The organism is Bacteroidota bacterium (assembly GCA_026391695.1).
Classification (GTDB): domain Bacteria; phylum Bacteroidota; class Bacteroidia; order Bacteroidales; family JAGONC01; genus JAPLDP01.
Genome location: JAPLDP010000021.1, coordinates 1 through 57671, shown reverse-complemented (window position 1 = coordinate 57671; position 57671 = coordinate 1). Strand labels below are relative to the sequence as shown.

The window sequence follows — 57671 nt, the reverse complement described above, 5'->3', positions numbered from 1 at the left end:
GGTTCAGCCATTGCCCAGATAAGCCAGGGCGGGCTGCCACCGGGTATAGTTTATCATCTTCCGGATCAGATTTCCGAAATTAATATCGGACAGATCGACGACGAGGCTTTGCGCATGGAAGATACCAGGCGTGATGAAACCGGTGAACCTTTCCGTTTTGCAGTCACTATCAAAACTGACCTATCGCTATCCAACTCAGGAACATGGGATATCATTGCAGGACAAACCAGGATATGGCGATTAAAAATAACCTCACAGGGAGCACTTGCACTTGGCCTTTACTATGATAAATTTCATCTGCCTGCCGGCTCAAAGCTATTCCTTTACAATGATGACAAAACCCAGGTCATAGGTGCCTTTACAAGTGATAATAACACCCCTGCAGGGCTCTTTGCCACGGAATTAATTAAAGGTTCATCGGTGATACTCGAATATTCCGAGTCCATTTACACTTCACAACCGGTTCAGATTCATGTATCAGAGGTTGCTCATGCATACCGCGGCGTCGGTATATTATCCAACGGGGGCATTCGTGGTTTTGGCGATTCAGGCTCCTGCGAAGTAAATATCAATTGCAGCGAGGGACAATCATGGCAGGATGCAAAAAGAGGGGTTGTCAGGATATCAGTTAAAAATGGCTCCTCCCTTTTCTGGTGTACAGGTTCTCTTGTAAATAACACCAGCCACGATTACTCTCCATATCTTTTGACAGCCGACCATTGTGGATTTTATTCAGGAGAATATGTGTCGCCGCAGGACCTGAACCAATGGATCTTTTATTTTAACTATGAGGCGGAGAATTGCAGTAAACCGGTTAATGAGCCACAGTACCAAACGATGACCGGAACAAGCCTGATAGCGCACGGAGGTGAAACCGGAAATACAGGCTCTGATTTTTTTCTGCTCCTTTTGAATCAGAATGTGCCCGGGACATATAATCCCTATTTTATCGGCTGGAATAACCAAAATGCCGGCACTCAGAGTGGTGTGAGCATCCATCATCCGCAGGGCGACATAAAAAAAGTGTCGACCTATACCTCACCGACCCTAACCACACAATGGAATGGAAACGGATTGCAATCGCACTGGAAGGTGACATGGAATGAAACAGCCAATGGTCATGGCATCACGGAAGGAGGTTCTTCGGGAGCACCTCTGCTTGACAATGAAGGATATATCATCGGCACGCTGACAGGAGGCGAGTCTTCATGCACCAACCTGAATGGCCCTGACTTCTTTGGGAAGCTTTCCTGGCATTGGGAATCCAATGGAACTACACCTGACAAGCATCTCAAAGAATGGCTGGATCCGGAAAACACAGGCACACAAAAATTGACAGGATCATTTTACGGTAATATCACAGTTGCCAATTTTACCACTGATACAAGCATTATACCCATTGGAGGCCGTGTAAATTTTTCCGACCTGTCGGCAGGCCAGCCTGATACCTGGAATTGGAGTTTTGAAGGCGGTGATCCTGCATCGTCAACCGACCAGAATCCATCAGGCATCAGATATGATACATATGGCTTTTATGATGTAAAACTTATTATCACTAATGATGCAACCTCCGATACACTGCTGAGGAAGGATTATATTAAGGTCATCCCTGTCATTTCACCCAATCCATCCAGAGGCGAGTTTAAAGTCTTCCTTGGCAAAGATGTAAAGGAATTACCCGGCATGAAGATATTCAGTTTACCCGGTGAAGAAGTGCAGCCTGTTTTTATTCATGGCAGCCCCTCCGAAATGAGCATAACCCTTGAAAATGCAAGTGCAGGATTCTATCTTTTAAAGGTCGCTTCAAGTCAATCCACCATATATAGTAAAATCATTCTGATAAAATAATTTATAGCATTTAGCCTATGAAGGGCAGCATTATTTATTTGATCACACAGCTTCTGTTCATCGTTGTCATCCTTGTATTCCTTATCAGATACTTATGGGGAATGTTTTTCGGGAAATCATACTACCCCGCCGCATGGGAAGAGAATGCCAATAGTGGATTTATCCCACCATTACTGGTAAAACTCGAAAAGAAGTACCCCGATAAAGTCCGGTTTTTCAGTTTCTGGTTTCAGATTGAGCGTTTAAAAAAAGAACATATACCGGGCTCTTTTGCAGAACTTGGTGTTTATAAAGGTGTAACAGCCAAAATAATTCACACCATCGATCCAACACGAAAGTTTTATCTTTTCGACACTTTTGAAGGGTTTACCAATATGGATCTCAGAACAGAAATCGGGGAGGCCGCGACATACACTTCTGAACATTTCTCCGATACCAATGTTGAAAAGGTCAAACGCTATATAAGTGGGAATCAAAATATTATATTCCGGCAGGGATATTTCCCGGATTCCGCAGCCGGACTGGAAAATGAGACCTATGCATTGGTCAGTATGGATGCTGATCTGTATAATCCGACCAAAAAAGGGCTTGAATATTTTTATCCTCGTCTGTCACCAGGTGGAGTGATTATCATACATGATTATAATTATAAATGGGAAGGAATTCTAAAAGCTGTTGATGAGTTCGTTGAGCAGATCCCTGAGAGCCTGGTGCCAGTGGCAGATATTGAAAGCAGTGTGATGATTGTTAAGTCCAAATAAAAGAATGATAGTTACAAAGCCGGCCGAAAACCTATTTGCATTTGCCTCTGCACATGAGTATCTTTATTGTACATTCTGTCCCATAATTCGTACTCCTCATGAAATGACATCCGGCTGTGCTGAACGTCCTGAGCCTTAATATAACGTTTGACAATATCCACTGCCGATGAACTGACTGAGAAAGCCCCAAATCCTCTCTGCCAGCTGAAATCAGAAAAACCATTTACATAAAGGCTGATCAATCTGCATGAAGTATCTTTTAATTGTTTAGCGACGATGGAGATACTGACATTTGATGGTAATTGCAGCAAAACGTGAATATGATCGGGCTGGATATTGATGGCGAATATCCTAATTCCAAGCTGATTTGCTTTTGAACGGATGGTGGCATTGAGCTCATCATTGAGCAAATCGCTGATGACCAATTTCTTTCTATATGTTCCCCAGATCAGGTGTATCCAGATCCTTGTACAGGAATGTAACGCCATAGCATTGGAATGGATTCCTATACCATTAATCCAAAAAATCATTAAAATGTGACCCTGGGAAAACAAAATTTTAACCGTGAATTTGCACGGATGCCATCTTATAAAAAGATGTCATCCGGACCCACAGGTTCAATTTCCGACTGATCGGAAAAGGTCGCCGCTTAAACGCAGCAATTCGATTTCAGCTTTTTTGGCTTCAAATTGTGACAATAAGAGCTGATACTGTGCATCGATGAATTTTTTCTGTGTATCCCGCAGGTCTATGTCGCTGATGGTGCCAAGGCGGTATTTTTCGAAAGCTACGATCACATTTTCCCTGGCTACAGCCTGGTTGGCCGTTTGCAAAGTGACCACCTGCAGGTTGGTCAGGTAATCAATAAAAATCTTGAAGAGGTTATTATGCACATCCGACTCAGTGCTTCTGACCTGGATATCGCTGGAATTAAGCTGCAATTCTGCATTCCTGATGGTCAGGTTCACATTGAAGCCACTGTAAATCGGGTATGAAAAGGTCAATCCGTACGATGAACCATAACTCAGGTTATACTGTGAGAATCCGGTTTGTGAACTGAGCTGGTTATAGTTGTAACCGGCCTGGAAGTTGAGCCTTGGATATCGCTGCGACCGGGCCTCCCTGAGGGCAAGGAAATCCAGGTCCATCGTGCTTCTGGCTATCATCAGGTCAGCATTCTGCGACCGGGCTCTGGCCAGAAGCGTATCATACGACAGCCGGGAGGCCATGTTTATTGTGTCGATGACTTCAAAAAGAATTTCCGGATTGCGGGCCAGCAGACGGTTCAGATCAGCCTTGGTGTGCCTGACAGCCGCCAGTTCCTTGATCAGGTTAGTGCTGTCGGTATTCAGGTCAACCGTTGACTGCAGGAGCATGAGCTGTGATCCGGAACCAAGTGACAACTTAGCCTCTGCTATTTTTTTCCGTTGCAGCGACAGATCCACAGCATCACGAAGCACCTGAATCATCTTTTCCTGCTGTATGATACCATAGTAATTCAAAATAATTTCGGATACCGTATTCTCAATAACAACGCGTGCTTCCGTCTCACCCATTTTCTCCAGCACTTCCAGCATGTTTTTACTGATGAACATGCTGAAACCGTCGAACAAGGTCCATGTGAGCTGAATACCGGCGTTATAATTAGTGTTATGCCCATTTGAGACATCTTTCACCGTCCCATTGAATTGCTCCTGGTGAGTGGTGGTGATGGTATTATTCTGACTGGCATTAATACCAACTGCGGGCAAGAAGCCGGCATTGCCTAATGTATTATCATTCCTGGCTATCTGAACATCATTTTTTGCAATGATAATTGAATAATTGTTTTCCAGCCCGGCCTCTATAGCCTGGTAAAGAGTGAGGGTGTCCTGTGCAGTAACGGTCATGCCCAGAAAACCAAAAACCAGCATCAGAAAAACCTTTATTTTCATATCATTCTCTGTTTTCACCTGTATATTTCGGTGTATATTGTTTTTTAACACGTCTGGACAGATAGGTATAAAGGGAAGGGATGACATAAAGGGTGAGCATCAGGGAGAAGATCAACCCGCCGATGATGGCTATTCCCATTGGCATACGGCTCTGTGACGAGGCTCCCAGTGCGAGGGCAATAGGAAGCGCACCCAGTGCAGTGGCCAGACTGGTCATAAGTATCGGACGCAACCGGCGTGTCGCCGCGTCAATGACAGCTTCGTTTAGCTCCAGCCCAGCTGCTTTGCGCTGGTTGGCAAACTCCACAATCAGAATCCCGTTTTTGGTTACAATACCAATCAGCACGATGACCCCGATTTCACTGAATATATTAATGGTCTGACCAAATATCCACAGTGACAGAACAGCTCCTGCCAGCGCCAGAGGCACAGTGAACATGATGATGAGGGGATCGATGAAGCTCTCAAACTGTGCCGATAATACCAAATATATGAGAACCAGTGCAAGGAGAAAGGCAAATAGCAGGCTGTTGGAACTATCTTCATATTCTTTGGAGGTACCTGTCAATGCTGTAGAAAATGTTTCATCGAGTGTTTCCTTTGCAAGAGAGCGCATTTTCGCGATGCCCTGCCCGAGTGTGGTACCTTTTGCCGGCTGGGCTGATATGGTCGCTGCCACATACCGGTTATAGCGGTACAACTGGGGTGGGTTGCTTCGTTCGGTAAGCTTTACAATATTGTCAAGCTGTATCAGCTCATTTTTATTGTTCCGCACATAAATTGAACTCAGGTCAAGAGGTTTATCCCTGCTCTGGCGGTCAGCCTGACCTATCACCTGGTATTGCTTGTTGTTCAGAATAAAATAACCATAGCGCTGGCCGCTGAAATAAAGCTGAAGGCTCTCAGCCACATCTCTCACACTGACGCCGACAGCCCTAGCCTTGTCGCGGTCGATCTCTACCGAAATCTCAGGTTTATTAAATTTCAGATTCAGGTCGACTGTCTGGAATGCAGGATCAGCCTGGGCCTTTTCCATAAATAACGGAAGATAACGTCGTAGTTTTTCAAAATCCGTCGCCTGAATGACAAACTGAACGGGCAGGCTGCTACCTCTGCCGCCTCCTATGGTTTGCTCCTGGGTGACGTATGTTCTGGCGAAGTTATACTGACGGGTAATCCTGCTTAACTCGTCGGCTATTTCCTGTTGTGTGCGCTGGCGCTGTGAAGGATCTTTTAACGAAATCCGGATAAAACCTCCATTTGCGGATGATGACGATCCAAATCCCGGCGCAGTCATAGCCATGAGGTACTCTTTTTCAGGAATGGTATCGGAAATCTGCATAAGCTGGCTGACATAAGTATCCATCAACTCAAAAGAAGTGCCTTCAGGTGCTGTGGAAACAATCTGTAAACGGCTTTTATCCTCCATGGGAGCCAGCTCCGACGGGATAAGAGATCCTATTCCGAGAATAATAAAAACCGACACGATCATGATCACGATGGCCAGCCATCTCCGGCGAATAAAGACCTGAAGGGTCCGGTTATAACCGGCGATAAGATCGTTGATCCATTTCTCAGTGATACGGAATATCCTGCTGTGTGCCGTGCTTTTCCTGAGCATGCGCGAGCTCATCATAGGCGTGAGTGTCAACGATACCAGGGCCGAAACAAGCACTGTCCCGGCGACGACGACGCCAAATTCACGGAACAGCCTTCCTGTCAGACCACTAAGGAAAATAATAGGCAGGAACACAGCAGCCAGTGTAATGGTTGTGGATATAATCGCAAAATAGATTTCTTTTGATCCCCGGTGACCTGCTTCAACCGGATTCATGCCACCCTCGACCTTATGGTATATGTTTTCAAGGACGACGATGGCATCGTCCACCACCAGGCCTGTGGCCAGCACAATCCCGAGCAGCGTCAGAATATTTATCGAGAAACCGGCAATATACATGATAAAAAATCCGCTGATCAACGAAATAGGAATTGCGATAACAGGTATCAGCGTTGTTCTCCAGTTCCTGAGAAAGACAAAAATTACCAGCACGACAAGCCCGAAAGCGATTAATAGAGTATCCTGCACTTCCGAAATGGCCTTGCGGATAGTTGTCGTCGTATCCATCATAAGGCCTACCTTGATATCCGATGGCAGGTCCAGCTTAATCTGTTCAACACGTTTATAGAACTGGTCGGCAATATCGATCTGATTGGCTCCGGGCTGTGGTATAACCGATACCCCCACCATCGGAATTCCACCATTGCCTCTGAGTATAGTCCGTTCATTTTCAGGAACCAGAGCTGCATTCCCTATATCCTGAAACCGCACCAGGATGCCATCCGACTCCCTGATGATCATGTTGTTGAACTCTTCGGGAGTGGTGAGCCGTCCCATGGTGCGGATGATCAGCTCAGTCCTGTATCCTTCGATTCTGCCGGAAGGAAGCTCGACATTCTCACGGTTCAGTGCATTACTCACATCGCCAGGTGTCAGGCCATAGCTGGCCAGCCTCGCAGGATCCATTAAAAGCTTAATGGAGTATTTCTTTTCACCCCATATCCTTATTTCACTCACTCCGGGTATGGTTTGCAGACGTTCTTTAAAAACATTATTTGCTACATCCGATAATTCCATGAGGTCACGCGAATCGCTCTGAATGGTGAGGACAAGTATAGGGCTGGCATCGGCATCCGACTTGGTCACAATAGGCGGATCCGAGTCGGGCGGGATGTTACGAATGGCACGCGACACCCTGTCCCTGACATCATTGGCAGCAGCCTCCATATCCACGCCAAGCTCAAATTCAACGGTGATATTACTCCTGCCATCACTGCTTGTTGAATTCAGCGACCGTATCCCGGCAATGCCGTTAATGGATTCTTCAAGAGGTTCAGTGATCTGCGATTCAATCACATCGGCATTAGCACCCACATAATTGGTCGAAACAGTAATCACAGGAGGATCCACACTAGGATACTCCCTGACGCCCAGAAAAGTGTATCCGATAGCTCCAAACAACAACAGCAAGATGGAAATGACAGTAGCCAGGACAGGACGATTTATGCTTACTGAGGAAATATTCATGTAATGACAGCTTTTGGAGGGTTATTGTGTTATCAGTTGATTGACCTTCACTTTCATTCCTTCCTTTAGCTGCAGCAATCCGGTCGTAATGATCGTATCCCCTGGCTGTAAACCCTTTGTTATCTGGATTTCCTGCTCAGTACGGATACCTGTGTCAACATAAACAGCTTTTGCCTGGCCATTGACAGCGACAAATACCTTTTCGCCCCTGATATCCGGAATCAGAGCCTCTGTTGGCAAAACCAGGGCATCGGTGATGATTTGAAGGATAATACCGATTTTTGCAAAAGCACCCGGAATGAGCAGATTGCCGTTATTTGAACACCTGGCCCGTACGGTCAGTGCACGTGTTGAAGGATCTATCTTAGGCTCAATGGCATATATCTCTCCTCTGAAGGTGCTGTCGGTCCCATCTACGTTGAATTGTATGACTGTACCCTTTTCGATCTCACTGATATATTTTTCAGGAACAGCGAATTCAATCTTTACCGGATTAGTTTCCTGCATACGTGCTATAAGCATGGCAGAAGAGATATACCCGCCGGGGCTGACATACCGCAAGCCGATCTTTCCGCTGAAAGGTGCAGAGATTACGGTCTTGATCAGTTGTGACCGTACCAGATCTATTTGTGCCTGGATGACACCCAGCTGGTTTTGCGATATATCGTATTCCTCCTGACTTACTGCATTGATTTCTAATAGTTTTCCCTTCCTGTATACATCCTCTTTGGCCAGCTCTTCATCCAGGATAAGTTTTTTCATCTGGGCTTGTAATTCATCGTCGTTGATTTTGACCAGCACAGCCCCCTTGCCGACATAGCTGCCTTCTTCAAAATTGATAGCCATAACCCTTCCCGGCACCTCGCTGCGGATCTCAACCTCTTCATTGGCAAGAATAGTACCTGTGGTAAATATTTTATTGCCAAGCTCCTTTGGTTTCAGGATAATGCCATTCACTTCCATTGGCTTTTGAACAGAAGCTGGCATACCGGTATTTTGCTGTTTCTTCTGACATGAAGCCATCATCATGACGAGAATGACCACCAGAAAGATGTACTGATAACAGGAAGCTTTCATAAAAGCAGATTTGATTTATGGATTCTGCAAATAAATGTGCAAAGTTACTTGTTTTTATATGACATGGAATAATTTGAAAATTTGAAAATTAGTCAATGTATCAATTAGTCGATTTAATAATCATTACTGTCCGGATAAAAAGGCAGGAACAAGCCAGAAGCCTTATCAATATTGCGTTCCCGATGGGACTTAAAAAAATTATGGGTTGTTTATTGTTCTACCGATATTTGGTCCCTAACGGGACTGTCCCGTAGGACAAGATATTGGTAGAAAGAAAGTAAATTACAAAATAGAATTAAGTCCCTTCGGGACGAAATAGAATTTTAACCGGACAATAGTGATTTGATAATTAGTTGATTAGTCGATTTAGTGAAATAAATTTCAAGTATGTCTCGTAGATGCTCACCAATTGAAAAAAGAAAACAATAAGATAGATAGGCCTGGACTTCCTATGCGGGGTATCCACTGGGCGAAGATTCTGCTGAAGCCAAGTGCAGAAAAGGAGTGTCTCAAAAGTAAGACACACTCTTTTTTATTTACCAGTTATAGCGGAGCAACCTAGGGAAGAGGACTAAGGAGCGTAGCGACGAGGGAGCTTCCCAGTTGTGAAGCCATAACGAGGCCTCGCGGCCTGAGCGAAAAAAAGTAGTCTTGGGGAATGAGGAGCACCATTAGCTTGCCTTATGAAATTCCTCCCATGAAGTAGCATTTTTCTACAAATTGAAACGTCATGATACATCAAAAAATTTATCTTTGTGTCACCATTTTATAAATAAGTAACACTATGCAGGTAAAACGATTCGGCGTATCTCTGGAAGAAGATATATTGCAAGCATTGGATGAATTCGTCACAAGCCATCAGTTTCCAAACCGTTCACAAGCCATCCGTCATCTGATCAAAAGCAGCCTTGTTGCAGAGAAATGCGATAAAAACAAAATTGTTGCAGGCTCAATCATCATCGTTTATGATCATCACAAACGTGAATTGAATAACAAGCTGATGGCTGTGCAGCACGATTACCACGGCCTCATCCTGTCGACACAGCACATTCACCTGTCACATGATCTTTGTCTCGAAACCATCGCTGTTAAAGGGAATGGGCAACAACTGCTCGACCTGTCGGATAAGATCATAGGAACAAAGGGTATCAGGCACGGAAGGCTGGTAATGACGGATATAGAATAATTTTTTTGTTTTATCAGTAGCACGAATTAAAAATAATGTAACACCTGATCTAACATGCACATTCCGGATGGTTACCTGAGCCCGCAGACCTATATCCCGTTGTATGGCGCTTTTGTCGCTGCCACGGTCATAGCTGTGAAAAAGGTTAAAAAAGAAGTATCGGTGCGCAATATCCCCTATTTAGGAATGGCTGCTGCCTTTGCGTTTATCATCATGATGTTCAACCTGCCCATACCGGGAGGTACGACAGGGCATGCAGTAGGTTCGGCGGCTATTGCCATCATCCTTGGCCCCTGGTGTGCCTGTGTGGCTGTATCCGTTGCCCTGATCATACAGGCGCTGATATTCGGCGACGGCGGCATCACGGCCATTGGTGCCAATTGCTTTAATATGGCAGTGTTTATGCCGTTTGTGGCCTATTATATTTTCAAAATCACCGCTGGCAATCAACCGCAAAAAAACAGGATTTTCGTTGCCTCCTTTCTTGCCGGATATATCAGCCTGGTACTGACAGCTATTCTCACAGCTGTTGAATTCGGCATCCAGCCATTGATAGCTTCCACCCCCGACGGCAGAGCATTGTATTGCCCCTATGATCTTAAAGTGGCCATCCCGGCCATGGCCATTGAACATCTCCTGCTTTTCGGCATCGTCGAAGGACTTGTCACCGCACTGATCATCAGGTATATAAATAAAAATGAACCCCGGCTCATCTATGTATATAATAAGAAAAAAAACAATGACTAGGCTGCAGAAAAAAATCCTTGTTTTTCTAATTGTTTTGGTGTTGATCACACCTGCCGGGATATTCCTTCCCATGTTCTTTGATGCCGGTGATGCCTGGGGTGAATGGTCGGCCCAAACAGTAAAGGGAATTATAGGCTATGTGCCTGAAGGCCTTGCTAAATATACGGATACGTGGAAAGCTCCTGTGTCTGATTATACCCTTGACGGGAATGATCCTTCGTTATCACGTCAATCGGTTTATTACATCATATCGGGTATTGCCGGTGCAGCCATCGCCTTAGCTGTCACGTGGTTGCTATCAAAAATCATCATCAGAAATGAAAAATAAAATTCCGGCATTTTTACTCAGCTCCCGAAATGGCTCAACACAGGCTCATGGCTCCAATAGATCCAGCCTGACATTCCTCGATCGTACCCTGCACAAAGCAGCAAAAGTCCTGCAATCCATGCACATGCAAGGCGGAAGCGCCTCAGAGAACAATGTCATTTGTAAGCTCAACCCATTCGTAAAAGTGCTGGCCTTTATTTACCTGATTGTGATCATCAGCCTGGCCGGCAATATTCTTTCACAGGGTGTAGTCACCCTGGCCATTCTGATCATGTATGTCATCGCAAAAATCAATCTGCTCAGTGTTTACCGGAAGATCGTATCAGTGGCTTTCATATTTGGTTTTCTGGTCTTTCTGCCTGCGGCCTTAAATGTCATCACTCCGGGCCCGGTCATCATCAACCTGATGTCATTTAATCATGTCCATCATTTCTGGATATATCATATTCCCGCGAATATTGGTATCACCATGGAGGGATGCAGGGTGGTGGTGCTTCTGTTCCTGAGGGTGCTTAATTCGGTATCGCTGGCATTGCTCATGGCTTACACCACTCCTTTGGCCCATGTGCTGAAGGTCTTGAGAATTTTTTATGTTCCCGACACATTCCTGATGATTGTGTCGCTGGCCTATAAGTACATTTTTATCCTGGCCACGACCGTTGAAGATACCTATTTATCGCTGAAATCGAGGCTGACGGGTTCGATAAAAACCAAGGGCATCCGGACTCTTGTGGCTGGCCGGATGTTGTTCATATTCCGCCGGTCGACACAAAACTATGAGCTTACGTACATTGCCATGGTTTCGCGGGGGTATACCGGGAAAGTAAAGCTGGCTGCGCTGAGCCGGCCGGGCATAATGGATGCCGTCTGGCTGCTGCTGGTGGTGGCTTTTGGTATAGGTGTTATTTTATTATAAAAATGAGATGGAAGATGTTATCATTTTGCAGGATGTGAGCTATGCCTACTTTGGCCAGATCATGGCTCTGAAAAATGTCAGCCTGTCGGTGCGGGCAGGCGAGCTGTTTTGTATCATCGGCCAGAATGGCAGCGGCAAGACGACGCTATTGCATATCATCAATGCCCTTATTCCTCCCGACTCAGGACAGGTACTCTTCAAAGGATCACCGCTGACAAAAAAGTCATTGGGGGACGTGCATTTTAACAGGACGTTCAGGCAGAGTGTCGGTTATATCTTTCAGAATCCTGACATCCAACTTTTCTGCCCGACGGTTTATGATGAACTGTTATTCGGGCCGCTGCAGACAGATATGCCGATTGACGAAGCCCATGACAGAGCCTGCCAGACGCTTGACGCTCTCGGTATAAATGATTTGAAACACCGCCCTGTCAGCAGGCTGTCGGGAGGTGAAAAGAAAAAAGTGGCCATCGCCTCTGTTCTCACCATGAATCCTGATGTTTTGCTCATCGATGAACCCCTGGCAGGACTGGATCCAAAAACCCAGACATTTTTCATTGAGCTTCTCATTAAGTTGAATCAAGCCGGCAAAACGGTCATCTTCACCACCCACCACCTTGATCTCATTGATCATCTGCAGCCACGTGTAGCCGTGCTTTCCGAAGACCATACCATACAAAAGACCGGTTCAGCGGCGGAAATACTCACCGACGAAGAATTCCTGGTGAGCGTAAATCTGATCCATGAGCATGTGCATCGCCATGGTGAGGAAACACACAGACATTTTCATTCGCACTATGTTTTTCACAGGCACTGAGGGGGTTGATTACATAAAAGTCGGCTTCTTGTCATTGTCCTGACAGAACCAGGCTCAACTGGTTCGTAAGATTTTCCCGATTTATAAATAAACAAAATAAATCAGCGTTAAAAATTGCTAATGAAATAATTTTTGATTACTTTCGTTCCTATCTTTGCAAGCCAATTACCAAAGTCATGTTAGAAAAAGAATTTAAATACTACATTGATAACCAAAATGAACTCGTTAAGCAATATAATGGTAAATATATTGTGATCATAGAAGAAGAAGTTATTGGAGCTTACTCTTCAGAAATTATAGCTTATACTGAAACGATAAAAAATCATGAACTGGGAACATTCCTGATTCAATTATGTGTTCCTGGCAAGGATTCATATTCTCAAACATTCCATTCACGGGTAATATTCGCTTAATGAGTCCCTCTTCTCCTCATTATCTTACATTTACAACTAATTCTGTTATGGCAAGAGACTATAATCGGGTTTAAACCAGGATTTTTCTCATATATACTCTCATAAGCATGATAGCCAGTCCATTATTTTTGTTCCATAGGAACAAAATATCGGTAAAAATTTAATACGGCAATAACATTCAAGTCCCGTCAGGGACGTAATATTAAATATCAAATACAAAATAGGTAATGATATAATATTTCGTCCCTACGGGACTTCCGAAAATTTAATGTCTTGTTTTTCTACCGATATTTAATCCCTATGGGATTAAGGAGTGTCACAAATGTATGTAAATGTTTGAGAAAAATATCCTGGACATTATGACATGACAAGGTTGCAAATAATAATTTCATCTTTCTTCCTTCATCCTTACTTCGTCTTTTATAGTCTCGTTGCTAAAACGTTCCTTAAGTAACTCTTGTCTTTGTATTGATCTGCTATTATGTTTATAAGTATCCCATGTAGGCTCATAATCTTCCGATTGATTTCCCCATACATCCCAACCTGGTCGGGATCCTCGTGAGAAAAGTTCGATATAAGGCCCGGGGCTGCAGGCTTCAATAATCTTATATTGTTCCTCAGGTTTGCGTGAGTGTTCCTGTTTGCGGCTTTTAATGATATTCACCTGTGTTCTTCCAGGATCGGATGTACGGAGTTTACCTTTTACGCCAAACAGGAGTATTTCAGTTGTATTTCTGAAATAGAAACCAACGCCCCTGCCGTCAGGACCGCCATCTTTACGTATTTTATGCCAAATTATATTTGTCTTATATTCAAATCCCCATGCTTTCATCACCTTTAAACCTTCCTTCAATAAAGCATTTGGTACCCAAAGGTATAAATGGCTTTTCTCAGCAGTGACAAAGTCGACTGGTATTTCCATGATCTCCTCCAAAGAGAGAGTAGAGTACCTTGCGAGACGTTTATGTTCCGGAGCTACTTTCCCTGTACGGTTATCGAACTGCCATGGCGGATCGGCCAGTACAGTTCCATAGTATCTTCCCTGAACTTGTCTGATAAAATCTTCTGCTACCTTTCCCTTCATTGTATTAATCCTCAACGTATAAATTATTTGTAATACCGAAAACTAAAATAGGACATCCTCCTCCTCCACCGCCTTCGATTCTGGAGATAAGCTTAGACATGTGAGTAGTAGATGATCCATAGGACGCCCCTCGTCCAAGCCGGTCAAAAATCTCCTGAAGACGATCACAGCGTGTGATAATAATGCCCACGCTTATGGCTCGCAGATCGAATAACAGACGGAAATTATTCAAATCCCTGTCGAAAAACGGATCTTTATTATTCCACTCTATTTCAAGAGCTATTTGATTTTTATAGCAATCGACCTTATGTGTTGGAGATTTCATAACTCTGTCATCTACATTGACTGAGGTGTCAAATTTCTTTTCCTGCCAGCCACGGTCAGTGAGAAATTTATCAATACTCTCTGAAACCAGTGATTTTCTTCCACCAGGTTCTTTTATCCAATTTTCATGAAGCCTGAAACCGGTCAAGAGATCTTTGATATCTCTGAATTCAACAGGAAAATCACTAACAAGCACAGCAACAGCATGTTTCCATTCATGGACTTCATAGTTTGTCAAAATGAATTCAGGCAATATTTCTGTACCCATTGTGCTTTTATTGGTTGATCCATTTTTCGCCTAAATATACCTATGATTTTGAGACTGATTTTTCAAATTTTAGTAAAAATTATTAACATTATACTGTAATTCATTTAAGATCATAGGTATAATAATGCATTTGGGTCAGCACAATATAATCCGCACAATCTGTTAAATCAAATATATTTTCAACGGAAAGCTAATAGGCACAAAAAAATCCCGGGTATCTGATTATATCCGGGATTGGAAGTGGCGGTCTGGACGAGACTCGAACTCGCGACCTCCTGCGTGACAGGCAGGCATTCTAACCAACTGAACTACCAGACCAAGAATCGTTCTTAAACGAGCATGCAAAGATAATTCAATTTTGAAATCATTCAGTAATTTTTGTAAAAAATTGAATTGCCAGTGATAAATGCTCCGGAGGAGCAAACTGTTTATAGCTGTTAAAATAAACATATCTTTTAAGCTCCGGAGGAGTGATCCGTCTTCAAAATATTTCGACCATTAGATTATTTATATCTTTTCCCTATTGACAACATCAAAATTTCACGGGTCACTCCTCCGGAGCTTTGGTAGATTTTGTCGCTCGATACCTACAAACGGGATTCTCCTCCGGAGAATTTATAGAGAGTGTTAGAAGGTCCCGATTTTCATCGGGAAGATCGCGAGTTCGAGTCTCGTCCAGACCGCACAAAGATGCTAAATAGCCTTGTCATACACTATGTACAAGGCTATTTTATTATATGGCAGCGGGTATCTCTGTCGACATTTACCGCCCATCCAGGTCAGTTCGGCCATATTTTTTTTACAAATTCCGGATGGTCAATAAACGGATTCCGGTTTTTCTGATATTTAGAATAGATGAGATCATTTCTATTTCTCTCCCAGTTGTCGACAGGATCGGCTTCATGCCACTTCAGAAGCGTACGCAGGTTACCATAAACAGGCTGGTTCTTATAATTTTTTGATGTGTTGGAATTATTGATCAGTTCCAGGTCCGGTTCGCCATTTTCACCTTCATATCTCACATCCATATAAAACATCATCCGGGCTATGTCGCCTTTCACTTCATCGCGGGGTTCCCATGTTGAATCGGTGACATAACAGCCATATTCCCGGCCGTCATATTTAAAAGCCTTTCCTCCTTCATCAAAATCCTTATTTGATTTGGCATTGGAACCATTGAATTTAGGATGCACCGGCCGGAGATGGTGGACGTCGACGCCGGGGCCTTCCTTCCTCCCAAACTGGCCATGCGACTGCGACCAGACATGTTCGCGCTGCCAGGTGTTCTTCTCTGATGCAGCATCCATGGAAATCCCGGAATAAATGCATATCACATGGTCAGGATCTGCAGGATCACGATCTGTATCCTTTAAAATATCCCATACATCTGTTGTATCATCGGAGGTATATTCGAATTCGACCTGATTTCTGATTATTTCATAGAGCTTCCTTTCCAAATCCTGTCCCTCAAGGTTTTCAGTGCCGGTATAGTATCCTGCAGGGATTTTTCCAACGCCGACTAAACTATTTACGACAGCTGTCTGATCATCAGGCTGACTGCCGGGTATCGGGCCTTCATACCGGCGGACCAGTGTCCGGTATATCCAGCCTGGCTGGTTGACAGAAATACATTTTACATGATAATAACCGTTTGTTTGTTGTCCTTGCTCAAGAAGAGGCAGAGTATCACCGCGTGCGACTCTCTCAATTATTCCGGAACCGACATCAGGTTGTTCTTTGATTGTGGCTGCCTTGCTCACGACAAGATATTGGGAATAAGAAAAATAAGACGAGGTTAAAAAGATTACCAGACAGAGTATTGTACTATATTTTTTCATCGGGTCAGCTATTTATAGTTCAATTCACTTATTTTATGGACTCTCTTTGCTTTTCGGCCGAGCTCATAATTCCCATGGTATCTTTAAATAGTTTAACCGATCCCTTGCTTCCGCCGGCAATCACAGCCCCTGTCAGAAGATAACCGTATAAATGCATCTGGTCGCTTGTGACAAATAGAATGGTGAGGGCATCAAATTTCCAGATCCAGCATACAGCAACAGCCACGACCAGTGAGATCAGTTCCTTTAATCCTGTAATCTTTTTCTTTTCGGATAATTTTTTATACTCCGGATCCTCTAAATTAATTCGTTTCATTTTCGCGACTGTGTCGCCGGATTCAGTTTTTTCGATAAATGCCCTGGACTCAAAGAGAAGGGCTAATGCCCGTTCGATGAAAATTGACAAAAAGACGATTGTCAACAAAACTTCAAACAGTTTTTCATAGTCTAAGTGGTACAGATTCGGGTCCATAATCATTAGGTTTAAAGTTAGTAATGTTTAGAAATATGGTACAAAGCAAAAGTTCATTGCCGCTTATATTACATAATTCTAACCACAATAGGCACAGTAGGACACATTAGGATTTTTCATAAATGCTATCAGCAAGATAAAAAACAAATTCCTATTGTGGTCTATGTGCCTAATGTGGTGAAAAAAAGTATGCATTATTTCAATTCCCAATAAATCCGGAATCAGTCATTTTGCCTGAATCAATGATTCAGATTAAAATTTAAATGGATTGGGTGAGCAGGTGAAACAAGACACTAAGATAGTATAATTTCCAGGGCAAATCAACTATTATTGAATATATATTTCAAATTAATCGCAGGAGATAAGCCATACCGATCCCAACATAATTTCCGATAGCATTACCCAGCAAGGCCATGGCCAAGAAAGAAAAACCAATGACAAAAAGAATTTGGACAAACCAAGTGAGTGTGACGTTACCTTTGTAGGATTAAAAATCTATCGGACTTTTAAAAATTTAACATGATCATTGCCATCGCGACTACACGCAATAATGTCGATGAATTTCGTTCATGCAGCGAATTTCAGATCTATACCATCGATGCCAAAGAAAAAAAAATCCTTGAAAAGAGCAGGATCAAAGCTGAAAAATGCCACTACATAGTAGGTAAAGTTTTCCAACTCATCGATGCAAAAGTGACGACCCTTTTTGTCAAAAGGCTGGAGTCACCTGATGAACTGGTGCTAAAGAATGCCGGTATAAAAGTACTGAAGGGACATTCAGGGCGGGCTGAGAAGGTGGTATTTCAGTGGTTAGGGGGCTAAACCGGCTCACTGCCATACACCCGGTATGGGCTCCTGGCAGAATTTGCATCTGGAATTTACAATGTTATTGGCCAGGATCTGAAAACCTCTTCTGTCAATAAGCGTTTTCTTGCATTTCGGGCAGAAGGTTGTTTCGCCTTCACCGGGGACATTGCCGATATACACGAATTTCATCCCTGCACCCAGCGCTATATCCCTGGCTTTTTCGAGTGTCGATGCGGGCGTTGGCGGCAGGTTGGTAAGTTTATACTGGGGTTGGAAGCGAAGAAAATGGAAGGGATTGCCGGCAAAGTCATTCTCCACGAACCAGCCGCACATGCGTTTGATCATCTCCATATCGTCGGTCCAGCTTGGCACAACCAGATTGGATATCTCCAGCCACAGGCCCTCCTGTTTCATTATTTTCAGCGCTTCCAGCACCGGCTTCAATTTAGCTCCATTCAGCATGGCATAGATATCTTCGCTGAATGACTTGATGTCAATAGTGGCCGCATCGAAATATTTGCACAATTCCCTCAATGGCCGCTCATAAATATACCCGGCCGACACCAGGACATTTTTTATTCCTTTGTCTCTGGCCAGCTTAGCTGTGTCGTAAGCATACTCATAATAAGCTACAGGATCGGAATACGTATAGGCAATGGACCGGCACTTTGAGTTCAGACATTCTTCAACGACCTTATCGGGCATGAGGTCGGAGTTCTGTGTGTCTTTAGGGCTGGATTGTGAGATAGTCCAGTTCTGGCAGTTGAGGCAGGCCAGATTACAGCCGGCAGTGGCAATGGAAAAGGCAGTGGTTGTGGGAAGAAAGTGGTAAAGCGGTTTTTTCTCAATAGGATCGACATGAACAGCACAGGGATTGCCATAGGCGATGGTATAGAGTTTATTGCCGGAGGCTATGCGTGTGCGGCAGGTGCCATATTTAATCTCTGATATTTCACTGCACTCCGTCGGGCAGATCAGGCATTTCATACCCCGTGGTGTCTGGATGTAAAAGGCTGCTTCCTTGCTCCATTTCCAGAGGTCCTGCGGACCTTGTGCTGGAGCTCTGAATAATTTCCCGGCGCCGGAGGCCAGCAGGTCAAGTGAGCTTAAACCGAGCACAGCGCCGCATGTGCTATATAAGCTGTACTTGATGAATTCCCGCTTGGTGATCTTTTTGCTCATCGTGATCCAGGATATAACACAAAGTTACACAAAGAAGACACAAAGAATCACAAAGATTTCAATTATCAAGGATCATAAATTCAGGATCATTCCTTTTCGCACAAGGAGCATTATCCAGGATAAAACATTCAGGCATCCGATGATGAAACATACCTGTGTTATGCCTAACCAGGGAAGGAGAAAAGCTGATACGATGAGTACGCCGAAGGCTGAGCCGATCAGGTCGGCGCTGTAAATTGCGGATGAGGTATGGCTGACACTATCTCTTTGAATTACCGATGCCTGTGCGAAAAGCATGCCTACGAGGCCTGACAGGATCAGCGTAAGGATGATAAACAGGGCATGTACGGCAACAGCAGGTAAATAGGTGCTGCTCATGACAAAGATAAGCAAGGGCAGAAGGAATGAAAATATTGCCAGGCCAAGCAGAATCCGGCGATAATTTTTACTGCCATTCCGGGGCAGGTAGTGGTTCATGTAAAGGGATCCCAGCGCCAGGCCGGCCATGAATGTCATGATGATGACACCGGTCATCTGATACACATAGCCGTAGATGACCTGAAATGCTATCAGAATAAGAAATTCAAGGGAGGAGGCGGTAAAACCTCCTGCAAACATGCCCAGGTTGACGGGGCTGAAAAAAAAGATAACCATGACCAACAAAACAATAATAACCATCAATGGTACCCGGTAATCCATTTTAAAGTAACTCAGCCAGAGCAAGGATTGCTGAAGATAAGATACCGGCTTGAAATCGGTGTTCACACCGCCTTTCATGTCAAGAGAGGCCAGGATATTAGCACTTCTTTCCTTTAGCAGGCCGTCATCGATATAGTACTGGTTGACGTATACATTATCCAGGCTTCTCTTTTTAATGAGCTCTGCAATGCCGATGTCAAGGGTGCTGTCGGAGGCGATAAAATAATTCTTTCCGCCGGGTATGATGATGACGTTATTAAAGGATTGATGAAGTGAATTCATTAACGCTGAATGAATCCTGCGTTGTTCCGGACTCATGTAGTTGGCTGTCGACATAAGGCTGGTCGACACAACGGCGCCGGGATCAAGTTTCGTTTTCAGGCTTTTAAAGAAATTCACCGTATAAAACCTGTTGATCTGCGCTGTCGCCGGTTCCGGCAGATTAATCAATACCACATCGTATTTCTGGCCGGTTTGCCGGATAAATAATTTGGCATCCTTATTAATTATCCTGACAAGGCTATCAGCCGGCCTTTTAAAATACCTTTCAGCTATCCTGATGATCCAGGGATTCATTTCCACATAATCAATCCGGTGGATTGGGTATTTTTCGATCTCAGAAATGATTCCTGACATTCCACCTGATAAGACCAGTATATTTTGGGGGTGCTTGTTTTGCACCATCGCATAATGCACCGATTCTTCATTTTCAATGGTATTGCCTGAGGTGAATAAAGTGACTCCATTCTCATAAAAATTTATCTGGCCGCCGGTCTGGGTCACCACAATATTCCCGTAAGGAGTATCCTTCTGGTATAAAATATCCTGATCAACATAAAGCCTCTTTTTTGACAGGCTATCGAGGCTGATGACGTTCATCATCACAATGGCAGTAACAGCAACGGAGATCAACAGATATTTCCACAAGCCTTTAAACATAAGTGAAAAGATAAAAGCTGCCACAAAGCTGATGACCATTAAAACCATGAGGCTTTGGAATGTCTTAAAATAAAACACCAGAATGAAGTTAAACAGCACACCGCCGATTATGCTTCCTGTTGATTCGAGGCCATAGATACGGCTTGTCAGATTTTCCTGAAATTTCTGAAATGCATGGGTGCAGAAGACCGTGAAAAGAAATCCGGTAACCATGCAAAATGGTAAAAGAAGGATAAGGGAACTATAAAAGACTTCAAGAATGCCGATCATCTTCCCAACGGGGAAGATGGCATTCCGCATGACATACAGCAGGAAAACCGTGATGACGGGCATAATGGCCTGCAGGGCCAGGCAAATAACAATGAGTGCCGGGCCGTGTTTCATATTCCCGGAAAACCGGCCCAAAAAAGATCCCAGCCCAGTCAGCAGCATCCAGTTGGCAAGGATGATGCCCATCACCAGCTCATTTCCGTAAAAGACCACCATAAACTCCCTGAGGAGGATGATTTGTGTAGTGATGGACACCAGACCGGCAGCCACTACAGATAAGTAGAAACGATTTTTATATCTGGTATCCATGTAGTATATTTGTAAGGAGAAACTCACCCCCTTGGACGTTGATGATTAAAAAGAAAAAAAGGGAGAGTTTATATCACGAAAATAATAAAAATATGGGTATAAAGAAATTTTATTCCTTGTCACTAATCACGCTAATGATAATGAACACGCATTGTTCCCCTCAAAACAAGCAGCCCGAGGAGCAGCTTGTAAACCGCAAGCCGTATGCTGCCGGCAGGTTTTACTCCGGTGATTCCACCGAGCTCAGGGCAGACCTGAAACAGCTGTTTTCTGCCGCTGTTCCCAAAAAAATGGAAAACGTCATAGCCATCATATCACCTCATGCCGGATATGTCTATTCCGGAGAGGTGGCTGCCTCTGCTTTTAACCAGATCGACCGAAAAAAGAAATACGATAACATCTTTTTACTGGCGTCGAGCCATGTGAAGTATTTCGACGGGGCATCGGTGTACAGCAAGGGCGACTATATCACTCCGCTAGGTAAGGTGAAAGTGAACAGGGATCTGGCCCGGCAGCTCCTCAGCAGTAACAAGGTGTTCATGTTCGACAACGAAGCTGATGCCTATGAACACAGCGTGGAGGTACAGTTGCCTTTCCTGCAGTATATCATGCAGGAGCCATTCCAGATTGTCCCGATCATCCTGGGGACACAGCAGCCGCAGACATGCCAGGCTATCGCCGCTGCCTTGAAGCCCTATCTGAACGAAAAGAATCTCTTTGTCATCAGCACCGATTTCTCGCATTACCCATCCTATAAAGATGCCATGACCTGTGATATAGCATCAGCCAATGCGGTGATGACCAATTCGCCGCAGCAGTTAATCAACACCATCAACGCCAATTCCGAAAAGGGCATTCAACAGCTGGCTACCAGCATGTGCGGATGGACATCAGTGCTGACACTGCTATACATGACCGAAAACAATCCCGGTATCACTATAACGCCTATCAAATACATGAACTCTGGTGATGTGTCGTTCGGCGATAAGACCAGGGTCGTCGGATATTATGGGCTGGCATTCTCATTGAAAAAGGCCGCAGCCAGTTCGGATGCGGAATTCCAGTTAACACCGGAAGACAAGAAAACATTGCTTCAGATTGCACGGTCGACTATTGTAGATTATGTCAAAAACGGCAAAATACCGGCGCTTGATGCATCCGGTTACTCTGACCGGCTGAAAGCCCAGTGTGGCGCCTTTGTCACTCTCAACAAAGAGGGAAAACTCAGGGGATGCATAGGCCGGTTTTCAGCTACCGAGCCCCTGTACATGGTCATCCAGCAGATGGCCATCGCATCGGCCACTGAAGACTCCCGTTTCACGCCAGTCACAGCTTCTGAAATACCTGAACTGGAAATTGAAATATCGGTTCTCACACCCATGAAAAAAATCAACTCCATTGATGAAATTGTCTTGGGTAAGCATGGCATCTATATCAAAAAAGGCTGGGCTTCGGGTACCTTTCTTCCCCAGGTGGCCACAGAAACAGGATGGACAAAGGAAGAGTTTCTCGGACATTGCGCCCGTGAAAAAGCCGGCATCGGCTGGGATGGATGGAAGGATGCCGAAATATATACTTACGAAGCCAATGTTTTCTCGGAAAAAGAGTTGAAATAGACGCTCCTATCTGTTACAAATACCCTTAAAAGGGCAATATTTACAATTGTCGCTGTCAGTCGTTTGAGTAAAAGGATTCTTCTGATCGAACATTTCGAAAAGGATTGTATCCAGGAGGTTTTTAAAATCATCTAATGTTTGAATAGTAATATCCGCCTCCCCGGGAAGTTTAACCTCAATGAGTCCCTGGCTATGCTTATGGAATGAGAGGACACCGGGAACGACGCTACGGGCGCCGCCGGGGGATTTCTGAAGAAGAAAGATATACGCATACACCAGCAGCTGAAAGCTGTTATCGGCCTTGGCATCATCTCTCATCTCTTCAAAACTCTTCACCTTCAGGTTGCTTTCGACGATGTTGCCGGTCTTATAATCGATGATACGCCGGAGGGTTCCAACCTGGTCTATCCTGTCGATTTTACCTTTCAGTTTCACAGGTATGATCCTATCTTCCATTTTAACATCCACAATCGTATCAAACCACTGTTCAAGGAAGCGAATGACAGGGGGTGTTCCGTTTATCACACTTTGGCTAATGAACTGCTTTTCGGTCAGCAGAAGATTCCTGATAAATATCCTGGCGACATTGGCTGTGAGGAGATTCTTGCCATATCTGATATCCCCGCCCTGATAGTGCTTGCCAAAAGATGCTTCTGTCTCTTTATCAATCATTTGCATCATCTGTTCGATAGCATCTGTTGTCAGAGGTTTATCCACCCAGGGTTTATAAAATCTGTACATAACATCATGAACGACTTTGCCCAGTGTTGCGGCCTCGATAGTTTCTTCTACCTCCTCTGCTTCGGCCAGCCGGGCTATCTCCCTGAAATAAAATTGAAGAGAGCATTTACGGTATGCATTCAGTGCACTTGGCGCCAGGCCTTTGCGGGCTTTCTCCAGCAGCTTGCCGGCAATGGCATCGCTTTTATCAATGGTTATCGAAAAATTCCTGGTATCTTTTTCAGGAGGCTGGTTCAGTAATTTCTCACTTATCGTGATGTGCGGATTGGCCAGTGGTAATTCGTTAATGATCTGCGTAATGAAGCGGCTTTTATCGCCACCGCCCAGTTCACCTGGTTCGGTATTATAGAGCAAAAAGACCTGTTTACTTCGTTGCAGCAGGCGGTAAAAGTGGTAGGCATAAATGGCATTGCTGTCGCGGTATGTCGGCAATCCGGATTCAACACGTATATCAAACGGAATGAAGGTATTTGTGACCTTGGATTTGGGGAGTATATCCTCATTTACAGAGAGCATGATCAGATTAGCGAAGTCCAGTGTCCTGGTCTCGAGCATGCCCATGATCTGCAGCCCTTTGAGCGGCTCGCCAAAGAATGGTATGGTCTGACCTGCAACAATCTGCCTGAAGATATTCCGCAGCGTTAATGTACTGGTTATAAAATTATATGTGCTGCTCAACCCGGTTATACGCCGGATAATCCTGGCGAAGTGGAAAATGTACTCTATTTCGATGGTGTTACGGTGCCCGACAGATTTATCAGCAATAAGGCGATCTCTGAAGCGTTCGAGTAATTCCAGAAAGCATTGCAGCGCTTTAGCGGGCTGATTGTCCCAGTTCTGAAAGATCAGCCTGACCACAGAGCTATAACCTGGAGCTTCGGATTTAAAGAGTGGTTCCAGCTCCTTATCGGTGAAAAAAATTTTGTTTGTACTTTGCAGACCGGCGATGGTCTCCCTCAGCTTTTGCGGATCATCGCTCAACGACAGGATATAGGGATGATTCAGTACCCTGAAAGCATCCTTGTAATAATATTTCCATGCAGAGGCTGATGGCAGGTTAAAGAACCGCCCGGCATTTTCATGCATGGTAAAGATAGTTTCGAAGAGGTCATAAACCGGCGTGAAGATCAATGGATAGCCCATGGTGACATTGAATTCGCCGATGTCGCCCGGCAGCGAATTCAACAGAGGGATAAGCAGGTTCTCTTCCGAAAGTACAACAGCGGTATTTTGCAGGTCATTACTGGCGTTCCGGATATCCTGTATGATCTGCCCTGCCACCTTCACCTGTCCGATATTCTGCGCCACGCCAATGATGGTGATCTGCTTTTCGCCCTGTAAAAAATCATCAGTAGTCCATTTAATTTCTCCGAATCTCCCGCTTTCAATGTATTTCCTGATAAAGTTACCGGCTTCCTGTTTGGGATTGCCGACATAATATGCATCGGCATCAAAAAGGATCTCAGCTTTACCTTTTCCGACAAGAAATTCTATGATTTTCTCCTCTGCCTTTGTCATGGCATTAAATCCGCAAAACAGAACCGTATGCCATTTCAGCTGTTCGGATATCTGAGGCAGGATTTCTACGACGTGGCGTGATGCCAGACCTTCATAAGCCAGCTTTTTCGCAGCCAGGGATTCAGTGAGTATGGTATAATAAGAATATAAAGATGAATAAAAAGCCATGTAGTTCTTCTGGAGGGTCGTCAGTGGCTGCTGGTCAAGGTTCCACACCGACAGTGCCTTGGCTTCGCTGATGTAAGAAAACAGATTTTTTGTATCGATAAGATAGGAGTCTATCTCATTAAAGTCGCGCAGCAGGACTTTCCCCCAGTGCAAAAAATCATCAAAGGGCTGTGCCTGTTCTTTTTCAATCCTGCAATGGACATCATATAATTCAAAGAGAAGGGAAACAGGGTCGGCCAGCCGGAATCCGGATAACTCAATGATCAGGTCTTCAATTGAATAGACAGCCGGGAGAAGAACAGGCTTATCGATTTTTTTCGCCATGTATTTCTTCAGGAAAAGCCCTGACCTGCGGTTTGGCATGACAACACACATGCCGGCCATCCTGTCGGAATAATTATCTATAATATATGAGGCTACACTATCGAGAAAAGGCTTCATACATCACCACAGTTTAAGTTCACTGACAAATTGTTCTGCTTTTTGGATATCCTCCGGCCTGCCAAGGTCGAACCACAAAGCATGACCCGGGTCATGGCCGAGGATTTTATGCTGCGTCGCTAAACAAAGATACACATCTATGATTGAAAAGCGTTGTTCATGTACCGGAAAACATTGTGACAGATGCGTATTGGCAAAGAATTCCGGCCCGATGACATGTATGCCGCTGAAAGCCATCGCAGTGTACTGCTTTTGCGGCTCACCGGTCCACCTGGTTTCGCCTGTAGCCACGTTTTTCCATCCACAGAGCCGGTTTTCGCTGTCAAATAAAAAGTAACGCGCTGAAGCCCTTTCCTTCACAGTCAGTGTGACCAGGGCACCGGAATGGCGGTGATGCTCATAAAGCCCTTTTAGATTGATATCTGACAGAACATCGACATTATGTATGAGCAATGGCTCATTGTCATCGATAAAAGCCGATGCTTTTATTAATGCACCTCCGGTATCAAGGAGGTTATCACGCTCATCGGAAACACGGATATTCAATCCGAAATTATCATTCATTGCAAGAAAACGGAGTATCTGGTCAGCGAAATGGTGGACATTGATGATGATGTCAGTGAAGCCCTCAAGTTTCAGGCGTCTCAGGATGATCTCAATAAGAGGGATTCCCCTGATGGTGACCAGTGCCTTAGGTGTGGTGTCGGTCAGAGGTCTTAGCCGCTCACCCTTTCCCGCTGCCAGTATCATTGCTTTCATCAGATGTGATTTTATTGCGGTCGATTTTCGTTTTGAGGAGGGGCTCCATGCTGAAGCATGGGGTTAGTCAGGATCCAATTGGCTTGTTCAGTATGGGTAAGGGAGAAATTCATCTTGTACTCAGTCGTCAAGTGGTTCCATAGTTGCTCCGCACAGTACACTGACCTGTGCTGGCCGCCTGTGCAGCCGAAATTTACCTGAAGGTTCATGAATCCCTTTGCCTGATAATCCTCAACAGCCTGGTCGACCAGAACATAGACGTGGTCAAGAAATTTTTTTACCTCTTCTTTCTCCTGCATGAACAGGATGACCGGCATTTCGGTTCCGGCGACAAAACGGTATTCGTCAAATTTCCCGGGATTGGGCAGTGCACGGCAATCAAAGACAAATCCCCCTCCATTGCCGGTATAATCGGCAGGGATACCATTTTTATAGGCAAAGCTATTTATTCTGACGGTCAATGTATTATCGGCTGCCGGCAGCATCCGGTATGTCTTGTTTTCCACGAGCCGCTCAAGCGCAGACATAAGCTCAGGCAAACTGACAGCCAGCTTTTTTTGACGTATGAACCAGTCTATATTGGCAATTGCATAAGGGATGCTTTGCAGAAAATGTGGTTTGTGCTCGATAAGTCCCCTGAGACCGTATGCACCCAGCACCTGCAGTAAACGGATCAGCACATAACCATTAAACAGATCCTCGAAATCTGCCATGTCATAGTGTATATGTTTCTGAAGTTCATCCATGTAAAAGTGAAGCAATTCCTCTCTGACATCGACGGGCATTTCAGCCTTCGCCTGGAAAAGAAGTGACGCCATGTCGTACTGCAAAGCTCCTCTCCTGCCTCCCTGGTAATCGATGAAATATGGCTTATCATTGAAGATGAGGATATTCCTTGACTGAAAATCCCGGTATTGGAAGAACCGGCTGTCGGCTTTGAGCAGAAAGTCCGCCAGGGTACTGAAGTCGCATTCCAGATTCTGCTCGTCATAGTTCGTATCTGCAAATCTGAGGAAATAATATTTGAAATAATTCAGGTCCCACAGCATAGCCTGCTTATCGAACGACTTCTTCGGATAACAAAATGAGTAATCCATGTCGCTGCCCGCGATGATCTGGAAACTGATCAGCTCCCGGAGTACAAGTTTATAATAATCAATAATTTCAGGTGTAAAGCTTTTATGACCATTACCTGATTCCAGCAGTGAAAATAGTGTCCTGTTGCCCAGGTCGCTGATCAGGTAGACATCATGGACAAGGTCTTCAGCATAAATTTCCGGTACGTTTAATCCATGTTTCAGGAAATGCCGGGTAAAAGCGAGAAATGCCAGGTTTTCCTTTTTAATGGGATTATGGACGCCCATAGCCGTATGGCCGTGGCCTGCCATGCGGAAGTAACGCCGCGAGGAGCCGGATCCGGGCAATGCATTAATTGTTGTAGGTTCAGCACCCGACCATGATTTAAAAAGTGCAGTAAGATGGCTGTGAATACTATTCACTAAAATATTTATAATGGTTGATGACAAATTTACTTAAAAAGTTGTTTTGTCGCATCGGAAATAACCACCTCACCCCTAACCCCTCTCCTTAAGGAGAGGGGAAAAAGGGGTGAGGTCAATTTTTAAAGTTCAAATTCGCTTTATCCTTAAGCGATTTACACTAATTTTGAAAGATCATTTAACATCTAAAACCAAACCCATGTCAAAAACAGCAACCGATATATTGAAAGAAGCAATATTGCTTGAGCGGAGAGGCAAAGCCTTCTATACTGCAGCAGCTGAGCAGACCAAAAGTGAAGCAGCAAAAAAGATTTTTTCCATGATGGCCGAAGAGGAAGATGATCACATCAAATTCTTATCCGACCAGTTTTCACACTTTCAGAAGACCAATCATTTCATGGAGCATGAAACGCATGAGGAGAATGCCAGCGATGAAATAGCCATGCAGGTACTGTCGGGCGAGATCACCAGGCAGGTGAATGCCGCCAGTTTTGAGGCAGCGGCGATATCGGCAGCCATGGATTTTGAAACCCGTGCTGTGCAGATCTATTCAGAACGGGCTGAGAAAGCCACCGACTCCAATGAGAAAAGTGCCTATCAGATGCTGGCCGATTGGGAAAAGGGGCACCACAAATGGTTGCACAGGATCAATGAGGATCTGAAAGAGCAGGTGTGGTATGATAATAATTTCTGGCCGTTTTAAAAGTCAGCAGTCGGCAGTCGGCAGTCACCAAGAGGTAGTTGAAAGTTAAAGAAATAGTTCTTGTGTAATTGATATCATCCGTCAGTTATTATTCCTTCACAAACTTTAATACAAATGTGTCATTCCCATTATTGATACTCACCACATAAACTCCTGTTGTAAAATTATTTATGCCAAGTTCAGTTTGTTCCTGTGTGATCTGCTTTTGCAAAAGTAATTGTCCCTGGAGATTATAAATTGAGATGAAGGTTTTCTGGAAATTTGAAGGTTTTTGCAGGGTAATGGTTATTTTATCTTTTGCAGGATTGGGGTAAATTAAAATATCCGGACTTTCTTTAGGCTTTTCTGGAATCCAGGTACCACCACCATTTGTGGTTTTGAGAATTGTATTATTATAACCAACAACATACCCTGTATTTACGTCGGTAAAATGTATGGAACACAAATCATTTGAAGTTACTGATACCAGACTTGTCCAATTTGCACCTCCATCAGTGGTTTTGAGAATAATGCCATCATCACTAACCGCATATCCAGTATTTACGTCGGTAAAAAATACGCAATATAATGAGATCCAAACAGCTTGTGTCGGATTTGTCCAATTTATTCCTCCATCTGTGGTTTTAAGGATAGTAGCATAACCAACCGCATATCCAGTATTTATGTCTGTAAAATATACAGAAGTTAGCCTAATGGAAGTTCCCGATGCCTGAATTACCCAATTGGTCCCTCCGTTTGTAGTTTTAAGGATAGTAGCCCAACCAACCGCATACCCAGTATTTATGTCTGTAAAATATACAGAACGTAAATCATTTGAAGTTCCTGATGTCTGACTTATCCAGTTCAATCCACCGTCTGAAGTTTTAATTATTGTGCCTTCAGAACCAACAGCATACCCAGTATTTATGTCTGTAAAATATACAGCATTTAAGCAATTGGTGGTTCCCGATATCTGACTATTCCAGTTTGTTCCGCCATTTGTAGTTTTAAGTATTGTTCCATCCCAACCAACCGCATAACCTGTATTTGCATCGGTAAAATAAACGGAATATAAGCAATTTGAGGTCCCTGAAGTCTGACTTATCCAATTTGTTCCGCCATTTGTAGTTTTAAGTATTGTTCCATCCGAACCAACTGCATACCCTGTATTTGCGTCGGTAAAATATATGGAAAATAAATAATTTGAAGTTACTGATGTCAAGCTTGTCCAATTTGCTCCTCCATTTGTAGTTTTAAGTATTGTTCCATCTTCACCAACCGCATACCCGATATTTATGTTGGTAAAATAAATGGAATGTAAACCATGGAAAGGTATCGATGTTTGATTAGTCCAGTTTGTTCCGCCATTTGTAGTTTTGAAAATATTACCATAATCACTAACCGTATATCCAGTATTTATGTCGGTAAAATATACAGCATTTAAGCAATTGGTGGTTCCCGATATCTGACTATTCCAGTTTGTTCCACCATCCGTGGTTTTAAGTATTATACCCCCTCCACCAACTATATACCCTGTATTTGTGTCGGTAAAATATATGGAAGTTAAACTATGTAAAGTTCCTGATGTTTGACTAGTCCAGTTTGTTCCGCCATTTGTTGTTTTAAGTATTGTTCCATCCGAACCAACCGCATACCCTGTATTTGCATCGGTAAAACATACACAAAGTAAATGATTTGTAGTTCCTGATGTCTGACTTATCCAGTTCAATCCACCGTCTGTAGTTTTAATTATTGTGCCTTCAGAACCAACGGCATACCCAGTATTTGCGTCGGGGAAATATACAGCTCCTAAAGAAATTGAAGTTCCAGATATCTGACTTATCCAGTTTGTTCCTCCATTTATGGTTTTGAGTATTATACCATTGTTACCAACTACATACCCTGTATTTGTGCTGGTAAAATATATGGAATTTAAAAAATCAGAAGTACCTGATGTTAAAATTGTCCAATTCATTCCCCCATCAGTAGTTTTTATTAATGTTCCATATTGACCAACCGCATAGCCTGTATTTGAGTCGACAAATTTTACATCACTTAAACAATTGTTTGGTGGTAATGGATACAACCATTTCCAGTCCTGGGAATGTGCAATATTCAATGTGAAGACTGCAAGTAATAAAATGTAAAGCTTTTTCATAATATGATGGTATAATATTTACAGCCTAAAATAACTTACTGCATGCTACATAGTGCTTAGTGCCGGCTGTCTGACTGCCGACTGAAGACTGCTGACTGCTGATCCCGATCTCACTCACTTCGTTCGTTCGTCGGGACGTCGCTTAGCTCCGCCGCCGACTGAGGACTTATAAAACTTTATCATCAATTAACCTTCACCACCCCGGCTCCAAAAACAGAGTGATACTGCCCGTCGTACATGGCCTCGGCGCTTACCGGCCCCATCTTGAAGGTACCCTGTGATACTACCCTCACGGTATAATAAAAGTTGGTCCATCTATCCATGCTTATATGCGTCTGAGGCTTATCTCCCTGACGATCTTCCCTATTCTCCCCTTCAGTGATGAAAAATGAAATCCGGTCATCCCGTATATCCATATAATCCGCTTCCGACTGGTCTTTGATCCAGCTCATCTCCCTGGCAGGGGTGATACGGGGATTTTCAATCTCGAAGCACGCCGGCAACAGGTCAGTGATAGCGACATTTTTGATGGTGCCGGCCAGCAGTGAACGTATGCTGACCTTCACAACAACAAGGTCATTTTGAGAAAATACATTATTTATCAATGCCCTTCCATAACGGTCATAAAAGGCTTTTCTAACCGACAGATAATTGTCGGTTTCTTTTACCTGACCTGATGCGCTTATGCCTTCCACATCATAGAAATAATATAAGGTTCCTTTATCGCTTGTGCGGATAGTGACAGGCTTATTATTTATGTCATCGCTGAGGATCAGGTCACTACCGGTGAAATCGGCAGTTTTCCGGCCATTGATTGCGATACTGGCTTTAACCTGATTAACGCCGATCATGTGTGCCAGCTTTCCCAAGGCCAATAATGCAAAAGCCTGTTCCTGTGTAGAATACCATCCGCCGTCACGGAGCTCTTGCGACAGTGCCCGTGCCAGGATAGGTATCTGCTGGTCACCGGGATCGGCCTGCACCAGAGTATACAACGATATAGCCATATCTCTCAGATAAGAACAGAATGATCCGCCAAAGGATCGCCGCAACCGCCCTTCTCCAAAGGACGATGGCAAAGTGGTCCCGAATGCTTCACGGTCACCGACCAGGCTGAAGGCCGCCGCCAGCAGATAGCGGCTGTCAGCATCAAGCATTTCAGGATGAGCCTTGTAATAGTTCATCAGCGACAGATTCTGGTTATCCGCCAATGCCATGACAAACAGTGAGTAAAATATTTCCTTGCTGGCAAACACCCTTTTTACTTACTGGCCATTGTTATCCGGATAATAATATTCCTCTGTTGACTTTTCTTTGACTTTCTGCTCAAGATACCTGAACATACTATTTAGGATCCTGTCATTGACGGCATATCCTGCCTGCCGTGCCTCATAAAGAAAATGGGTACCATAGGCTGTCACCCACCAGTTTGGCTCGCCGCCTCCCGGCCATAACAATAGACCGCCGTCATCCACCTGCAGCGACTGTATCTTCGTGATGACCTCCTGAACGAGGAACTCAAGATTATATGCCCTCTCTTTCTTCTCCTGTCCAAGCATTTTTGCGAGATCCATAAAGTAAATCAACGGAAAAGCTTTCGATATGAGCTGTTCAGAGCAGCCGTAGGGATAGTTGAGAAGGTCATTCAAATGCTTGGAAAACTCAATAGTAGGTGTTTTGCTGAGTATCAGCTTCGATGCTGCCGAAGCAGGAAGGAAATCTGTTCTGACATTTATGGACGCTGAGTCGCCGCCGGTGACAGATCCTGAACCGGTGACATGTGACAGCCCGGCAGGGGGACGGACAGGTATGACGGTGATATCCGTAAACCTTTCATTTAGAGCTTCCACAGAGATGTTTACTTCAGCCTCTCCTACATCAGGTCCGGCAGCTATATCATACAGTACCTGTTGTTCACTGTTAGGCTGTAAGGTGACCGTTTTCACACTTTCATTACCTGGCTGCACAGGTCCCTTTGTTTCGATGGTGACAGTGGCCTTCGTTGGCTTGCCGGTGGCATTGGTGACCGTGACAGGTACCAGGGCATTGTCGCCGGGGCTGAGGAAACGCGGCAGCGCTGTGCTGATGATGACAGGGTCGGCAACACGGATATTTTTTTCCGCTGCTGCAAACTTCTCGTTATCATAAGCTACGGCCATAATACGCAGCGATCCTGAAAACTGCGGGATGTCAAATGAAAACCGGCACTCCCCCTTCGCATCGGCCTTCAGTATGCCGCTCCACCAGGCCAGCAGCCTCGCCCGCTTACCGGTGACAGGGCTGATGAATTTACCCAGCTTTAAACCTATGTCACCACCTGTTTTTGAAAGGTTCGTACCCAGTTCAGGATACAATAAGCCATAGATATCACTGGCAGTGACTTCCAGTGCCCGTTTCTGGAAAAAATAATCCAACGGGTTGGGCGTCAGGAAGCCGGTGACCTGCAGGATGCCCTCGTCGACGATGGCGACAGTCATCTCAGCTCCGGGATCAGTTTTTATCACCACCTCCTGCCGCTTTTTACTCCGTGTTTCATCCGCAGCATTGATATCCAGCGACAGCCTGGAATCAGGGTCCATGACCTTCAGTGAGGCAAAACCATGAGCTACGGTCAGTGGCAGGTCATTGCCCTTGTGAGGGCGGAAGGCTGTGGCCGTTATGTATATGTTAGGAAGATACTCTTCCTTTATCATGAGGTTGATGCTCGCCGCCTTATTGGATGTCGTCACTACGTGACTCTCCATGACATCATCCCTCTCAACGGTGATTAAAAGCTTTCCATCGAAGGGAGTTTTGAAAAGCAGGCGGGCTGTCTGCCCCGGCCTGTACTCCTGCTTGTCGGCTTCGATGGTGATCTGTCCTTCCCTGTTCACTTCAAACGATGTATAATCTGTGTCACCCCAGCCATAAGCATAAAACTCCTGTGCCACATAACCTTCACTCCCGGACGCCATGATGCGGATCTCATAGCTGCCTGAAGCGCCAGGTGTATAGGTATAGGTCGTGACACCATCATCAATGGTCAGGGTCTTATCAAGGATGACATGTTCCACCCGTTCTGACTTATAATTGTAGCTGTAGCCGGTGTGTTCTATCACTGTTTCGTAAGTAAACTGAACGATCTGCACCCGGGCTGAGGCACTGCTGACCTTTTTACCGTTTTTATCGACGGCTATCAATCCGATGTCAAGTGGCTTCCGGGTACCCACCCAGCGGTCAAACTGTTTGATCCCGAAAAACAGATTCTGGGTGAGTATGTCTACTTGTGTCAGCCTGTTGACAGGCCGGCCTGTTTCATCGAAGACAGTGGTGAATATATTTCCCTGAAGGATACCTATATCCTTAAAACCGGCAGCCTGAAATACCTCAGTGGCATTGCCCTGATCATCCGTAGATCCCTCCCTGGTTACATTTTCAAAAGAACGGTCCTTTGTCAGAATGATTTCAAATGTATAATCAGGAAATTCCTTTGGCGTAAAACGCTTTTGTGATATCTGCAGCTCTGTCTCATAATTTCTGTTTGCTGCCGGCGTCCCGAAAAGATTCATCGCATTGATGTCAAGCTTTATATCCTCTTGTGAGCGGTATTCCTGTTTATCGGCAAGAGCAGTCACCTTGATACGGTCAGGCAGGAACTCTTCAACCAGTATGCGTGATGATTTCAGCAGAACATCATTTCCGGAATATACTTCGATGACATAAGCGCCAGTCATGGCATCATAAGGCAGTGAGAAGTGTGAGCCAGCCGATCCCTGGCTGTCGAGAGTCTTCCTGAATGCAAGGAATTCCCGACCATCAGGTCTGACAACCCTAATCTTGACCGGAATATCCCTTTCGGTCTTCCAGTCCATTGTCCTGACAATTGTGTTAAAATAGACGGTATCTCCCGGCCTGTATATATCCCTGCCGCCATAAAGGAACACATCATATATCAGCCCTGCTGTGCGCTTGCCGCCGACGTCGAACCTGGAGGTCTCAACCATCGACTCACTTAACAGGATGTAATTGAAATCATTATCCTTATGGGCGGTGATCATGGTAATGACGAATCCGGGAATATTGGCATCGACATCCTTCAGATGGGCTATACCCTGTTTATCGGTGGTCATCGTATAAACCAACTGGTTATTGCTGCTCATGAAGTTGACCTGCACACCGGTGACAGGAGTGGCGTCCCTGATTGAATTGACATAGACAAGAATATCCTTTTTCCCGCTTCTGACGATGAGTCCCAAGTCCGAAACGGCAAAAAGCTGAACATCCTTCAGCCAGCTATTATCGATAGATTCGACTTTTATCAGGTAAATACCCTTCAACAGATTGGACAGATCTATCGCATCGGTATTGATGTTCAGCAATCGTATGTTGCCATTTTTAGGTAGCGTAGATGTTTCGATAACTTTTGAAAAGATGGTCTGTCCATAGTCTTCCCTGAAACCATAGTCGTAAAAATTGTAATACTGGTCGTTAGCATACTCCCATTCATAGGATTTGCCTTCACGCATGTAATGCTGGATGTTGTTTTCGAAAATTTTAAATATGCTGATGCGGATTTTCGGGACATTGATGATCTGAACGCCGACATTCCTGTTGCCCTTCAGTGAAAGATAGCGGCCGGCCTTATCGGTAAAGGCAATATTGGGCTCCAGGTCGCCGAAAGTAACATATTGCGTGTATGTTTTACCTATTGTCTTTCCGAAGACACCTTTTATGTCACCCGATAACGTCACTTTATAGGTCTGACCCTCACTGAAATTACCTTTGAGAAGGAAACCCTCCTTTGCCGGTTCCACCTTGAGGTCAATATATGGCTCAACAGTCACCAGGTCGGCCAGGTTTTCTGCTACTAAAGGTTGTGAAGTAAAAATGCTGATAACACCATAACCACCTTCGAAATAGCCTTGCATTTCTCTCACCTGAAGCTGCTCTTTCGGAGGTAGGGTCAATACTTTGTCAATGGTTTCGTCGCTTTGCCAGCCGCAGATACCACAACCGAGTCCCGGTGAGATGCGGATATGGATAGAAATATCGTCTGAGTCTGACTGCTCAGGTTCCGCAATTAAAATCTCCTGTGATTCCCCCACGGCAGGGCCTGACAGGGTAAAGAAAACATCCTTTTCAGCGATGATGACTTTCAGCAGATTGCTGAGGAGACCAGGGTCAACGGCATTATTGAACTGCAGCCTGATCCTGATCCCTACGCTGTAACCGGCGTTCTCGTTCATCATCCAGCTTGCATTGGCTGACATTAAAGCCAGGTAGGGTGTATGAAACGAAAAGGTTTGCGAGGAAACACTGAGCCTTTTGCCACCAGCCAGACTCAGGTTTTTGGTGTTGAGAGAGGCCTTGAAATCACAGCAGGGATTTAAAAGTTCTGCCGCTGAAAACAGCAGGGTATTATCCGCCGTCCACTTGAACCTGCCCTGCACAGGAGGCTCAAAATCAAGGTACTTCACGGTGTCCCAGATATTCAGCAGCGAGTCGGCAGCCACAGGCATGCTGAAAGTAAATACCAGCTCCTGATTCCTGGCTACCTCCTCCTTAAAATTTGTTTCAGCGACTTTAACCGTCTTCTTAAATGTACATCCTGCCATGAGGACAAGGGCAAGGAAGTAAAGGGGAATGAGATTTTTCATGATAGATTAAAATTCAAAGAGCAAATATTAAAGACTATAAAACAATGATCAATGATCAAACTATAAAGATGCAGCGATGTACCGACATAGCGATATAAAATATAACAATATAACACCCGGTTAGAGATTGGTACGTAAATATACATTATATTTGAATGATAATTTAAAACATTTTTCTATGGAAGAACAATTTCAACAACCACAGGTTGTCCAGGCGCCGGGAGTGACCTATGCAGGTTTCTGGTGGCGGTTTCTGGCATACATCATTGATGATTTCATCTTATCATTCGTCAATTTCGTCCTGATCGCGCCGGTATGGGCTATTTTGGGTTTATCCTTTTTCGGGATGATGGGCCATGAAAATTATTCATGCGATGAAAGCTGGCTTGGATTCATCGGACCCTTTGTCGGAGTCGTCATTTATGCCGTCGTTGTGAGTACATGTGTACAATGGCTATATTTTGCGCTGATGGAATCGTCGAAGCACCAGGCTACGCTGGGCAAGATGGCCATAGGAGCTAAGGTGACCGACATGCAGGGCGGCAGGATATCCTTTGCCCGGGCCACGGGCAGGTATTTTGCCAAGATCCTCTCAGGGATGATCCTGATGATCGGCTATATCATGGCCGGCTTCACCGAGAAGAAGCAGGCGCTGCATGATATTCTGGCGGAGACACTGGTGATTAAGTTATGACATCACTTATGGCTGATTGGCCTTACTGGTAGATAGATTCAGCTTATTACGGATTTCAGGGATATTTTGTTATCAGAGGTACACTTTTGGTCGGAATGCTTTCCTTTTGACTGTATTCAGTCTCCATATCAGGGATTAGTAAAGATCGGTAAAGTTTCACCTTCTTATTGACATTTTTGTGCCAATCGAATAAAGAGATCACTTTTTCACGACCAGCTTTCCCCATTTCTCTTCGCAAAGGCTCATTAAAGATTAACCTTTCAACTGCATCAACAGCTTTATGAATATCATTGACAGGAACGATAGTTCCCGTTTTATCGTCATCAACAACCTCAGGCAGTCCTCCGGCATCTGAAACCACTACCGGTATTTCACAGGCTGAAGCCTCAAGTACCGCAACACCGAAGCCTTCTGAGTTGGAAAGCGCTATATAGAGAGAGAGCATGTTGTAATATTGCACAATATTCGAATAAGGAACCTGACCGGTAAAAACAACCTTGTCAATTAATCCCAGAGTCAGTACTAATGATTTTAATCCAGTCGCAAGCGAACCTCCTCCCACAATCAGAAGCTTCAGTTTTTGTTCAGGATATTTCAGGCACAATTCATAAAAAACTTTTATGAGGATATCTATTCCATAAACAGGTTCCAGAGATTTTATAGTACCAATCACAAAATCATCCTGCTGAAAAAGTGAAGCAACAGGTATAGGTTTAAAAATATTAGGATCCACTCCAAAATAGATAACCTTGATATTATGATCAGTATAGTTTTTTATATGCGATACCATTGCCATACTTGTGGAACAAATCAGTGCAGATTTTCTGAAATTGAATCTCAGGATGTATTTCCCTATAAAAGATTTCTTCGGAAAAGAGTAAATATCGCTCCCCCAGACCGATATGATAAGGGGTTTAAATCCACTCAGTGCGCCCAAAAGGCCATTGCTGGAAGCATAATGAGCATCAACTATATCGGGTTTAAACTCTTTAATGACCTTTTTCAGGTAAGGGACTGCTCTTAAATAGACTATCTTGCTGAAGAGCGAAGCAGAAAAAATTTTGTGGTCAAATTTCATGGGCGAATAAAGAGGAATTGAAAAGTCAAGATACCAATGCTGTGTAGGAGTTGCTATGCTGAAAACCGCAATGTCAATGCCTTTCATTTTAAGACTGATTGCCCATTTTTGTGTATGGGGAGAATTGATATCGGATATCATCAGGATTCTCATACCAGATTATATAATTCTATACATTACCAGAGAGGTGCTCAAGCATGACAAATCTGTCTTTTTTCAAGCCCTTAGGATCAAAAGCATCTTATTAATCCTTGCTTTTGACCAAATAATTCCTGAGATTATAGGTAAAGGTTAACATACAATATCGTTGCAGTATTTCTGTTTCAATATCTTCTATATAAGCATCAGTCACAACCCTTTGTAAATTTTTACTTTGGTTGAACAAATCATTTGCTGAGAGTCGGATTTCTCCTCTTTGATTGTTGAAAATCTTTTTCCCAAGACTAAGATTGCATATGAAGTAATTTTGGTCATATCCGGCTGAAAGTCCGTGATAAAACTCATGACTCAGTTGTGCCTGAATGACCAGGCCTTTCCAACACATAGAATAGAACTGAAGCATTGTATTTTGCTTAATGTACTTTTCATTAAGTTCTTTCTGAATAGAATTCACAGTGTTGTTAACAGTGGAACGTGAGGAAAAGGAAAAATCAAGATTCTGGCTTATGTTGCTGCTCAACATGATATTCACAGCAAATGAATGGTTATTGGAAAAATTTTCTGCGCCATTGATTATTCCGGGTTCTCTGGTTAAACCATATGAGGCTTGCAAATTCAGATTGCACCTCAGGCTCTTTAATGGAATACCACATGTTGTAAAAAAACGAAAATCACGGTATCCGTCAATATTGACCGGTTGAATGAGTATAGTTCCCTTCTTTAAACGAAAATCCTTACCAATCAGAGTATCTTTATTGGCTATTAAAGTATTGTTACCTATATAATTACGCGTAAAATCAGCAGAAACTAATAACATCAGAATTGATGAACCCGTGATATTTTTTAAAGTAAATCTCAACAGAATATTATGATCAATTTCCTGTTTGAGATTTTCATTACCAACGGAAAGCTGTAGCGGATTTTCATCATTCACAACATTTTGCAATTGTTTTATTGAGGGCGAGGAGGCCAAAGACCTGTATATTAATTGTAATCGCTGAAAGGATGTAAAATTGATATTCATCCTGGCCTGAGGTAATATAGAATAAAATGACTGTTTCAAACCGTACTTTTCAGGAAATTGTTGCTCCGATCTCAATGAAGCATATTGATAATCAAATCCTGCAGTGACAAACAAGTTTTTACTTCGGTATAAATAACCGGTACCTACGCTATGAGAAGAATATTGCTTTTTAAATTTGTTGGATAAAGCAGTATCCAACAGAGAAAATTGCCTGGTAAGGGTATCGGGTATAAAAGTTTGCTGGTCAGAATAGTTCCCTGTGAATGAATTGCTATAATTAAATTGTAAAAGTCCATTCTTATTTAAGGGTTCTGTAAATACCAATCGTGATGAAATGGTGGAACCATCCGAATAGATATCGGCATGTTGCTCCAGTGAATCAATATATTCTATGTTGCCATCAGTATAGAATTCATATGACTCCTGAGAGTCATCTCCTTTTTTCTGGTTTAATCCACTCCTCATATTGATCGAAGCTGTCCGGCCTTTCTTTTTAGAACGGTGCATATACATGAGATCGCCTGACAAATTATAACCTGTAAGATCGGTGGTATTGTAACTTTTTGTACTTCTGGCGACGATGGTGCCATTCATTGACTGACCAGCGATATCTGAAGATGATTTATTCCCCTGGAAATATAATCTTGGACTAAAAATGAGGGTATTCAAAGTATCCATGACATACTCTAACCTTAAGTTAAGCCTGTGGTTCATGTTTTGAGAACCTGAATTATTCAGTTCCTTGTAATAATGATCTCCACCATCCGACAAAAAATACTGCTGATTGACCTTTTGGTTTGAATGGTTATCGGAATAATTGAAAAAATAACTTGTGCTGATATTAATATGTCTCCCCAGTGAGTCGGAATAATTCAAACCTATCGACTGTGTTTTAGAGATACCACTTTGTGGGCTGACAATGAAGTTGTTTCCAGGTAAGCCGGGGCCACCCGGAGGCGTACCTTGATCACCGCCGCCTGGTGGCCCAACTCCACTTCCAGGTCCCATGCCCGGCATACCTCCCTCATTAGTAATAACTCCCAACAGGTCTTGCATTGAAAAATTCTGTTGGTTGATATTATTTGACAAACCAATAACCGATATCCTTTTATCATTATTAAAAATATTCACATTACCACCTGCTGAATATTTGCCAGGATATCCATATCCAGCGTAAACCTCACCAAATTGACTGACCCTCAACGAATGATCTGTGACAATATTGATAGCTCTGACCGATTGTCCATCATCAAATCCAGTGAGTTTGTTTTGCTCACTATGCTCATCAAAAACTTCGATTTTATCAATTACCTCAGCAGGAATATTCTTTAATGCTATCATCGGATCTTCATCAAAGTATTTTTTCCCATCAACCAGTACTTTTTTAACTTCTTCACCCTGGGCTTTTACACTCCCATTTTCGACAACCATCCCGGGCATTTTACCAATGAGGTCTTCAGCATATGCATCGGGATTCGTCTTGAATGCCCTCGCGTTAAATTGAAGAGTATCACCTTTTTGTACTGACATAGGCACAACGTCAGTTACTTGAACTTCATCCAGGTTTATATTCGCCTTGGACAGGTAAATATTCCCGAGATTTACTGGGGTATTGGATACAATAAGAGGATGATTATATGTATTAAATCCCATATAGGAGATGGTCAGCCAGTAATTGCCGCTTTTAATATTTTTGAAATTAAAACTTCCTTCAATGTTTGAAGTCTGAGCATACTGGATTGATTGAAACTGGTGAATCAGGATAAGATGTGCCCCCATAAGGGGTTCCCTGTTTGTACTATCCATTACTACCCCGGTTAATGAAACATTCTGGCCAAATGAATGAATTGAACATAACAATCCGAGAAAAAAAAGAGGTAACCTCCACATTGTAATAGATTTTTTTTACGACAAGCGATGTGCGTATGGATTGTCAATTAATCAAAGATTCTATTGATCGGATGATGATTCATTGACCGTTAGGAACAAGGTATCTGAATTTAATCCTGTAAAAATGCCATATCCACCCTCAATATTGGTGTTCGGATTGGTGAGCTCAATTGAACTTTGGTTACTCCCTTCAAATAAATCTGCATACTCCTGGTTAACCTTAAAAAGCACAATGCGATAGACGCCAAAAAAGTAAATTTCCATTGGCCTAAGTGAGTAACCAGCTTCAGTGAGAATTGGGGAATTAGAGATTCTGGGTACATCAGCAGTGTCGAAATTCAAATTAATGAGGTTTTTTGCAGAGTCAAGGTATTCAATGAATACAAAATAATTTGACCCGTCAGGATTGCTCCAGGTTAATTCAATTGGATCAGTGAAACCAAATCCGAAATCACCTTCCTCAATTTTTTCCATTTGAATATTGTTGTCGGATATTGAAAAGTCATCAGGCTTGGAAGGTATAATCGTTGAGGCTTTAATAGTATCATTGCGATATGCGAAATACATTGAATATGAGGAACCCTCTTCAGGTAAAAAATCTTCATTATCATAAGTATAGATTCCAGGCTCCAGCGAATCCGATAAAAGATACGTTTCACTATCTTCACTTATGATTATCTGCAATCCTGAAATTGCTTCCTGGTAAACATTCGTATCGTCAGAGAAAGGCAAAGGTTGACTGACTGAAATTGTAACCTCCTTTCCAGGTATCAGATAAGCTTCAACAACTGGTATATCGTTTATATCTAAGCTATCCATCCTTTCGGTTTCACAAGAGATTGATCCCAAAATAAAGCCGGCTGAAAAAAGTATAACGATTGTTCTCTTCATAATTAACGGTGTTATCTGATTTTCAAGGCAATAGATAGATTCGGAGTAAAACCAAGAAGATATACGTTTGTTTCAGTCATTCCGGTGTCATCAATTTCAAACTCCTTATACCATACATTTTTTCGATTATAGAGGTTAAAAATAGAAACTCCAATATCCCCAATAAACATGTCACCGAGAGTAAAAGCATATTTAGCCGATAAATCAAGTCGGTGATAATCAGGATAACGTTCGCTGTTCTTTACACCCGTTAAAATATATTCTCTTACCTCGCCGTCAGGAAGGGTCAATTCATAACCTCCTAAAGGTTGTGTGTAGGGTTTACCTGTGGCATAAATCCAGGTTCCTGAAAAGACCCATTTTTTTAGTTTATATGATCCGATAATTTTGAATTCATGAGTCACATCATGAGATGCCGGGAAATAACCATTCCCATAGATTGGAAAATTATACAGTACCTGACCCAGGGTGTAGCCCACCCATCCTGAAAACAGGCCATATTTTTTCTGTAAAAGAAATTCGATTCCACGTGCAAAGCCTTTTCCATTATAAAAAAAAGTATCATATTCCATGCTGCTCTGGGCAGGCACGAAGCGTAACGTGTATTCCGAAAGGTTTTTCAGATCCTTATAATAAGCTTCAATATTTAAAATATAATCCTTATTTTCATATTTTGCTCCAAGAGTGTAATGAATGGCTTGTCCAACAGGGATTTCCCCTCCGTCTGACAAAATCCAGAAATCCCTGCTGCCAGCCATAATATCTTCCCTGATAATCCTGTTGGCAAACTGGTAATAGTTACCCCAGGCACACTGTAGTGTGACTTTCTTTAAAGGAGAATAGCTGAATTGTACACGTGGTTCCAGGTATAGCTTACCGGTCATATCAAAATATGACACCCTGAGGCCGGGAAGAAAATAGATCTTTGACAGTGGGGACCACTTATCCTGAAAATATAAGGCTGCCAGATTTCCATTATCATGCTTATCGAGGATATGGATGGTGTCGTTCATTTCATAAGTATAATCAATGTTATAGAAGGAATATAGAAGCCCGGCTTCAATCAGGTTCTGTTCATTGACATTGTACTCATTATCGATTTTCAGCGAAAAATCCCTGATGTTATTATCTTCAACCGAGCCTCTTTTAGTGACCGTTTCAACTCCATTTTGGGTAAAAGTTCTTTCTGATGTCCTATCGCGATAGCTAAAATAATTCGAATAGGAGATCAGACTGTTTGTATAAAATTTCTCCTTCCATTTATGCGACCATTTGAAACTGCTGCCCCAATTTCCCCATTTAGTCATATCGGTAGTCCCACCCTTAACATTTATTGAGGGAATGGAACGGTTGACATCCCTGGAGTTATCAAGGTTATCCTGTCCTTTAAAAAAACTCAGTGAGAGGATATCTTTGGGGGTTGTCCGGTATGTAGCTTTAAAGTTCAGGTCATAAAAGTACGATAGCGGCTCAATGTTTTCAAAGGCCCTTCCTCTAAATCCCATTCCTGAAGGCATAGGCGGTGGTGTGGACTGCTGGGGGCTGGTTGAATTATCATTTGCAAAGGTGTTGAAGAGTTTGTTGTAGAGATACCCTTTGTATGATTTTCGCCCGGCAAAAAAGATTGAACCTTTTTCGTGAAGCGGTATTTCGATAAAACCGTTGAAATCAAGCATACTGATATCAGCACCTATATTGAAATACTTCTCGTTGCCGGTCTTACCTATGATATCCATAACACTCGATATTCTGCCTCCATATTTTGACTCAAATCCTCCCTTATAGAGCTGAACATCTTTGATAGCGTTGGTATTAAATGCGCTGAAGACACCAAATAAGTGCTCCTGGTGATAGACTGTAAAACCGTCAAATAATATGAGATTCTGGTCAGGACTTCCACCTCTGACATACAAACCCGATGATGACTCGTTACTGCCGCTCACACCAGGCAGCAATTGAAACGTCCGGAAGATATCTGCTGTACCTAAACTTGGCAGGACCGACATCTCCCTGGGCGTCATCGATACAATATTTGCTTTTTCAGGTATTTCAAGCAGATCTTCCCGTTCGCCTTCTATAACGATCTCTTTCAGTTCCGTTGATTCAGGGGTCATCTCAATGACAAGTTGCTTACTTAATAGACGTGGTGATAATTTAACCTCTTCCTGTTTGTATCCGACATAATATACTTCCAGGACAGATGTATCAGAGGGAACATTTATCAGAGTGAAATATCCGTCGCCGTTGGTGGATGTACCATTTTTTGTACCCTTTATGATGACATTGGCAAAAGGAAGAGACTCCCCGCTGGTTTTATCTTTGATGACGCCTGTCAATCGAAAAACCGATTTTCGTTCATACCTCCATTTTTCAGGATCCACCTTTACACCAGCCTTACGGATAACGATAAAATCTTCAACCATGATATATTCCAACGTTGTCAGCCTTAACAGATCATCCATGACCTCTTTTAGAGGTTTCTTACTATAATTCCTGCCCGGGACTATATCAATCGGAATATCTTCACTCAAATAATCGAATTGAACCGGATATCGAAAAGAAATATCCAAGAAGATTTGATTCAGTGTATTGCCATAATACGTGCCGTCAATCTTTATTTCTTCCAAAGATTGGGCATGAGCTGACAAAATCTGACCCGACAATACCATAAAAATAATAAAACATTTTTTAATCATTTTTAAGCTTTTCTTATTCAGCCGTGATAATGCCATAAAGTCGATCATTTTAACTGTTTTTTCATCATCCGGAAATGCCGTAATTGGTCGAATAAGATTAAAAGTTCCTTTGTCTGAATGGTTATTGATATAAGAATCTTGCTTTCTTGACCCAAAGCTTAACAGGTTGTGACATTTTTTGAAAATCCGGCATATCGGGAGGGCCTGCGCCAATTCCTCCTCCCGGAGGTGGACCTTCAGGACGCATTCCTGCACTCTCTCTCCCCTCACCAGGAAATCCGCTTCCACCAAAAGGAGGAGAAGAGAGATCTTCATCCGGTCCGGCAGTAAAACCATAACTGAAATGTCGTTGAAGATTTTTAATGAAATTGACCGGATCCTTGAAAATATACCTTATTGGTATTCTCGATTCGTAAATCAGAGCTCCGGAAGAGTCAAATTGCATCATAGCAAAGACAGGATTGGAACTTTGATTAACGTCACTATCAGAATTTGCCCTATCCTTAAAACCTGTCAGTTTAATTTTCGTCTTCTCCGAACTTAGATATTTATTAAGTGATTGAAGTTCTGACTGACGTGTCAACTGTTGAAGATTATCCCATCTTTCCTGACCTTTCGCAGATCCGGGATTCCTGAGTTCTGACAAAAATCCGGGAAATGGATAGGTGATTCCCAATTGTTTTCTTGCTTTTCCTGTTGTATTAATCCAAAAGTTAAGTCCCGTCATGAGTACTTTTTGCTGGAAGTCAGTATCGAGAATCTTCAGCATGACATAAAGATTGTTATGGTCAGATGAAACGCCATATAAACAGCCGTACCTGGACTCAGCTGTCAGTTTTCCATTCCAATCGTTTGCTTTGCCATCGACAATGAATGCCTTGTCCTGCCATTGACAAAGATAAATTGGAGTTTGAGCGCAACTACCTAACAGTAAAGCAAATACACTAAAAATTACAATTCTTTTCATTGTGTGTCTTTTTTAATATTTATCTGTGACTAATGGTTCTTTGAATTGCGGAGCTAAAAATATACATGAGAAAAGCGGTGGACAATTTTTTTCAATAAAGGAGAAAGAATATTCACCCAATGATACATCCGGCCGAACAATGTGAAAAATGTCAATTTTTATGCGTAAATAGATAAGATCCGGGCGTTGGTCGATAATTTTAATCCGATGATTGAAAAAACTCTGATTAATTTTATCAATTAAATAAATTTGAACATTCTGATTCTGAAATTATGATCGCTGGAATTTTCAAAAAAAATATAACTGTTCACATAACCATATGGCTCAGTTACTATATCCTTTTGATATGGCTGTATACTGAAATATGGGATTTTAAAATTGCGCTGATAAGAAGCTCTACAGTCATTCTTATTCAATGCGGGCTGTTTTATTTTAATTCGCATATTTTGATGCCCCATTTATTGGAAAAGAAAAAAACGTGGGTGTACTTTATATCAGTTACTGTACTGATTATCCTTTTAGTACTGATATTAATGGAATTTGAGAGATATGTCATCGAACGTGCTTTTCCACGCCCATTTGGAATGGTTGGACCCGAAAGACCCCCGTTTGAGAATGATTTGACCATCTTTAACCGGATGAGGATGGATATGGTATATAAAAGAACCATTCACGAGGCATTCTTTATTGTAATTACTTTTTTTATAAGTACCATCTATCGGACAAATACAGCCGGATTCAAACAGGAACAAAAAATGCTTGAGCTTCACAACCAGATACTTAAAGCAGAATCAAACCTGCTAAAATGGCAGATAAATCCGCATTTTCTTTTCAATACGCTGAATAATATTTATTCATTATCACAATTTAAATCCGAAAAAACTCCTGACGCCATTCAGCGGTTATCGGATATGCTGCGATATGTTATTTATGAATGCAATGAACCGTATGTTAAACTCGAGAAAGAGCTCAATTATATTAAAGGCTATTTCGAATTACAACTCCTTAAGGATGAGGAAATAAAAAAGGTAAATTATGTCTTTAATATTGATAATCCGAATTTAAAAATAGCACCCTTGTTGCTTATTACTTTTGTTGAGAATAGTTTTAAGCATAGTAACTACCAGGATACATTAAAGGGATGGATCAGGGTCGAAGCACAAACCGAAGGAGCTGTACTTCATTATATCGTCGAAAACAGCATCCCGGAAGTAAAAATGATAACGGAAAACACGAAAGGCATAGGATTGGAAAATGTGAAACGAAGATTAAATCTGATATATCCCGACAGGCATTTTTTAATTGTTGAAGAAACAAGTTCATCATACAAAATTGTACTAAAATTAATACTTGATGATAATTAATTGTATAGTGGTCGATGATGAACAATTGGCCCGGAAATTATTGGAAGGATATATCCAGCGCATACCGAGCCTCAAATTGGTGAAATCATGTAAGAATGCCATTGAAGCCATGGAATGTGTTCAGGATCACGATATCGATCTGATATTTCTGGATATTCAGATGCCGGAACTTACAGGGATAGGATTTTTACAGACGATTTTCCGGAAACCGGTTGTGATTTTTACTACAGCCTATAAAGAATACGCCATTCAGGGTTATCAATTGGATGTTGTTGATTATCTGCTTAAACCGTTTACTTTTGAGCGGTTCCTGCAAGGAGTAAATAAAGCAGTGGAACTGATCAAGGTGAAATCCTTATCAAATAACACTCTTGTAAAAGAGCCAAATGAAGCAGGTACGGAAAATAAAGATTATATTGCCTTAAAGGCTGACTACAGAATTTATAGAGTCCCTTATGATAAAATAATATACGTTGAAGGGGCAAGGGAATATGTCATTTTTTATACTGAAGAACGGAAAATTATGGTTCTGGAATCTTTACGACACCTGGAAGAAATACTACCTTCCTCTCACTTTTTACGGATCCATAAATCGTATATCATCAATAAGAAAAAAGTTAAGGCATTATATGGAAATCAGGTGGAAATAGCTGACAAACAAATTCCTATCGGCAAGAGCTATCTGGAAATATCAAAAAATTCGTTGTTTTAACAAACAAAGAATGAGGTCATCCCTTCACCTTCCGCACCGCATCAATCACCGTACCATCCACCCATTTGATTGCAGCAACGATTTCGTCGTCGAGCTCGGGTTTTGAAGGAGGCCCGCAGATCTTTTCAGCCTCATGTTTCAGCTCTTCGATGGTCTTCAGCGGAAGATCGCTGCCTTTCACTTTATGGATGAGATCCTGACGCAATGGATTGATGGCAATACCGCGTTCGGTCACTATGACATCTATCAATTCTCCCGGCCCGCACAGGGTGGTCACTTCATCCCTGATGACCGGTATCCTGTCCCTGAATAACGGTATCGGAAGTATCGTGCACTTCGAGAACAGGCAGTTCTGCCACCCTCCTATCCCATGAAGAAGGTAACCATCGGAATGTGTGACAACATTAGCATTGAAATTCACATCCACTTCTGTGGCACCGAGGATGACAACGTCGACCATGCTGGCAAAATTCCCTTTGCCATGGTAGTTATAGCTGGTGAAGGGGCTGGTGTTCACGTGGTTAGGGTTGTCGCGCATGGAGCGTACGCCCTCCAGGTCAAAGGTCTGCCCGTCGAGGATGAATTCGCCGAGGCCTTCTTCGAGCATCTGAACAAGATATTTATTGCTTCCGCCACGCATGAAACGGGCTTTTATCTTACGTTGCCGTAAGATATCGGCAAAATAGATACCTATCGACAAGGCCGTTCCTCCGGCGCCGGCCTGGAAAGAAAAACCGTCTCTCACAATTCCTGCCAGGTCGCAGAATTTTGCCGTCAACTCGGCAATTAAGAGGCGGTCAGGGCTTTTAGTTATCTGTGTGGTGCCTGAGACAATCTTTTCAGATATGCCCACTTTATCCACCTTCACCACATAATCCACATAGTTACCATGTATCTGCCAGGGTATGCATGGGAATGGGACGAGATTATCGGTGACGACAATGACCTTGTGGGCATACTGTGAGTCGGCGAGGGCAAAGCCCAGCAGTCCGCATGCTGCAGGACCATTGACGCCGTTGGCATCGCCAAAGGGATCGGCTGTCGGCGCGGCAATAACCGCAATGTCAATGACCACCTCGCCATCCTGCACAGCCTGGTATCTTCCGCCATGTGAACGCAACACGCCGAGCCCTTTCATCTTGCCTTCGGAGCAGAACTTACCCAAGGGGCCGTTCATGCTGCCTTCGATGCGGTTGATCACACCGCTTTCAAGATGCCTGATGATAGGTTGATGGCAGGGAAAAGAAGCCGACGGGAACCACACCAGGTCTTTGACACCCAGCTCGGCGGCAATGTCGAAGATCTGGTTGGCGATGAGATCGCCATCCCTGAAATGGTGATGCGTGGAGATGGTCATGCCATCCCTTAAGCCGCTTCTGATGAGGGTTTCCTTCAGGTCGGGCACCAGCTTGTTGCCATCGGAGGGATAATCGGCGCAAGTGGCTATGGGTGGCCCGTACTTCCGGCCAATGGGCTTGTATTTTCCCACACCCATGAAAGGAACCTGTTCCCTGCCGTTGATGATGGTCGGCACTATACGTCCTGCCGCATTTTTTACCAGTTTATCATATTTTTTGTTCATTATCCTCTTCCCTCCAGTTTTTAGATATTTTACCCATGTTAACGGCCATGTCAATGGTTTTGAGAGCGCGTTTGACCACCGGCGGGTCGATCATCTTGGTTCCCAGCGATACGACACCGAGGCCTTTTGCCGTGGCCTCCTCAAATGCCCTGACGATTTTTTTGGCTTTTTCTGTCTCATCAGGGTCAGGAGCAAAATTCTCGTATATGACCCTGATTTGTCGTGGGTGAATACATCCCATGCCGTCGAAGCTAAGGGCTTTAGACCGTAACACATTCTGTTTCAGTCCTTCCATGTCGCCGACGTCGGAGAAGACGGAATCAATGGGCTGTATGCCCGCTGCCCTGGCTGCATTGACAACCATGCTGCGGGCAAAGAATGACTCAGTGCCCTCTGCGGTTCTTTTAGTTCCCAGATCGGCAGTATAATCCTCTAATCCAATGGCCAGCGACACGATATTTTCCGCTGCTGATGCGATCTCAAAAGCTTTGATGACTCCCCTGGCACTCTCGATGATCGGCATCAGCCACACATGAGACGCCAAACCATGGGCTTTTTTGATTTGCTCAATGCGTGTGTTGACCTGGTGTATCTGGTCGGCGCTTTCACATTTCGGCACGAGGACCAGGTTAACATTATGCGGCACGATGAAACCGAGGTCATCCAGCCCTTTGGGCACCTGGTTGATGCGCACCATCCGTTCGGCGCCATAGAAATCCACCTGACGCAAGGCATTCCTCACCATATAGCGGGCTTCATGTTTCTTATCGGGCGCCACGGCATCTTCCAGGTCGAGGATGATTCCGTCAGGCTTATGTATCCCGGCATTGATCATCAGGCTGGGTGTGTTACCCGGAAGGTACAACCGCGTAAAGCGATACTTCTCCTTCTCTGTCTTGTACCGGTTTTCCGGGATGAGCTCCTGGAGGTATTCCTTGTCGGTTTTCAGCAGCAGCTTTATGGCAGCTTCTATGCGTGCCGCCAAGACAAATGGCAGTGCGCCGGTATCTTCGATCTGTAAATGGGCATGCTGAATGTCGAAATATTCCAGTATTGTGCCGGCCAGTGCGATAATGGATTGTCCATACAGGACACCGACCTTGCTGGTGAGAGTGACTTCACGGCCTCCCCTGTCGGTCAGTTCAAGTGTGACAAAGCAATCCGACCGCACCTTTTCGCCTTTGTTTCCGGTGGTGACTATCATGTAGTAGTAGTTTTAATTGTACCTTAACAATTACAGCCTCACCCCCATGGGGTAAGGTGAAACGACTTCAAATTTATCATAAAACCCACATCCTTGCATGACTTTTCCAAAATATTTTTCTGTATGATTTAATAAAAATTTGACAGCTTGTTAATAATTTACTTATTTTTGCAACTCTTTAAGAGTATATTAACTCATAATCAATATTGACAAAATCAATCAATTATGAAAAAACTATCGTATCTCTTCGCTATCCTGCTTTTAGCCGGAACATCTTTTATGATGTCATGTAAAGACACCACTGAAACGCCGCAGGATCTTAAGCCGAACATCGACTTCAAAGGTGGTGCAGCCTATATTTCTGCTGATGCCACACTTACTACCCTTCAGGAATTTCTCATTGGTATCACTGCATCTCCCAATACAACATCCGGTAAAAACCTGGCTAATCTGAAGGTCACACGTACCTATAACAACGCTGTTTGGTTTGAATGGGACACCACCGTTAATGTAGCTTATGTTGACATCGATTTCAGCTTCCTTGCATTGACAGTTGCAGGCACCGAAAGAATTTCCTTCGTGGTGACGGATAAAGACGGGCAGACCAATGAAGTTGCATTGAACATCACCACTCAGGTGGTGAATGGGCCGATTAATTTCTTCACGCAGAAAATTCTAGGCTCTTATGCCAGCAGCACGGGTAGCTCATTTGCATCCATCGATGGATCAATTTACAACCTGGCTGATGCTAAAGCCAATGCTGCAAAAGTTGATTGGCTCTATTTTTATGGGGGAACCAATCATGCAACTATCGCAGCTCCTGATGATGCAGATGCAGCTATTGTATTTAATGATTTAACCAATGGACTTAGCACCTGGTCAGTAAGGAATGCCACAAGGCTCAAGAAAATCACTACTGTTGTTGACTGGGCTGCCATAACTGATGATGGCACCATAAAACAATTGACGGCGGATGGTGTCACAGAAACCAAAATCCCTGACTTGGTTGTCGGTAATATAAGTGGATTCAAAACAGTTACAGGCAAATTTGGATTAATTAAGGTAGATAATATCACGGGAACAACGGCTGGAACTATCGAAATCTCCGTCAAGGTCCAGCAATAGCTGATACTTCCACAAATAAACTACGGTCTTAACTTCTCAACCCCGTCATTTGGCGGGGTTTTTTATTCCAGCCCCTATACCGTAAAGCTGATGACGACAAGTTATGACGTCGCAGATTTTCTTTTTTTACTAATTTTACTGCATGCAACGACGTCACCTTTTACAGGGAAATATATATACTGTCCTTGTGCTGCGGCTTGTCATCCTTTTGGTGGCCCTCACCCTGTCGCGGCTGTGCCTCTATTTCCTTAATCTGCACCTATGGTCCGACCTGGATCACAGGGAATTCTTTAAGATCATGTTCACCGGCCTCCGTTTTGACCTTTCCACACTTTGCATAATTGCCGGGCCATTCATTTTCTTCAATGTATTACCCATTCGTATCAGGTCACACCGCATATACCAGCTGCTGAACGACAGCCTTCTGTATATTCTGTTTATTCTGGCGCTGGCAGCCAATTTCATCGATGTGGTATACTCGAGGTTTACGGGGAAACGCATGACTGGAGATGTTTTCAACATGCTGGGTGCCGGTGATGATTACACGGTTCTCCTGCCGCGCATGCTGCAGGATTTCTGGTTGATCGGCCTGCTGTGGCTCCTCCTCTCAGCCATAGCCATCTTCTTCAGCGCGACCATTATACTTCGCCCCGATGAGCACAGAACCGGCGGTTCGAAATTTTATATCAAAAATACAATCCTGTTCTTCGTTTTTATTTTCCTTACCATCACAGGCGTCAGGGGTGGTTTACAACTAAGGCCTATCAGTATCATTACTGCAGGCAAGTACACCGAAGCCAAAAACACTCCCCTGGTCCTCAACTCACCCTTTACCATTGTCAAATCCATTGGCCAGCTCGACCTCAAACACATCTATTATTATAACGAACAAAAGCTCAACAGCATTTACTCCCCTGTTCACAGAGGCATTCTGGTCAATGATTCATCGGCTTTTAACGGCTACAATGTGGTGATCATCATAATGGAAAGCTTCTCGTCAGAATATATCGGTGCTTTTAACCGTGACCTCGACCATGGAACGTACACCGGTTATACGCCATTTCTGGATTCGCTCATAAAAGTCAGCCTGTCGTACAATGGTTATGCAAACTGCAAGAAATCCATCGAAGCCATTCCTGCCATTTTATCGGGTATTCCTGCGCTGATGAATAACCCTTACATCACGTCAAGCTATGCCGGCAACCGCATTTACAGTTTGGCTAACCTCCTCAGGGAAAAAGGGTATCAGTCTTCGTTCTTTCACGGTGGCACCAACGGGACCATGGGCTTTGAATCGTTCGTTACCATGGCCGGCTTTGACCGGTACGTAGGGCGGACAGAATATAACAACGACAACGATTATGACGGACAATGGGGAATTTATGATGAGCCCTTTTTCCAGTATTATGCCCATTGCCTTGACACCATGCGGCAGCCTTTCGTATCGGCCATCTTCTCACTTTCATCACACCATCCCTATTTCGTACCTCCAAAATACCAGGGAAAATTTAAAAAAGGGCCATTGAAAATTCATGAAACTATCGGGTATTCTGATTTCTGCCTGAAGGAATTTTTTCATACAGCCTCAAAAATGTCGTGGTTCGACAGCACCCTATTTGTAATCACCGCCGATCATACGTCTGAATTATATTATCCGCCATATCAAACCCGGATCGGACTGTTCCGTATACCGATCATATTCTTTAAACCTGGCGGTGAGCTGAAAGCATTGAAAACCGACATAGTCCAGCAGACCGATATCATGCCTTCAATACTTGACTTTCTGATGTACGATAAGGATTATGTAGCTTTTGGAGAAAGTGTTTTTGACTCGACGGCAAACAGGTTCACAGTGAGTTATCTCACCGGCATATACCAGCTCATTAAAGATCAGTATATCCTGGAATGGGGTGGGGATAAAACATTTAGCCTCTATGATTTTAAAAAAGATCCGCTTTTAAACGCGAACTTAATATCTAAAAAAGATACACGACGGGCGCTTCCGATGGAAGAGTTCCTGAAAGCCATCATCCAGAATTACAATAACCGGATGATAGATAATAAATTAACAGCCAGATAGAACCTCATGACAGAACCGGCTGACATACGTAAAAAAGAGGTCATATTCATCATAAATCCTGCATCTGGTGTGAGAAGCAAGAACCGGATGGAGGATATGATCAGGACATACCTGGATAAGGAGCGGTACAACCAAACGATTTTATATACCGAGCGGGCCGGCCATGCCATTGAGCTAAGCAGGAAGGCTGCCAGGGATAAAACAGATATTGTGGTGGCCGTTGGCGGTGACGGCTCATTGAATGAGATAGCAAAAGGCCTCATCGGAACCGACACAGCTATGGGTATCATTCCCGCCGGCTCCGGAAATGGCCTGGCACACCACCTGCGTATACCCTTTCGCATCAGCAAGGCAATAGAAACCATCAATAAAGGGAAGATCAAAAAAATCGATACCATCAGGATCAACGGCGAACTGTGTGTAAGCATTGCAGGCGTAGGCTTTGACGCACTGGTGGCTAAAGAATTTGAAAAAGCCCGCCGCCGTGGTTTCCAGACCTATTTCAGGATCATTCTCACCGAATACCTCAACTATAAACCACGCAAATATAAAATCACCATCGACGGGAAAAAATATAAAGAAAAAGCGCTATTTATCAGCTTCGCCAATTCAAACCAGTTCGGCTATAACGCTTCCATCGCCCCGCATGCCACGGTCGACGACGGGCTTATTGACGTATGTATCATCAAAAAAATCCCCCTGGCAAAGGTCGTTTTCCTCGCTAACCTACTCTTCCTGAAAAAAATTGACCAAACAAACGATATCACAATAATTAAAGGGAAAGAGATCAAACTGTCACGAAAACGAAGCAAAATCGTCAATATCGACGGCGAACATGTTAAGCTGAAGAAAAAGCTCATCATTAAAATTGATCCGTTGTCGCTGAATGTCATCGTTCCGTAAAATTTTATTATTTACTGTAATATTAGGATCATCACAAAGGTTTTGGGCTAAAGCGCGGAGTTATTCATTATATTCGTTATCCTGTATACGCATTTCCTTGAAGACCTTTATTTATAACATCGCTACATCGTTACATCGCTAGATCGTCACATCGCTAAATTTTGATCATTGATCACTGATCATTGTTCATTGTTTATAAATTTGCACATTATCACATCGACACATTTTCAAATTCACTGCAATGTTTCAGCAAGTTGAATATATCATCAAAGAATGGCTGAACCGTTTTGGGTTCAGCGGTGAGTTGATCATCTTTCTATGGAAAGTGATAGAGATCGCAGCCATCATCCTCCTTGCCTTTTTAGTCTACCATATCACCAGGCTCATTGTCCTTCGCATTGTTCATTCCATAGCCCGAAAGACAAAAACCCTCTGGGATGATGTATTGGTAGAGCATAAGTTTTTTAACAGGCTCAGCTATCTGGTTCCTGCCTGTACATTATTTATCCTGATTCCGCTGGCATTGCAGGAATATCCGGCAATCGAACGGGTTGCCCTGATAGTGGTAAAGATATACGGCCTTTTTATCGCCGCTGGTATCATTAATTCATTTCTGAAAGCTTCGGAGATCATCTACCAGCGCTATGAGATGTCAAAGTCAAGACCTATCAAGGGGTATTTACAGATTGTAAAGATCATCGTTTATACAATTATTGGTATCATACTGATTTCATTATTGATTAATAAACCACCTCTTACAATGCTGGCCGGAATGGGTGCCATGTCGGCCGTGCTGATGCTGATATTCAAGGACAGTATCCTGGGTTTTGTAGGAGGCATACAATTGGCTGCCAATGACATGCTGCGGAAGGGCGACTGGATCACCATGCCGAAATATGGTGCTGATGGCACAGTGATGGACATTGCACTCACCACTATCAAAGTCAGGAACTTCGATAATACGATTACAACGATTCCAACGTATACGCTCATCTCCGACTCATTCCAGAACTGGCGGGGTATGGATGAATCGGGCGTACGGCGGATTAAAAGGTCGGTGAATATTGATATGACCACCATCAGGCTCTGTACACCCGAAATGCTTGAAAAATTCAAAATGAATCCCCTGCTTAAGGAATATATTGAATCTCATCAAAAGGAGATTGATGAACAATCCATTCGTGATGATGGGAAACATCTGCAGATCATGCATCAGAGGTCTCTGACCAATCTGAATATATTTATGGTCTATCTGAAGGAATATCTTAAGTTGGATGATGACATCAGCAAGGAGAATACGCTTGTTGTCCGGCAATTGCAACCGTTAAATACAGGACTGCCTGTAGAGGTTTATGCATTCAGCAAGATTCAGGAATGGAAGGACTATGAGGAGATTCAGGGAGAGATCATGAATCATGTGCTGGCCATAATACCCTATTTTGGGCTGAAGGTATTTCAGAATCCGACCGGGGCGGATATAGCTTTGGGGTTCCATCCGCCCAAGGCAGATTGAGTCCCAGATTTATTCAGTCAGATACTGTGCGTACTGCATTATTTGGATGTTACTGTTATAGGGGAAATTATTTCCTTCGTAGATTAAAAATCCCATGTCTTCCGGCCCGAGAATCTTTTCTATATTGCGAACCATTTGAGTCCGGAATGTAGCCGTTTTTTTAATTTCAATCACCTGTTTTCCGGATATCCGGTCAATGATGAGGTCAATTTCCTCTCCATGGCTTGTCCTGTAAAAAAACATTTGGTCAGAGGAATGCGAATGCACAAGGTTTTTTATTATTTCAGCGACGATATAATTTTCGAATATGCTACCGGCCATAGGACCCTTGTGGTATAATTCCTTCGTAGTTACTCCCGTGAGTAAACAAACAAGACCGGTATCATAGAAATAAACTTTAGGGCTTTTGATAATCCTTTTTCCAAGGTTCCGGTACCAGGGAGGCAGAAGAAAAATAATATAAGCGGCCTCGAGTACAGAAATCCAACGTCTGATTGTGGAGACCGACACACCGATGGACCTGGAGAGCTCAGAATAGTTCAATAATTGGGATGTCCGGGCTGCAAGCATGGTAAGGAACTGCCTGAAATCGCGCAGATCGCCTATGTTTACCAACGATTTGACGTCGCGGAGAACAAATGTCTCCAGGTAGGATGAATACCAGTCATGTGCATTCTGGTAACCCGTTCTGACCACTTCGGGGTATGAACCACTGTAAACAGCTTCCGCCCGAAGTCCTTGCGGAATCTCACTGAACTGGAAAGGTAGCAGAGATAACAGGCCTATCCTTCCTGCCAGACTTTCAGTGATCCCCTTGACAAACGAGAACTGGCTGGAGCCCGTGATGACAAATCTGCCGGTTTCTTCACGGTTTTCATCTACGGCAATTTTTAAGTGATTGAACAGCTCAGGCACCTTTTGAACTTCATCGAATATAACCTGACGGTCGTACTGATGTATAAAAGATATCGGATCGGCAGTGAAAAAATCAATCATCCTGTAATCGTCAAAAGTGACATATTTAAAGCTATTACCAAGAGTTTTTCTGATCATGGTGGTTTTACCCGACTGCCTTGGGCCGGTTATGCCTATGATTGGAAACTGCAAAAGGTACTTTTTAACGGTATCTTCTAACCTGAATTATTCATAAAAAAATGGAAAAGTTTGTTATCTCATTGATAATCATTATCTTTGAGGTGTATAAACTTTTAAACAAACTTTTCCATGAGTAAAGATACAAAAAGCCCAAATACCCATCTTGTTTCTG

General features: G+C 43.4%; 42 protein-coding genes and 1 tRNA gene (1 of these 43 running past the window's edge). 18 read left to right on the top strand and 25 right to left on the bottom strand.

Features of this window, described 5'->3' with window-relative positions:
* On the top strand, positions 1–1848 hold the 3' portion of the coding sequence (locus NT175_01510; GenBank protein MCX6233391.1) for a trypsin-like serine protease. It extends 48 nt beyond the left edge of the window; only the last 1848 of its 1896 coding nucleotides appear in the window; its start codon lies off the left edge, out of view; the stop codon is at positions 1846–1848.
* A 17-nt stretch (positions 1849–1865) separates the two neighbouring features.
* Complete coding sequence (locus NT175_01505; protein MCX6233390.1) at positions 1866–2609, top strand: class I SAM-dependent methyltransferase; 744 nt, start codon at positions 1866–1868, stop codon at positions 2607–2609.
* Between the two features lie 11 nt (positions 2610–2620).
* On the opposite strand, the gene tnpA is transcribed toward NT175_01505, so the two are convergent.
* The 4 genes from tnpA to NT175_01485 all read right to left on the bottom strand — a co-directional run bounded on the left by tnpA (position 2621) and on the right by NT175_01485 (position 8705).
* Positions 2621–3139, bottom strand: coding sequence for an IS200/IS605 family transposase (gene tnpA / locus NT175_01500; GenBank protein ID MCX6233389.1), 519 nt, complete (start codon positions 3137–3139; stop codon positions 2621–2623).
* 87 nt (positions 3140–3226) lie between these two features.
* Entirely contained in the window at positions 3227–4543 is a 1317-nt protein-coding gene (locus NT175_01495; GenBank protein MCX6233388.1) for a TolC family protein, read from the bottom strand.
* Between the two features lies 1 nt (position 4544).
* Positions 4545–7628 (bottom strand): efflux RND transporter permease subunit, encoded by a 3084-nt coding sequence (locus NT175_01490; GenBank protein MCX6233387.1) that lies wholly within the window; start codon positions 7626–7628, stop codon positions 4545–4547.
* A 21-nt stretch (positions 7629–7649) separates the two neighbouring features.
* On the bottom strand, positions 7650–8705 hold the full coding sequence (locus tag NT175_01485) for an efflux RND transporter periplasmic adaptor subunit (GenBank protein ID MCX6233386.1): 1056 nt from the start codon (positions 8703–8705) through the stop codon (positions 7650–7652).
* 784 nt (positions 8706–9489) lie between these two features.
* Here NT175_01485 and nikR point away from each other — a divergent pair.
* The 6 genes from nikR to NT175_01455 all read left to right on the top strand — a co-directional run bounded on the left by nikR (position 9490) and on the right by NT175_01455 (position 13112).
* Complete coding sequence (nikR, locus tag NT175_01480; GenBank protein ID MCX6233385.1) at positions 9490–9891, top strand: nickel-responsive transcriptional regulator NikR; 402 nt, start codon at positions 9490–9492, stop codon at positions 9889–9891.
* 54 nt (positions 9892–9945) lie between these two features.
* Positions 9946–10638: a cobalt transporter CbiM gene (gene cbiM / locus NT175_01475; GenBank protein MCX6233384.1), complete on the top strand. Its 693-nt coding sequence runs from the start codon at positions 9946–9948 to the stop codon at positions 10636–10638.
* Entirely contained in the window at positions 10631–10966 is a 336-nt protein-coding gene (locus NT175_01470) for a cobalamin biosynthesis protein (protein MCX6233383.1), read from the top strand. Before cbiM ends, NT175_01470 begins: the two co-directional genes overlap by 8 nt.
* Positions 10956–11882 carry an energy-coupling factor transporter transmembrane component T gene (locus NT175_01465; protein ID MCX6233382.1) on the top strand — a complete coding sequence of 309 codons (927 nt, stop codon included), beginning with the start codon at positions 10956–10958 and terminating at the stop codon, positions 11880–11882. The genes NT175_01470 and NT175_01465 overlap by 11 nt, the downstream gene beginning before the upstream one ends.
* A gap of 7 nt (positions 11883–11889) precedes the next feature.
* Positions 11890–12699 carry an ABC transporter ATP-binding protein gene (locus tag NT175_01460; GenBank protein ID MCX6233381.1) on the top strand — a complete coding sequence of 270 codons (810 nt, stop codon included), beginning with the start codon at positions 11890–11892 and terminating at the stop codon, positions 12697–12699.
* A gap of 176 nt (positions 12700–12875) precedes the next feature.
* Positions 12876–13112 (top strand): hypothetical protein, encoded by a 237-nt coding sequence (locus NT175_01455; GenBank protein ID MCX6233380.1) that lies wholly within the window; start codon positions 12876–12878, stop codon positions 13110–13112.
* 388 nt (positions 13113–13500) lie between these two features.
* Here NT175_01455 and NT175_01450 read toward each other — a convergent pair whose 3' ends face one another.
* The 5 genes from NT175_01450 to NT175_01430 form a co-directional block, all read right to left on the bottom strand.
* Positions 13501–14196 carry an MT-A70 family methyltransferase gene (locus NT175_01450; GenBank protein ID MCX6233379.1) on the bottom strand — a complete coding sequence of 232 codons (696 nt, stop codon included), beginning with the start codon at positions 14194–14196 and terminating at the stop codon, positions 13501–13503.
* A gap of 4 nt (positions 14197–14200) precedes the next feature.
* Entirely contained in the window at positions 14201–14788 is a 588-nt protein-coding gene (locus NT175_01445; GenBank protein MCX6233378.1) for a BglII/BstYI family type II restriction endonuclease, read from the bottom strand.
* A 241-nt stretch (positions 14789–15029) separates the two neighbouring features.
* Positions 15030–15106, bottom strand: a tRNA-Asp gene (locus NT175_01440).
* A gap of 461 nt (positions 15107–15567) precedes the next feature.
* Entirely contained in the window at positions 15568–16626 is a 1059-nt protein-coding gene (locus tag NT175_01435; GenBank protein ID MCX6233377.1) for an endonuclease, read from the bottom strand.
* A gap of 28 nt (positions 16627–16654) precedes the next feature.
* Entirely contained in the window at positions 16655–17098 is a 444-nt protein-coding gene (locus NT175_01430) for a hypothetical protein (protein ID MCX6233376.1), read from the bottom strand.
* A gap of 519 nt (positions 17099–17617) precedes the next feature.
* On the opposite strand from NT175_01430, the gene NT175_01425 reads away from it, so the two are divergent.
* A complete protein-coding gene (locus NT175_01425; protein ID MCX6233375.1) occupies positions 17618–17920 on the top strand; it encodes a hypothetical protein in 303 nt (100 codons plus the stop codon).
* Positions 17921–17926: 6 nt separating this feature from the next.
* On the opposite strand, the gene amrS is transcribed toward NT175_01425, so the two are convergent.
* Together amrS and NT175_01415 are read right to left on the bottom strand one after the other, a co-directional pair.
* Complete coding sequence (gene amrS, locus NT175_01420; protein ID MCX6233374.1) at positions 17927–19087, bottom strand: AmmeMemoRadiSam system radical SAM enzyme; 1161 nt, start codon at positions 19085–19087, stop codon at positions 17927–17929.
* A gap of 72 nt (positions 19088–19159) precedes the next feature.
* A complete protein-coding gene (locus NT175_01415) occupies positions 19160–21304 on the bottom strand; it encodes a fused MFS/spermidine synthase (GenBank protein MCX6233373.1) in 2145 nt (714 codons plus the stop codon).
* Between the two features lie 92 nt (positions 21305–21396).
* Here NT175_01415 and amrB point away from each other — a divergent pair, with 92 nt between their 5' ends.
* Positions 21397–22920 carry an AmmeMemoRadiSam system protein B gene (gene amrB / locus NT175_01410; GenBank protein ID MCX6233372.1) on the top strand — a complete coding sequence of 508 codons (1524 nt, stop codon included), beginning with the start codon at positions 21397–21399 and terminating at the stop codon, positions 22918–22920.
* 6 nt (positions 22921–22926) lie between these two features.
* Here amrB and NT175_01405 read toward each other — a convergent pair whose 3' ends face one another.
* The 3 genes from NT175_01405 to NT175_01395 are packed head-to-tail and all read right to left on the bottom strand — an operon-like array spanning position 22927 to position 28046.
* Positions 22927–25788 (bottom strand): PD-(D/E)XK nuclease family protein, encoded by a 2862-nt coding sequence (locus NT175_01405; GenBank protein MCX6233371.1) that lies wholly within the window; start codon positions 25786–25788, stop codon positions 22927–22929.
* Positions 25789–25791: 3 nt separating this feature from the next.
* Positions 25792–26547, bottom strand: a complete 756-nt coding sequence (locus NT175_01400; protein MCX6233370.1) for a nucleotidyltransferase family protein — start codon at positions 26545–26547, stop codon at positions 25792–25794.
* A gap of 11 nt (positions 26548–26558) precedes the next feature.
* A complete protein-coding gene (locus tag NT175_01395) occupies positions 26559–28046 on the bottom strand; it encodes a phosphotransferase (protein MCX6233369.1) in 1488 nt (495 codons plus the stop codon).
* 199 nt (positions 28047–28245) lie between these two features.
* Here NT175_01395 and NT175_01390 point away from each other — a divergent pair, with 199 nt between their 5' ends.
* The gene (locus tag NT175_01390; protein MCX6233368.1) at positions 28246–28749 is read left to right on the top strand and encodes a ferritin family protein; all 504 of its coding nucleotides are present in this window, start codon (positions 28246–28248) and stop codon (positions 28747–28749) included.
* An 88-nt stretch (positions 28750–28837) separates the two neighbouring features.
* Here the strand turns inward: NT175_01390 and NT175_01385 are convergent, their stop codons facing one another.
* The 3 genes from NT175_01385 to NT175_01375 form a co-directional block, all read right to left on the bottom strand.
* A complete protein-coding gene (locus NT175_01385; GenBank protein ID MCX6233367.1) occupies positions 28838–30886 on the bottom strand; it encodes a YCF48-related protein in 2049 nt (682 codons plus the stop codon).
* Positions 30887–31068: 182 nt separating this feature from the next.
* The gene (locus NT175_01380) at positions 31069–32142 is read right to left on the bottom strand and encodes a hypothetical protein (GenBank protein MCX6233366.1); all 1074 of its coding nucleotides are present in this window, start codon (positions 32140–32142) and stop codon (positions 31069–31071) included.
* A gap of 9 nt (positions 32143–32151) precedes the next feature.
* Positions 32152–36522 carry an MG2 domain-containing protein gene (locus tag NT175_01375; protein MCX6233365.1) on the bottom strand — a complete coding sequence of 1457 codons (4371 nt, stop codon included), beginning with the start codon at positions 36520–36522 and terminating at the stop codon, positions 32152–32154.
* Between the two features lie 178 nt (positions 36523–36700).
* Between NT175_01375 and NT175_01370 the strand changes: the two genes are divergently transcribed.
* Complete coding sequence (locus NT175_01370; GenBank protein ID MCX6233364.1) at positions 36701–37216, top strand: RDD family protein; 516 nt, start codon at positions 36701–36703, stop codon at positions 37214–37216.
* A gap of 55 nt (positions 37217–37271) precedes the next feature.
* On the opposite strand, the gene NT175_01365 is transcribed toward NT175_01370, so the two are convergent.
* From NT175_01365 to NT175_01345, 5 genes are all read right to left on the bottom strand, one after another.
* A complete protein-coding gene (locus NT175_01365; GenBank protein ID MCX6233363.1) occupies positions 37272–38447 on the bottom strand; it encodes a glycosyltransferase in 1176 nt (391 codons plus the stop codon).
* A gap of 91 nt (positions 38448–38538) precedes the next feature.
* Positions 38539–41367: a TonB-dependent receptor gene (locus NT175_01360; GenBank protein ID MCX6233362.1), complete on the bottom strand. Its 2829-nt coding sequence runs from the start codon at positions 41365–41367 to the stop codon at positions 38539–38541.
* A 60-nt stretch (positions 41368–41427) separates the two neighbouring features.
* Positions 41428–42258, bottom strand: a complete 831-nt coding sequence (locus NT175_01355) for a DUF4249 family protein (GenBank protein ID MCX6233361.1) — start codon at positions 42256–42258, stop codon at positions 41428–41430.
* 11 nt (positions 42259–42269) lie between these two features.
* Complete coding sequence (locus tag NT175_01350) at positions 42270–44990, bottom strand: TonB-dependent receptor (GenBank protein MCX6233360.1); 2721 nt, start codon at positions 44988–44990, stop codon at positions 42270–42272.
* An 85-nt stretch (positions 44991–45075) separates the two neighbouring features.
* Entirely contained in the window at positions 45076–45921 is an 846-nt protein-coding gene (locus NT175_01345; protein MCX6233359.1) for a hypothetical protein, read from the bottom strand.
* 449 nt (positions 45922–46370) lie between these two features.
* Here NT175_01345 and NT175_01340 point away from each other — a divergent pair, with 449 nt between their 5' ends.
* Together NT175_01340 and NT175_01335 are read left to right on the top strand one after the other, a co-directional pair.
* Entirely contained in the window at positions 46371–47285 is a 915-nt protein-coding gene (locus tag NT175_01340; protein ID MCX6233358.1) for a histidine kinase, read from the top strand.
* Complete coding sequence (locus tag NT175_01335) at positions 47275–47997, top strand: LytTR family DNA-binding domain-containing protein (GenBank protein MCX6233357.1); 723 nt, start codon at positions 47275–47277, stop codon at positions 47995–47997. Before NT175_01340 ends, NT175_01335 begins: the two co-directional genes overlap by 11 nt.
* Before the next feature lie 16 nt (positions 47998–48013).
* Here the strand turns inward: NT175_01335 and NT175_01330 are convergent, their stop codons facing one another.
* Together NT175_01330 and NT175_01325 are read right to left on the bottom strand one after the other, a co-directional pair.
* Entirely contained in the window at positions 48014–49579 is a 1566-nt protein-coding gene (locus NT175_01330; GenBank protein MCX6233356.1) for a citrate lyase subunit alpha, read from the bottom strand.
* Positions 49563–50783 (bottom strand): aldolase/citrate lyase family protein, encoded by a 1221-nt coding sequence (locus tag NT175_01325; GenBank protein MCX6233355.1) that lies wholly within the window; start codon positions 50781–50783, stop codon positions 49563–49565. Before NT175_01325 ends, NT175_01330 begins: the two co-directional genes overlap by 17 nt.
* Positions 50784–51008: 225 nt before the next feature.
* Between NT175_01325 and NT175_01320 the strand changes: the two genes are divergently transcribed.
* From NT175_01320 to NT175_01305, 4 genes are all read left to right on the top strand, one after another.
* On the top strand, positions 51009–51908 hold the full coding sequence (locus NT175_01320; GenBank protein MCX6233354.1) for a hypothetical protein: 900 nt from the start codon (positions 51009–51011) through the stop codon (positions 51906–51908).
* A gap of 142 nt (positions 51909–52050) precedes the next feature.
* Positions 52051–53988 (top strand): sulfatase-like hydrolase/transferase, encoded by a 1938-nt coding sequence (locus tag NT175_01315; protein MCX6233353.1) that lies wholly within the window; start codon positions 52051–52053, stop codon positions 53986–53988.
* 6 nt (positions 53989–53994) lie between these two features.
* A complete protein-coding gene (locus NT175_01310) occupies positions 53995–54891 on the top strand; it encodes a diacylglycerol kinase family lipid kinase (GenBank protein ID MCX6233352.1) in 897 nt (298 codons plus the stop codon).
* A gap of 241 nt (positions 54892–55132) precedes the next feature.
* Positions 55133–56404, top strand: a complete 1272-nt coding sequence (locus NT175_01305; protein MCX6233351.1) for a mechanosensitive ion channel — start codon at positions 55133–55135, stop codon at positions 56402–56404.
* A gap of 9 nt (positions 56405–56413) precedes the next feature.
* Here NT175_01305 and NT175_01300 read toward each other — a convergent pair whose 3' ends face one another.
* The gene (locus NT175_01300) at positions 56414–57511 is read right to left on the bottom strand and encodes an ATP-binding protein (GenBank protein MCX6233350.1); all 1098 of its coding nucleotides are present in this window, start codon (positions 57509–57511) and stop codon (positions 56414–56416) included.
* Positions 57512–57671: the final 160 nt, after the last annotated feature.

Excerpts from the sequence above, each read along its gene's own strand:
- NT175_01355 (MCX6233361.1), bottom strand. The coding sequence starts at position 42,258 with ATGAAGAGAACAATCGTTATACTTTTTTCAGCCGGCTTTATTTTGGGA.
- NT175_01430 (MCX6233376.1), bottom strand. The coding sequence starts at position 17,098 with ATGGACCCGAATCTGTACCACTTAGACTATGAAAAACTGTTTGAAGTT.
- NT175_01435 (MCX6233377.1), bottom strand. The coding sequence starts at position 16,626 with ATGAAAAAATATAGTACAATACTCTGTCTGGTAATCTTTTTAACCTCG.
- NT175_01505 (MCX6233390.1), top strand. The coding sequence starts at position 1,866 with ATGAAGGGCAGCATTATTTATTTGATCACACAGCTTCTGTTCATCGTT.
- NT175_01320 (MCX6233354.1), top strand. The coding sequence starts at position 51,009 with ATGAAAAAACTATCGTATCTCTTCGCTATCCTGCTTTTAGCCGGAACA.
- NT175_01330 (MCX6233356.1), bottom strand. The coding sequence starts at position 49,579 with ATGAACAAAAAATATGATAAACTGGTAAAAAATGCGGCAGGACGTATA.
- NT175_01305 (MCX6233351.1), top strand. The coding sequence starts at position 55,133 with ATGTTTCAGCAAGTTGAATATATCATCAAAGAATGGCTGAACCGTTTT.
- NT175_01490 (MCX6233387.1), bottom strand. The coding sequence starts at position 7,628 with ATGAATATTTCCTCAGTAAGCATAAATCGTCCTGTCCTGGCTACTGTC.
- NT175_01350 (MCX6233360.1), bottom strand. The coding sequence starts at position 44,990 with ATGGCATTATCACGGCTGAATAAGAAAAGCTTAAAAATGATTAAAAAA.
- amrB (MCX6233372.1), top strand. The coding sequence starts at position 21,397 with ATGGGTATAAAGAAATTTTATTCCTTGTCACTAATCACGCTAATGATA.
- NT175_01400 (MCX6233370.1), bottom strand. The coding sequence starts at position 26,547 with ATGAAAGCAATGATACTGGCAGCGGGAAAGGGTGAGCGGCTAAGACCT.
- NT175_01385 (MCX6233367.1), bottom strand. The coding sequence starts at position 30,886 with ATGAAAAAGCTTTACATTTTATTACTTGCAGTCTTCACATTGAATATT.
- NT175_01370 (MCX6233364.1), top strand. The coding sequence starts at position 36,701 with ATGGAAGAACAATTTCAACAACCACAGGTTGTCCAGGCGCCGGGAGTG.
- NT175_01390 (MCX6233368.1), top strand. The coding sequence starts at position 28,246 with ATGTCAAAAACAGCAACCGATATATTGAAAGAAGCAATATTGCTTGAG.
- NT175_01415 (MCX6233373.1), bottom strand. The coding sequence starts at position 21,304 with ATGGATACCAGATATAAAAATCGTTTCTACTTATCTGTAGTGGCTGCC.
- NT175_01450 (MCX6233379.1), bottom strand. The coding sequence starts at position 14,196 with ATGAAGGGAAAGGTAGCAGAAGATTTTATCAGACAAGTTCAGGGAAGA.
- NT175_01460 (MCX6233381.1), top strand. The coding sequence starts at position 11,890 with ATGGAAGATGTTATCATTTTGCAGGATGTGAGCTATGCCTACTTTGGC.
- amrS (MCX6233374.1), bottom strand. The coding sequence starts at position 19,087 with ATGAGCAAAAAGATCACCAAGCGGGAATTCATCAAGTACAGCTTATAT.
- NT175_01345 (MCX6233359.1), bottom strand. The coding sequence starts at position 45,921 with ATGAAAAGAATTGTAATTTTTAGTGTATTTGCTTTACTGTTAGGTAGT.
- tnpA (MCX6233389.1), bottom strand. The coding sequence starts at position 3,139 with ATGATTTTTTGGATTAATGGTATAGGAATCCATTCCAATGCTATGGCG.
- NT175_01325 (MCX6233355.1), bottom strand. The coding sequence starts at position 50,783 with ATGATAGTCACCACCGGAAACAAAGGCGAAAAGGTGCGGTCGGATTGC.
- nikR (MCX6233385.1), top strand. The coding sequence starts at position 9,490 with ATGCAGGTAAAACGATTCGGCGTATCTCTGGAAGAAGATATATTGCAA.
- NT175_01360 (MCX6233362.1), bottom strand. The coding sequence starts at position 41,367 with ATGTGGAGGTTACCTCTTTTTTTTCTCGGATTGTTATGTTCAATTCAT.
- NT175_01425 (MCX6233375.1), top strand. The coding sequence starts at position 17,618 with ATGATCATTGCCATCGCGACTACACGCAATAATGTCGATGAATTTCGT.
- NT175_01445 (MCX6233378.1), bottom strand. The coding sequence starts at position 14,788 with ATGGGTACAGAAATATTGCCTGAATTCATTTTGACAAACTATGAAGTC.
- NT175_01315 (MCX6233353.1), top strand. The coding sequence starts at position 52,051 with ATGCAACGACGTCACCTTTTACAGGGAAATATATATACTGTCCTTGTG.
- NT175_01405 (MCX6233371.1), bottom strand. The coding sequence starts at position 25,788 with ATGAAGCCTTTTCTCGATAGTGTAGCCTCATATATTATAGATAATTAT.
- NT175_01470 (MCX6233383.1), top strand. The coding sequence starts at position 10,631 with ATGACTAGGCTGCAGAAAAAAATCCTTGTTTTTCTAATTGTTTTGGTG.
- NT175_01455 (MCX6233380.1), top strand. The coding sequence starts at position 12,876 with ATGTTAGAAAAAGAATTTAAATACTACATTGATAACCAAAATGAACTC.
- NT175_01485 (MCX6233386.1), bottom strand. The coding sequence starts at position 8,705 with ATGAAAGCTTCCTGTTATCAGTACATCTTTCTGGTGGTCATTCTCGTC.
- NT175_01335 (MCX6233357.1), top strand. The coding sequence starts at position 47,275 with ATGATAATTAATTGTATAGTGGTCGATGATGAACAATTGGCCCGGAAA.
- NT175_01365 (MCX6233363.1), bottom strand. The coding sequence starts at position 38,447 with ATGAGAATCCTGATGATATCCGATATCAATTCTCCCCATACACAAAAA.
- NT175_01465 (MCX6233382.1), top strand. The coding sequence starts at position 10,956 with ATGAAAAATAAAATTCCGGCATTTTTACTCAGCTCCCGAAATGGCTCA.
- NT175_01375 (MCX6233365.1), bottom strand. The coding sequence starts at position 36,522 with ATGAAAAATCTCATTCCCCTTTACTTCCTTGCCCTTGTCCTCATGGCA.
- NT175_01495 (MCX6233388.1), bottom strand. The coding sequence starts at position 4,543 with ATGAAAATAAAGGTTTTTCTGATGCTGGTTTTTGGTTTTCTGGGCATG.
- NT175_01310 (MCX6233352.1), top strand. The coding sequence starts at position 53,995 with ATGACAGAACCGGCTGACATACGTAAAAAAGAGGTCATATTCATCATA.
- cbiM (MCX6233384.1), top strand. The coding sequence starts at position 9,946 with ATGCACATTCCGGATGGTTACCTGAGCCCGCAGACCTATATCCCGTTG.
- NT175_01340 (MCX6233358.1), top strand. The coding sequence starts at position 46,371 with ATGCCCCATTTATTGGAAAAGAAAAAAACGTGGGTGTACTTTATATCA.